51 protein-coding genes and 1 riboswitch are annotated in these 57,671 nt (G+C 32.1%); of the genes, 46 read left to right on the forward strand and 5 right to left on the reverse strand.

What is annotated here, in order from left to right; all coding sequences use genetic code 11:
* Positions 1–365 precede the first annotated feature (365 nt).
* From cdaA to hpf, 24 genes are all read left to right on the forward strand, one after another.
* Positions 366–1,205 carry a diadenylate cyclase CdaA gene (gene cdaA / locus DWX74_RS05195; RefSeq protein ID WP_118549020.1) on the forward strand — a complete coding sequence of 280 codons (840 nt, stop codon included), beginning with the start codon at positions 366–368 and terminating at the stop codon, positions 1,203–1,205.
* Positions 1,202–2,098, forward strand: coding sequence for a CdaR family protein (locus DWX74_RS05200; protein ID WP_118549021.1), 897 nt, complete (start codon positions 1,202–1,204; stop codon positions 2,096–2,098). Before cdaA ends, DWX74_RS05200 begins: the two co-directional genes overlap by 4 nt.
* A gap of 526 nt (positions 2,099–2,624) precedes the next feature.
* On the forward strand, positions 2,625–3,533 hold the full coding sequence (ptb, locus tag DWX74_RS05205) for a phosphate butyryltransferase (protein ID WP_118549022.1): 909 nt from the start codon (positions 2,625–2,627) through the stop codon (positions 3,531–3,533).
* 134 nt (positions 3,534–3,667) lie between these two features.
* Positions 3,668–4,747 carry a butyrate kinase gene (gene buk / locus DWX74_RS05210; RefSeq protein ID WP_006438924.1) on the forward strand — a complete coding sequence of 360 codons (1,080 nt, stop codon included), beginning with the start codon at positions 3,668–3,670 and terminating at the stop codon, positions 4,745–4,747.
* Positions 4,737–5,417 (forward strand): ATP-binding protein, encoded by a 681-nt coding sequence (locus DWX74_RS05215; protein ID WP_118549023.1) that lies wholly within the window; start codon positions 4,737–4,739, stop codon positions 5,415–5,417. Before buk ends, DWX74_RS05215 begins: the two co-directional genes overlap by 11 nt.
* A 42-nt stretch (positions 5,418–5,459) precedes the next feature.
* Complete coding sequence (locus DWX74_RS05220) at positions 5,460–5,675, forward strand: 4Fe-4S binding protein (protein ID WP_006438926.1); 216 nt, start codon at positions 5,460–5,462, stop codon at positions 5,673–5,675.
* A 33-nt stretch (positions 5,676–5,708) separates the two neighbouring features.
* The gene (locus DWX74_RS05225) at positions 5,709–6,773 is read left to right on the forward strand and encodes a 3-methyl-2-oxobutanoate dehydrogenase subunit VorB (protein WP_006438927.1); all 1,065 of its coding nucleotides are present in this window, start codon (positions 5,709–5,711) and stop codon (positions 6,771–6,773) included.
* Positions 6,773–7,531, forward strand: coding sequence for a thiamine pyrophosphate-dependent enzyme (locus tag DWX74_RS05230; RefSeq protein ID WP_118549024.1), 759 nt, complete (start codon positions 6,773–6,775; stop codon positions 7,529–7,531). The genes DWX74_RS05225 and DWX74_RS05230 overlap by 1 nt, the downstream gene beginning before the upstream one ends.
* Complete coding sequence (locus DWX74_RS05235) at positions 7,532–8,077, forward strand: 2-oxoacid:acceptor oxidoreductase family protein (RefSeq protein WP_118549025.1); 546 nt, start codon at positions 7,532–7,534, stop codon at positions 8,075–8,077.
* A gap of 371 nt (positions 8,078–8,448) precedes the next feature.
* Complete coding sequence (glmM, locus tag DWX74_RS05240; RefSeq protein ID WP_118549026.1) at positions 8,449–9,795, forward strand: phosphoglucosamine mutase; 1,347 nt, start codon at positions 8,449–8,451, stop codon at positions 9,793–9,795.
* 261 nt (positions 9,796–10,056) lie between these two features.
* Positions 10,057–11,883, forward strand: a complete 1,827-nt coding sequence (glmS, locus tag DWX74_RS05245) for a glutamine--fructose-6-phosphate transaminase (isomerizing) (RefSeq protein ID WP_118549027.1) — start codon at positions 10,057–10,059, stop codon at positions 11,881–11,883.
* Between the two features lie 426 nt (positions 11,884–12,309).
* The gene (locus DWX74_RS05250; RefSeq protein WP_118549028.1) at positions 12,310–13,293 is read left to right on the forward strand and encodes a mannose/fructose/sorbose PTS transporter subunit IIA; all 984 of its coding nucleotides are present in this window, start codon (positions 12,310–12,312) and stop codon (positions 13,291–13,293) included.
* A gap of 21 nt (positions 13,294–13,314) precedes the next feature.
* On the forward strand, positions 13,315–14,130 hold the full coding sequence (locus DWX74_RS05255) for a PTS mannose/fructose/sorbose transporter subunit IIC (RefSeq protein WP_118549029.1): 816 nt from the start codon (positions 13,315–13,317) through the stop codon (positions 14,128–14,130).
* Positions 14,131–14,151: 21 nt separating this feature from the next.
* On the forward strand, positions 14,152–15,069 hold the full coding sequence (locus tag DWX74_RS05260; RefSeq protein ID WP_118549030.1) for a PTS system mannose/fructose/sorbose family transporter subunit IID: 918 nt from the start codon (positions 14,152–14,154) through the stop codon (positions 15,067–15,069).
* Between the two features lie 86 nt (positions 15,070–15,155).
* Positions 15,156–15,545 carry a DUF956 family protein gene (locus tag DWX74_RS05265; RefSeq protein ID WP_118549031.1) on the forward strand — a complete coding sequence of 130 codons (390 nt, stop codon included), beginning with the start codon at positions 15,156–15,158 and terminating at the stop codon, positions 15,543–15,545.
* 264 nt (positions 15,546–15,809) lie between these two features.
* The gene (locus DWX74_RS05270; RefSeq protein ID WP_118549032.1) at positions 15,810–16,577 is read left to right on the forward strand and encodes a rhodanese-like domain-containing protein; all 768 of its coding nucleotides are present in this window, start codon (positions 15,810–15,812) and stop codon (positions 16,575–16,577) included.
* Between the two features lie 371 nt (positions 16,578–16,948).
* The gene (gene murA / locus DWX74_RS05275; protein ID WP_118549033.1) at positions 16,949–18,199 is read left to right on the forward strand and encodes a UDP-N-acetylglucosamine 1-carboxyvinyltransferase; all 1,251 of its coding nucleotides are present in this window, start codon (positions 16,949–16,951) and stop codon (positions 18,197–18,199) included.
* A gap of 146 nt (positions 18,200–18,345) precedes the next feature.
* Positions 18,346–19,389 carry a rod shape-determining protein gene (locus tag DWX74_RS05280; protein WP_118549034.1) on the forward strand — a complete coding sequence of 348 codons (1,044 nt, stop codon included), beginning with the start codon at positions 18,346–18,348 and terminating at the stop codon, positions 19,387–19,389.
* Positions 19,390–19,469: 80 nt separating this feature from the next.
* A complete protein-coding gene (gene fabZ, locus DWX74_RS05285; RefSeq protein ID WP_118549035.1) occupies positions 19,470–19,898 on the forward strand; it encodes a 3-hydroxyacyl-ACP dehydratase FabZ in 429 nt (142 codons plus the stop codon).
* A 105-nt stretch (positions 19,899–20,003) separates the two neighbouring features.
* Positions 20,004–20,105: riboswitch (SAM riboswitch) on the forward strand.
* 191 nt (positions 20,106–20,296) lie between these two features.
* Positions 20,297–21,490, forward strand: coding sequence for a methionine adenosyltransferase (gene metK, locus DWX74_RS05290; RefSeq protein WP_118549036.1), 1,194 nt, complete (start codon positions 20,297–20,299; stop codon positions 21,488–21,490).
* A 115-nt stretch (positions 21,491–21,605) separates the two neighbouring features.
* Complete coding sequence (locus DWX74_RS05295) at positions 21,606–21,977, forward strand: SprT-like domain-containing protein (RefSeq protein ID WP_118549037.1); 372 nt, start codon at positions 21,606–21,608, stop codon at positions 21,975–21,977.
* An 84-nt stretch (positions 21,978–22,061) separates the two neighbouring features.
* A complete protein-coding gene (gene recD2, locus DWX74_RS05300; protein ID WP_118549038.1) occupies positions 22,062–24,281 on the forward strand; it encodes an SF1B family DNA helicase RecD2 in 2,220 nt (739 codons plus the stop codon).
* Entirely contained in the window at positions 24,282–25,202 is a 921-nt protein-coding gene (locus DWX74_RS05305; protein ID WP_286164221.1) for a ComF family protein, read from the forward strand.
* A gap of 744 nt (positions 25,203–25,946) precedes the next feature.
* The gene (hpf, locus tag DWX74_RS05310) at positions 25,947–26,507 is read left to right on the forward strand and encodes a ribosome hibernation-promoting factor, HPF/YfiA family (protein ID WP_118549039.1); all 561 of its coding nucleotides are present in this window, start codon (positions 25,947–25,949) and stop codon (positions 26,505–26,507) included.
* A 137-nt stretch (positions 26,508–26,644) separates the two neighbouring features.
* Here hpf and DWX74_RS05315 read toward each other — a convergent pair whose 3' ends face one another.
* Positions 26,645–27,088: a hypothetical protein gene (locus DWX74_RS05315; protein ID WP_118549040.1), complete on the reverse strand. Its 444-nt coding sequence runs from the start codon at positions 27,086–27,088 to the stop codon at positions 26,645–26,647.
* Positions 27,089–27,355: 267 nt separating this feature from the next.
* Here DWX74_RS05315 and secA point away from each other — a divergent pair, with 267 nt between their 5' ends.
* The 9 genes from secA (at position 27,356) to tsaD (ending at position 39,493) form a co-directional block, all read left to right on the forward strand.
* On the forward strand, positions 27,356–30,028 hold the full coding sequence (secA, locus tag DWX74_RS05320) for a preprotein translocase subunit SecA (protein ID WP_118549041.1): 2,673 nt from the start codon (positions 27,356–27,358) through the stop codon (positions 30,026–30,028).
* Positions 30,029–30,056: 28 nt separating this feature from the next.
* A protein-coding gene (gene prfB, locus DWX74_RS05325; RefSeq protein ID WP_118549042.1) for a peptide chain release factor 2 occupies positions 30,057–31,170 on the forward strand; the annotation gives its coding sequence in 2 pieces (ribosomal slippage) (positions 30,057–30,131 and positions 30,133–31,170; 1,113 coding nt in all).
* A 218-nt stretch (positions 31,171–31,388) separates the two neighbouring features.
* A complete protein-coding gene (locus tag DWX74_RS05330; protein ID WP_118549043.1) occupies positions 31,389–33,527 on the forward strand; it encodes a Tex family protein in 2,139 nt (712 codons plus the stop codon).
* Positions 33,528–33,747: 220 nt separating this feature from the next.
* On the forward strand, positions 33,748–35,385 hold the full coding sequence (locus tag DWX74_RS05335; protein ID WP_118549044.1) for an ATP-binding protein: 1,638 nt from the start codon (positions 33,748–33,750) through the stop codon (positions 35,383–35,385).
* Between the two features lie 146 nt (positions 35,386–35,531).
* Positions 35,532–36,707, forward strand: coding sequence for an amidohydrolase (locus DWX74_RS05340; RefSeq protein WP_118549045.1), 1,176 nt, complete (start codon positions 35,532–35,534; stop codon positions 36,705–36,707).
* A gap of 46 nt (positions 36,708–36,753) precedes the next feature.
* Positions 36,754–37,206, forward strand: a complete 453-nt coding sequence (gene tsaE / locus DWX74_RS05345) for a tRNA (adenosine(37)-N6)-threonylcarbamoyltransferase complex ATPase subunit type 1 TsaE (RefSeq protein ID WP_118549084.1) — start codon at positions 36,754–36,756, stop codon at positions 37,204–37,206.
* Entirely contained in the window at positions 37,207–37,938 is a 732-nt protein-coding gene (gene tsaB, locus DWX74_RS05350; protein ID WP_118549046.1) for a tRNA (adenosine(37)-N6)-threonylcarbamoyltransferase complex dimerization subunit type 1 TsaB, read from the forward strand. It abuts the gene before it with no gap.
* A gap of 59 nt (positions 37,939–37,997) precedes the next feature.
* Positions 37,998–38,468: a ribosomal protein S18-alanine N-acetyltransferase gene (gene rimI / locus DWX74_RS05355; protein WP_006438955.1), complete on the forward strand. Its 471-nt coding sequence runs from the start codon at positions 37,998–38,000 to the stop codon at positions 38,466–38,468.
* A 2-nt stretch (positions 38,469–38,470) separates the two neighbouring features.
* A complete protein-coding gene (gene tsaD, locus DWX74_RS05360) occupies positions 38,471–39,493 on the forward strand; it encodes a tRNA (adenosine(37)-N6)-threonylcarbamoyltransferase complex transferase subunit TsaD (RefSeq protein WP_118549047.1) in 1,023 nt (340 codons plus the stop codon).
* Between the two features lie 186 nt (positions 39,494–39,679).
* On the opposite strand, the gene DWX74_RS05365 is transcribed toward tsaD, so the two are convergent.
* Both DWX74_RS05365 and abc-f read right to left on the reverse strand, forming a co-directional pair.
* Positions 39,680–41,053: an MATE family efflux transporter gene (locus tag DWX74_RS05365; RefSeq protein WP_199647573.1), complete on the reverse strand. Its 1,374-nt coding sequence runs from the start codon at positions 41,051–41,053 to the stop codon at positions 39,680–39,682.
* A 4-nt stretch (positions 41,054–41,057) separates the two neighbouring features.
* Positions 41,058–42,974, reverse strand: coding sequence for a ribosomal protection-like ABC-F family protein (gene abc-f, locus DWX74_RS05370; protein WP_118549048.1), 1,917 nt, complete (start codon positions 42,972–42,974; stop codon positions 41,058–41,060).
* Positions 42,975–43,114: 140 nt separating this feature from the next.
* Here abc-f and DWX74_RS05375 point away from each other — a divergent pair, with 140 nt between their 5' ends.
* Positions 43,115–43,756, forward strand: a complete 642-nt coding sequence (locus DWX74_RS05375; RefSeq protein ID WP_118549049.1) for a redox-sensing transcriptional repressor Rex — start codon at positions 43,115–43,117, stop codon at positions 43,754–43,756.
* Positions 43,757–43,877: 121 nt separating this feature from the next.
* On the opposite strand, the gene DWX74_RS05380 is transcribed toward DWX74_RS05375, so the two are convergent.
* Complete coding sequence (locus DWX74_RS05380) at positions 43,878–44,048, reverse strand: DUF362 domain-containing protein (protein ID WP_006438960.1); 171 nt, start codon at positions 44,046–44,048, stop codon at positions 43,878–43,880.
* A 442-nt stretch (positions 44,049–44,490) separates the two neighbouring features.
* Between DWX74_RS05380 and DWX74_RS05385 the strand changes: the two genes are divergently transcribed.
* From DWX74_RS05385 to DWX74_RS05415, 7 genes are all read left to right on the forward strand, one after another.
* On the forward strand, positions 44,491–45,297 hold the full coding sequence (locus DWX74_RS05385) for an ATP-binding protein (protein WP_286164222.1): 807 nt from the start codon (positions 44,491–44,493) through the stop codon (positions 45,295–45,297).
* A 165-nt stretch (positions 45,298–45,462) separates the two neighbouring features.
* A complete protein-coding gene (gene gluD, locus DWX74_RS05390; RefSeq protein WP_118549051.1) occupies positions 45,463–46,719 on the forward strand; it encodes an NAD-specific glutamate dehydrogenase in 1,257 nt (418 codons plus the stop codon).
* Between the two features lie 278 nt (positions 46,720–46,997).
* Entirely contained in the window at positions 46,998–47,948 is a 951-nt protein-coding gene (locus DWX74_RS05395; RefSeq protein WP_286164223.1) for a C40 family peptidase, read from the forward strand.
* A 234-nt stretch (positions 47,949–48,182) separates the two neighbouring features.
* Positions 48,183–49,106, forward strand: coding sequence for an aspartate carbamoyltransferase (gene pyrB, locus DWX74_RS05400; RefSeq protein WP_118549052.1), 924 nt, complete (start codon positions 48,183–48,185; stop codon positions 49,104–49,106).
* 31 nt (positions 49,107–49,137) lie between these two features.
* The gene (locus tag DWX74_RS05405) at positions 49,138–49,824 is read left to right on the forward strand and encodes a dihydroorotate dehydrogenase electron transfer subunit (RefSeq protein WP_006438966.1); all 687 of its coding nucleotides are present in this window, start codon (positions 49,138–49,140) and stop codon (positions 49,822–49,824) included.
* Positions 49,824–50,726: a dihydroorotate dehydrogenase gene (locus DWX74_RS05410; protein WP_118549053.1), complete on the forward strand. Its 903-nt coding sequence runs from the start codon at positions 49,824–49,826 to the stop codon at positions 50,724–50,726. The genes DWX74_RS05405 and DWX74_RS05410 overlap by 1 nt, the downstream gene beginning before the upstream one ends.
* Positions 50,727–50,776: 50 nt before the next feature.
* Positions 50,777–51,001 carry a hypothetical protein gene (locus DWX74_RS05415; RefSeq protein ID WP_118549054.1) on the forward strand — a complete coding sequence of 75 codons (225 nt, stop codon included), beginning with the start codon at positions 50,777–50,779 and terminating at the stop codon, positions 50,999–51,001.
* Positions 51,002–51,108: 107 nt separating this feature from the next.
* Here the strand turns inward: DWX74_RS05415 and DWX74_RS05420 are convergent, their stop codons facing one another.
* On the reverse strand, positions 51,109–51,999 hold the full coding sequence (locus DWX74_RS05420; protein WP_118549055.1) for a LysR family transcriptional regulator: 891 nt from the start codon (positions 51,997–51,999) through the stop codon (positions 51,109–51,111).
* Between the two features lie 265 nt (positions 52,000–52,264).
* Here DWX74_RS05420 and DWX74_RS05425 point away from each other — a divergent pair, with 265 nt between their 5' ends.
* The 5 genes from DWX74_RS05425 (at position 52,265) to guaA (ending at position 57,637) form a co-directional block, all read left to right on the forward strand.
* On the forward strand, positions 52,265–53,140 hold the full coding sequence (locus tag DWX74_RS05425; protein ID WP_118549056.1) for a DNA-3-methyladenine glycosylase family protein: 876 nt from the start codon (positions 52,265–52,267) through the stop codon (positions 53,138–53,140).
* Positions 53,141–53,317: 177 nt separating this feature from the next.
* Positions 53,318–53,602, forward strand: a complete 285-nt coding sequence (locus DWX74_RS05430; protein WP_006438971.1) for a co-chaperone GroES — start codon at positions 53,318–53,320, stop codon at positions 53,600–53,602.
* A gap of 69 nt (positions 53,603–53,671) precedes the next feature.
* Positions 53,672–55,291: a chaperonin GroEL gene (gene groL, locus DWX74_RS05435; protein ID WP_118549057.1), complete on the forward strand. Its 1,620-nt coding sequence runs from the start codon at positions 53,672–53,674 to the stop codon at positions 55,289–55,291.
* 140 nt (positions 55,292–55,431) lie between these two features.
* The gene (locus tag DWX74_RS05440; RefSeq protein WP_118549058.1) at positions 55,432–55,851 is read left to right on the forward strand and encodes a DUF2871 domain-containing protein; all 420 of its coding nucleotides are present in this window, start codon (positions 55,432–55,434) and stop codon (positions 55,849–55,851) included.
* 247 nt (positions 55,852–56,098) lie between these two features.
* Positions 56,099–57,637, forward strand: a complete 1,539-nt coding sequence (guaA, locus tag DWX74_RS05445; protein WP_006438974.1) for a glutamine-hydrolyzing GMP synthase — start codon at positions 56,099–56,101, stop codon at positions 57,635–57,637.
* The last annotated feature ends 34 nt before the right edge of the window (positions 57,638–57,671 follow it).

Here is a 57,671-nt window from a genome sequence, read left to right on the forward strand (position 1 = left end):
AGCAACGCCCTTCTAAGGCGTGTGTCGAAGGTTCGAATCCTTCTGCGCTCATTAATAAAGATTCTGTTTTTTACAGGATCTTTTTTTTTATAATTTATTGTATTAAAAATTATTATATCAAAAGTAAATAAAATCTAAAAAAATAAATCTATAATTATATAATAAAAAAATTAAGAAAATATAAAAATAAATTAAAAATAAATTTAACATTAATAAAGAAATTAATAAGTTCTTTATGATATAAATAATTTGTGTATTTTAATTCTTATATATAGTATAATATTTAATGTGAGAGATTAATATTAAAATGAGATGAATTAATAATAATATTTTTAATATAAATAAAAATATAAGGAGGAAAAAAAGTGTTAGATTTTGGTTCTTTTGTTGGAGAATTTTTAGATATGATATACCAAATGGGTATTAACGATATACTTGATATAGCAATAGTGACATATTTATTTTATAAGATATTTATGTTTATAAAAGATACAAGAGCAGAACAGGTTTTAAAAGGTCTTTTAATATTACTTGTTGCAACTGGAGCTAGTAAAATATTCAAATTACACACAATTTATTGGCTATTAGTAAAATCTTTAGAAGTTGGTTTTATTCTTCCTTTCATAATATTCCAGCCAGAGCTAAGAGCAGGATTAGAACATATAGGAAGAACAAAATTAAAAATATTCCAAAAACAATCAGTGGTGTCTGAAGAAAAATTTAATCATGTAATAGATGAAATAGTTGAGGCTCTATATTCATTAGCAAGACAAAAGATAGGAGCTTTAATTGTTATGGAAAGAGAAACTAAGTTAAATGATATAATAAATACAGGTACAATACTAGACTCTGAAATATCACGACAGTTATTAGTAAATATATTTATACCTAATACACCATTACATGATGGTGCTGTTGTTGTTAGAGAGTCAAAAATAAAGGCAGCGGCTTGTTTCTTGCCATTAACACAGAGTAAAGATCTAAGTAAAGATTTAGGAACTAGACATAGAGCAGGTGTAGGTGTTAGTGAAGTGTCTGACTGTTTAACTTTAATAGTTTCAGAAGAAACAGGAGGAGTTTCAATAGCAAAATCAGGTAAATTATATAGAGATATTACAAAAGAAAGAATGAAGAGTATATTATCTCATAATCTTCAGGCTAAAAAAGAAGAAAAGAGCTCTTTTATAGGAGGATTATTTAAATGATGAGACTAAAAAATAATACAAAAGTAAAGTTAATTGCACTATTCAGTGCAATAGCGCTATGGATGTATGTAATTGCAATAGTAGATCCAGAGGATACAAAATTAATAGAAGATATACCAGTAACAGTTAGTAATCTAGACGAATTAGATGAGAAAGATCTTGTGATTTATCCAGATGAATCTCTATTATCAAGTATGAATATAAGTGGAAAACTATCAAATGTAAAAAACATAGATAAAGATGATATAAAGGTATATGGAGAAATTGATAATCCTATAGAGGGAAAAAATGAAGTATACTTGAGGGCAAATATGTCAGAAAGGGTAAGTCATGAATTTACTCAAAGCACAATAATTGTCAATTTAGAGAAAAAAATAAGTAAAAATCTAAAAATAGAAATAAATATGAGTGATGAAAATAAAGAGAATATAGATTCTATAAAATTAGATGAAGAGTATGTAACTGTTTCTGGTCCTAGAACACAGATGGCTAAGGTAAAAGGTGTTATAGGAAAGGTAGATTCATTAAAAGATGTTGATAAAAAGAATATAACTAAAAAAGTTAGATTAATTGCAGTAGACGAAAATGGAAAAGAAGTAAAAGGATTAGATATAGAAAATCCATATGTATATTTAAATATAAAGATGCTAGATTCTAAATCAGTACCTATAAAAGTATCACTTAATGGTGACGATTTACCAACATATAAATTAAATGAAGAAAAAGTTTTAATAACTGGTAAAGAGGAAGTGCTAAAAAATATACAATACATAGAAACTGAATCTGTAGATACTGAGGAATTAAAAAATAAAAAAAGTATAGAAGTGAGTTTAGTTATACCTAATAATATAAAATGTACTGAAAACAAAGTTAGAGTAAGTTTAGATAGGTAAAACGTTTTCGTTGAATCTATAAAAATATTTATGTTAAAAGTGACATACAATTAAATAAAAAAGATGCAAATATATTGAATTGTGTGACAAAAGATAGAATTGATATTTACATAACAAATAATAAGTATAAAAAATTAAGTTTACTATTTTATAAAAAAATGTAAATATGTATAAATATAGTAAGATTATATTTAATAATATAAATGTAAATATAAATATTCTGAAAATAAAAACGATTGAATTGAATATTGTTTAATAAAGTAAAGAATAGCACATGGAAAATATAAAAGTAGAATTCTAAAAAAATCAAGTTGCAATGAAATATAAATTTATTTTTGTTAAATTTATATTTTTATTGCAACTTATTTATTTTAGAGATATTATAAATATATAATGTATTTTGAATGGCATATTCTGTAAAAAAATAAAATGATACATATCTGGAAAACGATTTATTTTGTTTTAATAATAGAGTATAATATAATTATGATATACAAATAAAAAATACTACTACGAGGTGGAGTTTATGAAAAACTTTGAAGAAGTTATAAAATTTGCAAAAGAAAGAGGACCTAAAACAATATCAGTTGCTTGCTGCCAGGATAAAGAAGTTTTACTTGCAGTTGAAATGGCAAGAAAAGAAGGCATAGCAAACGCTATATTAGTTGGGGATATAGCTAAAACAGAACCTATAGCAAAAGAATTAGGAATAGATTTAGCTAACTATGAATTAATAAATATAGAAGATTTAGTAGAAGCTTCAAGAAAAGCTGTTGAACTTGTTTCATCAGGAAAAGCTGATATGGTAATGAAAGGAATAGTTGATACATCAATAGTTCTTAAAGCAGTATTAGACAAAGAAATAGGTCTAAGAACTGGTAAAGTATTAAGCCATGTTGCAGTATTCGATGTTAATGGATTTGACAGATTATTCTTCATAACTGATGCAGCTATGAACTTAGCTCCAGATGTTGCAGCTAAAAAACAGATAATAGAAAATGCAGTTGATGTTGCACACGCATTAGATATAGAAGTGCCAAATGTTGCATGCTTATGTGCAAAAGAAAAAGTAAATCCAAAAATGAAAGATACAGTTGAAGCAGCAGAACTTCAGGAAATGTGTGAAAAAGGTGAAATAACTGGTTGTGTAGTAGGTGGACCATTTGCACTAGATAATGCAGTTTCAGAAGAAGCAGCAGCTCATAAAGGTGTTAACCATCCAGGTGCTGGAAAAGCTGATATACTATTAGTTCCAGATATAGAGGCTGGTAACGTTCTTTACAAATCAATGGTATTCTTTGCACAGGCTAAAAATGCAGGTGTAATAGTTGGAGCAAAAGCACCAGTAATACTTACTTCAAGAGCAGATACAGAAGAAACTAAATTAAACTCTATAGCACTTGGAGTTCTTATGGCAGCTAAAACTGCAAAATAATTTAACTTTGATTAAATCTAAAATATAAAATTATTTTAGATTATATAAAAAGCTACAAAATAGCTTGAAATTTATATTTTTTAATTAATTTATTAGACAATAGGTTTTTAAATTTTACAGGAGGTAAAAACTACATGAGTAAAGTAAATAGAATATTAACTATTAACCCAGGTTCAACATCTACAAAAATAGCTGTTTTCGATGATGAATCATTAGTATTTGAAAAAACACTTAGACACTCTTCAGAAGAAATCGGAAAATACGACAAAATAGCAGATCAGTTCGAATTCCGTAAAGGTGTTATAGAAGACGCTTTAGCTGAAGGTGGAGTGAAAACATCTGAATTAGACGCTGTTGTAGGTAGAGGTGGTCTTTTAAAACCTATAAAAGGTGGAACTTATGCAGTTAATGCTGACATGGTAGAAGACTTAAGAGTTGGTGTTTCAGGAGAACACGCTTCTAACCTTGGTGGAATAATAGCTAAACAGATAGGTGATGAAGTAGGAGTACCTTCTTTCATAGTAGACCCTGTTGTTGTTGATGAATTACAGGATGTAGCTAGAATATCAGGAATGGCTGATATAGAAAGAACAAGTATATTCCACGCTTTAAATCAGAAAGCAATAGCAAGAAGATATGCTAAAGAAGTTGGAAAATCATACGAAGACGTTAACCTAATAGTAGCTCATATGGGTGGAGGAATATCTGTAGGAGCTCACGAAAAAGGAAGAGTTATAGATGTTGCTAATGCATTAGATGGTGAAGGACCATTCTCTCCAGAAAGATCTGGTGGACTACCAGTAGGAAGCCTAATAAAAATGTGCTTCAGTGGAGAATATACATTAGACGATATGAAGAAAAAAATAAAAGGTAGTGCAGGACTTGTTTCTTATCTAAACACTAATGATGCAAGAGAAGTTGAAGAAATGATAGAAGCAGGAAATGAAAAAGCTAAACTTGTATATGACGCAATGGCATATCAGGTAGCTAAAGAAATAGGTGCATGTGCAGCTGTATTAAAAGGTAACGTAGATGCTGTATTATTAACAGGTGGTATAGCTTATTCAAAATCATTCACTAAAGAAATATCAGAAAGAGTTGGCTTCATAGCAGAAGTTAAAGTTTATCCAGGAGAAGACGAAATGATAGCTCTAGCTCAGGGTGGACTAAGAGTTCTTAATGGAGAAGAAGAGGCTTTAGTATATGGTAAATAAAGATAAAAGAATAAGAATAATAACTGGCCACTATGGTAGTGGTAAAAGTGAAGTTGCCGTTAACTATGTCGTACAGCTAAGAAAAGAAACAGAAGATAAAGTAGCACTTGCCGATCTTGACGTAGTAAATGTTTACTTCAGATCAAGAGAAAGAAAAGAAGAAATGAAAGCTATGGGTATACACCCTATAGATAGTTCAGTAGATGCACCAAGTTTAGACTTACCAGCTGTATCTGCTGAAGTTACAACTCCAATGAATGATAAATCTTATCAGTATGTTATAGATTTAGGTGGAGATAAAGTAGGAGCTAGGGTAATAGCAAGATTCCGTGGCTCAATACCTGACGACGAATATGATTTATTCTTTGTTGTCAATGCTAACAGAGAAAGAACTCAGACTGCTGAAGAAGTTATGGAATATATAGATGAAATTGAAGCAGCATCTCAGTTGAAAGTAACTGGACTTATAAACAATACTCATATGCTGAAAGCTACAACAGTAGAAGATGTATTAAAAGGACAGGAAGTTTCAAGAGAAGTTTCTAAAGCAAGAAATATACCTATAAAATATGTGGCTTGTTTAAGAGAGGTTGCAAACCAGCTTCCAGACGGATTGGAAGGAGAAATACTTCCAATAGATCTATATATGAGAGACGACTGGATGATGTAGTTTGGTTTCAAATAAAATGATAGTTTAAGGAGGCTTAAGCAAATGGCTAAAGGAAGAGTATCTTTTGATCAAAAGTACTGTAAAGGTTGTGGATTGTGTGTAGAAGTATGTCCAATGAAAATAATATCACTAGACACTGAAACAACAAATGAAAAGGGATATAACCCTGCTAGAGTAGTAGAAATGGAAAAATGTATAGGTTGTGCTAGCTGTGCAATGATGTGCCCAGACGTAGTTATAACTGTAGAAAGAGACTAATTATTTAATAAATAATCATAGGGGGGAATTTTAATGGCTAAGATACTTATGAAAGGTAACGAAGCGTTTGGTAAAGCAGCTATAGAAGCTGGATGTAAATATTTCTTCGGTTACCCAATAACTCCACAGAGTGAATTACCAGAATATTTATCAAGAGAATTACCAAAAGTAGGTGGAGCATTCGTTCAGTCTGAATCTGAAGTTGCTGCTATAAATATGGTTTACGGTGCAGGAGGATCAGGAGTAAGAGTTATGACTTCTTCATCTTCTCCAGGTGTTGCACTTAAACAGGAAGGTATAACATATGCAGTTGGTGCAGAAGTACCATGTGTTATACTAAACGTAATGAGAGGTGGTCCAGGACTAGGAAGTATACAGCCATCTCAGGCAGATTACTACATGACAACTAGAGGTGGAGGAAATGGTGACTACAGAACTCCAGTATTCGCTCCAGCTACAGTTCAGGAAGCAGTTGATATGATACAGGAAGCATTTGATGTTGCAGATTACTACAGAACACCAGTAATGGTTATGGCTGATGGTATGATAGGACAGATGATGGAACCAGTAGAATTTAAAGCTCCAGAAAGAAAAAGAGAATTACCTCCAAAAGACTGGGCTACAACTGGTACTAAAGGACAGAGAAAACCAAATGTTATAAACTCTTTATACTTATCACCAGAAGTTCTAGAAGAACACTGCTGGCACTTAAATGAAAAATTCAAAGCTATGGAAGCTAATGAAGTTCAGTATGAAATGTACAATACAGATGACGCTGAATTAGTATTCGTTGCTTACGGAACTACTTCAAGAGTTGTTAAAAATGCAGTAGATGATTTAAGAGCAGAAGGATTAAAAGTTGGTTTAATAAGACCTAAAGTTTTATGGCCATTCCCAAATGAAGCATTTACAAAAATACCTAATGCTAAAGATTTATTCGTTGTAGAAATGTCTATGGGACAGATGATAGAAGACGTTAAACTTGCATGTGAATGTAAATTACCAGTTCACTTCCATGGTAGACCAGGTGGTATGGTTCCACTACCAAAAGATTTAACAAGACTTGCAAAAGAAATACTTTCAGGAGGTGCTAAATAATGGCTGTTGTATTTGAAAGAACTAAAGGGCTTCAGGAAGTCCAGACTCACTACTGTCCAGGATGTACTCATGGTATAATCCACAGATTAGTAGCTGAAGTTTTAGAAGAATTAGGTGTTTTAGGTGACACTATAGGTGTTGTTCCAGTTGGATGTTCAGTTTTAGCATATAACTACTTCAACTGTGATACACAGGAAGCTGCTCACGGTAGAGCTCCAGCTTGTGCAACAGGAATAAAAAGATGCCAGCCTGACAAAGTAGTATTCACTTATCAGGGAGATGGTGACTTAGCATCTATAGGTGCTGCAGAAATAGTACATGCTGCAAACAGAGGAGAAAAAATAACTACTATATTCGTAAATAATGCTATATATGGTATGACTGGTGGACAGATGGCTCCTACAACATTAGTTGGACAGAAAGCTACAACTTGCCAGGATGGTAGAAATCCAGAAATAAATGGATTCTCTTTAAGAATATCTGAAATGTTAGCTACAATAGAAGGTGCTGTATTCGTAGAAAGAGTAACTGTTGATACTCCTGCACACGTAAGAGCAGCTAAAAAAGCTATAAAGAAAGCTTTCCAGGTTCAGTTAGCTGGAAAAGGATTCTCTATAGTTGAAGTATTATCTACTTGCCCAACAAACTGGGGTAAAACTGCACCAGATGCATTACAGTGGTTAAGAGATAACATGATACCATACTATCCTTTAGGAAACTTTAAAGATATAGATCTTGATGAACAGGAGGTGAAGTAAATGTCTACAGCTAGAGTAATATGTGCAGGCTTCGGAGGCCAGGGTGTTATGTCTATGGGACAGTTACTAACTTATGCAGGAATGCTAGAAAATAAAGAAGTTTCTTGGTTACCATCTTATGGACCAGAAATGCGTGGAGGTACTGCTAACTGTGCGGTAACAGTATCTGATCACGAAGTTGGTTCTCCATTAATAACTGATGATGCTACAGCAGCTATATTAATGAACTTACCAGCATTCCACAAATTCCAGAACGATGTTATACCTGGAGGAAAAATATTAGTAAACTCTTCTTTAATAAAAGAAAAAGTTGCTAGAGATGATGTAGATGTTTATTATATACCAGCAAACGAATTAGCAGCTGAATTAGGTAACCCTAAAGTTGCTAACATGATAATGTTAGGTGCTTACTTAGGTGTATCTGGAACTGTTTCAGTTGATTCTGTTCTTGAAGCATTCAAAAAAGTTTTCGGGGAAAGAAAAGCTAAATTCATACCACTAAACAGATCAGCATTAGAAAAAGGTATAGAAGCTACACAGAAATAGATTTTTGTTTAGGTAAAACTAAATTATCATATATAGAAAGTTATCGATTATTCGATAACTTTCTTTTTTTGTACAAAAAACTATCAAAGACCTTATTAATATCTATTTATATTAATAATAAAAATATTTCTATTGAGTTTTTTATTGATAAGTAATAAAATAGTCTTATGTAAAAAGATAACGTTTATAAATAAAAGAATAATAATAAATGTATAATGAAAAGTATAAACTATTTAATTAAATTTTGAGAGAATTTAAAAAAAGAAAAATAAATACAAAAATAGTAAAAAAGATTAACTAGCAAATAATGAAAAAATGAGAATGTTATAAAACAAAGAGGATTTAATTTATACCGGGAAAGGGCGAATAGTATGAGAAAATATTTTGGAACTGATGGAGTAAGAGGAGTAGCAAATACAGAGCTTGACTGTAACCTTGCATACAAACTAGGTAGAGCAGGCGGTTATGTCCTTGCAAAAGGAGATCACAGAGTAAAGGTTGTAGTAGGTAAAGATACTAGAATATCTGGAGATATGTTAGAAGCAGCTTTAATATCAGGACTTATGTCAGTAGGTTGTGATGTTATAACAGTTGGTGTAATACCTACACCTGCAGTTGCATATCTAACAAGAAAATACAACGCAGACTGTGGTGTTGTAATATCTGCTTCACACAATCCAGTAGAATTTAATGGAATAAAATTCTTCAATAAAGATGGATTTAAATTAGATGACAATATAGAACTAGAAATAGAAAAATATATAGACGATATAGATGCTGTTAATGCAAATCCAACAGGAACAGAAGTTGGTAAAAGAATACATAGACATGAAGCTCAGAATGAATATGTAGATTTCTTAATAGAATCTGCGGGAGTTGACTTAACTGGTAAAAAAATAGTTCTAGATTGTGCAAATGGTGCAGCTTCAAAAGTAGCTCCAGAGGCATACAGAAGATTAGGGGCTGAAGTAATAGCTATAGCTGCTGATCCAGATGGAACAAATATAAACGATAAATGTGGTTCAACTCATCCGGAAAATTTACAGAAAGTTGTGGTTGAAGAAGGAGCAGACTATGGGCTTGCATACGATGGAGATGCAGATAGATTAATAGCTGTAGATGAAAAAGGTAATATAGTTGATGGCGATAGAATAATGATACTAAGCGCTATAAACTTAAAGAAAAAAGGTAAACTAGCTAAAAATACTCTTGTTGTTACTGTAATGACTAATATAGGTCTAAAGATAGCAGCAAAAGAAAATGATATAGACCTTGCTATAACAAAAGTAGGGGATAGATACGTAATGGAAGAAATGCTAAAAGAAGGATATGTTCTTGGTGGAGAACAGTCAGGACATTTAATATTCCTAGACAACAATACAACTGGGGACGGTACATTAAGTTCACTAGTATTATCAGGAATAATAGCGGAAGAAGGAAAAACTCTTTCTGAATTAGCATCTGTTATGGAACAGTATCCTCAGGTACTTATAAATGCAAAGGTTAAAAATGAAAATAAAAATAGATACATGGAATTCCCAGAGGTTAAAGCTGAAATAGAAAGAATAGAAAAACTTCTTGATGGAGAAGGTAGAGTTCTTATAAGACCATCAGGAACAGAACCTCTTGTGAGAGTTATGTTAGAGGGTAAAGAAGTAGAACAGATAAAAGAATTAGCAACTAATCTTGCAGAACTTATAAAAGAAAGACTTGCTTAGTTGTAAAATTACGGAGACGGGAACACTTTTGTTTCCGTTTCTGTTTTTAGCGCCAGAACTTGTAAAATAAATAAAATTTCAAGTTGACGAGGTCAGAGTTAATCGAATATTCGGCGGGTGCTCTGCGGTGTATTTACCATCGTAAAATTTCTTCAAAACTTAGAAGTGATTCTTTGGACAAAGGGAAATTTGAGTAAATAATTTTTTTATCACTACTTCTAAAAATATATATTATAAATAATTTTTAGGAGGCACAGAATTATGTGTGGAATAGTTGGGTACTTAGGACCAAAAAATGCATCAGAGGTGATAGTTGATGGACTATCAAAATTAGAGTACAGAGGTTATGATTCAGCGGGTGTTGCTGTATGCAATGATGGTGAATTAGAAATCAGAAAATTCAAAGGTAGACTTGCTGTACTTGCAGAAGACATTGAAAAAAATGAAATGAAAGGTAATTTAGGTATAGGACATACAAGATGGGCTACTCATGGGGAACCATCAGATGTAAACTCTCATCCTCATTTCAATATGGACAAAACAATAGCAGTTGTCCACAATGGTATAATAGAAAACTACATGGAATTAAAGGAAGAATTAAAAGAAGATGGAGTAGAGTTCAGATCAGAAACTGATACAGAGGTAATAGCTCACTTAGTAGATAAATACTACGAAGGAAATCTTCTTGATGCTGTTTACAAAACAGTAGCTAGATTAAGAGGAGCTTATGCACTAGGTGTTATATGCAAATATAACGAAGATGAATTAGTAGCTGTTAGAAAAGACAGTCCTCTTATAGCAGGTGTTGGAGAAGGAGAAAACTTCATAGCTTCAGATATACCAGCGCTTTTAAAATACACTAGAAAAGTATACTTCCTTGAAAATGGAGAAGTTGTTCACATAAAAGGAAATGAACTTAAAATATATGACGCAGAAAGAAATCCTGTTGAAAAAGAGATATACGATGTAAAATGGGATATAGAAGCAGCTTCAAAAGGTGGATACGACTGTTTCATGCTTAAAGAAATAAATGAACAGCCAGAAGGTGTTAAAAACACACTTGAAAGAAGACTAGACGAAAATGGAAACATAGTATTAGATGGAATCCATTTAACAAAAGAAGACTTAGATAGTATAAATAGAATATATATAGTTGCTTGCGGTACAGCATACCACGCTGGATTACTTGGAAAAAATGCTTTAGAAAAATACCTAAAAGTTCCAGTAATAACAGATATAGCATCAGAATTCAGATACAGTGATAACTTTGTAGATGAACATTCTTTAGTAATACTTGTAAGTCAGTCTGGGGAAACAGCTGATACACTAGCAGTTTTAAGAGATTCAAAAGCTAAAGGTGCTAAAATACTTGCAATAACAAATGTTGTAGGTTCATCAATATCAAGAGAGGCAGACGAAGTATTCTATACTTGGGCTGGACCTGAAATAGCAGTTGCTTCAACAAAAGCATACACTACTCAGATAACTTCTTTATATATGATAGCTCTAAACTTTGCTCTTGAAAAAGGAACAATAACTAGAGAAGAATATTTATCAACTATAGAAAAAATGAAAAAACTTCCAGAAAAAATTCAGAAAGTATTAGATAACCAAGATAAAATAAAAGAAACTGCTGAAAGAATAGTTTCTAAAGAGCATGTATTCTTCCTTGGAAGGGGAGTTGATTACTCACTAGCTATGGAAGGGTCTTTAAAATTAAAAGAAGTTTCATATATACACTCAGAAGCATTTGCGGCAGGAGAATTAAAACATGGAACAATAGCTCTTATAGAAGAAGGAACTCCGGTAATATCTATAGCAACACAGGAAAACTTATTTGAAAAAATGGTATCAAATATGCAGGAAGTAAAAGCAAGAGGTGCATTTGTTGCATCAATAGCCCAGGAACACAATAGAAGTGTAGAAAAAGTTTCTGATGAGGTAATATACATACCAAACTGCGATGATATGTTAGTTCCTATAGTTGCAGTTGTACCAATGCAGCTACTAGCTTACTATGTATCAACAATGAAAGGACTTGATGTAGATAAACCAAGAAACCTTGCTAAGTCTGTTACAGTTGAATAATGTATAGAAAAAAACTATAATAGTTTAGATTTATAAGCAAATTGAAAAAATATTTTAGTAAGAAAAGTAATAAATAAAAATATAAAGTAAAGCTATGCAAATTTTGTGAATAAGAAATAAGCATAGCTTTTTTCTTGTTTGAAAATAAAGTAGACAAAGGTTATCCTGTTTTTATAAGAAATTAAGATTGACAAATAATTGTTGAAAAAAATTTTAATTTTCTATATAATGTATAATGTATTTAATGAGTTTAGGAAAAGGGAAAGCATAAGATTGATACCTTAGGGTATAATGCTATTATATTAATTTAATTGTGATATTTTTAACTTTAAGAGGTTGGTTTAAAATGCAATTTTATGATGATAATTTGTTTTCTCTATTTATAAAACTCAAAATATAAAAATTAATGGATGGAGGAAAAGAGATATGGTAGGAATTGTTCTTGCTAGTCATGGTGACTTCGCTAATGGGATACTACAGTCAGTATCAATGATATTTGGTGAACAGCAGGATGTTAAAGCTGTTACATTACAGCCAAGCGAAGGCCCAAACGATTTAAAAGCTAAGATGGAAGAAGCTATTGCTACATTCGAAAATCCTGAAGAAGTTTTATTCTTAGTAGACTTATGGAGTGGTACACCATTCAATCAGGCTACAGGACTTGTTGAAGGACACGAAAAATGGGCTATAGTTACTGGTCTTAACTTACCAATGCTTGTAGAAGCATACGGTGCACGTCTATCTATGGAAACTGCTCACGAAATAGCAGCTTATATAGTAGGTGCTGGAAGAGAAGGAATAAAAGTTTGTCCCGAATCTTTAGAACCTAAAAAAGAAGAAGCTGCTCCAGTTCAGGCAACTGCTGGTGGTGCAATACCAGAAGGAACAGTAATAGGTGACGGAAAAATAAAATACGTGTTAGCTCGTATAGATACACGTTTATTACATGGACAGGTTGCTACAACTTGGACAAAAACAACAAAACCAAATCGTATAATCGTAGTTTCAGACTCTGTTGCTCACGACGATTTACGTAAGAAAATGATAGAACAGGCGGCTCCTCCTGGGGTAAAAGCAAACGTTGTTCCAATCGACAAAATGATAAAAGTTCAGAAAGATACTCGTTTTGGAAATACTGAAGCAATGTTATTATTCGAAACACCACAGGATGCTTTAAGAGCAATAAAAGGTGGAGTTGAAGTTAAAGAACTAAACTTAGGTTCTATGGCTCACTCTGTAGGTAAAGTTGTTGCAAATAAAGCAATAGCAATGGACGCAAAAGATATAGAAACAATAGAAGAATTAAAAGATATGGGAATAAAATTTGATGTTCGTAAGGTTCCAAGTGAATCTGGAGAAAATATCGATGATCTTCTTAAAAAAGCAAAAGCTGAATTAGCAAAAGCATAAAGGCGAGGAGGATATAAAGTTATGTCAATGATAACAGTACTTTTAATAATTGTTGTTGCCTTGCTAGCAGGTATGGAAGGGGTTCTAGATGAATTCCAGTTCCATCAGCCTCTAGTGGCATGTACATTAATAGGATTAGTAAGTGGACATTTAACTGAGGGTGTAATCCTTGGTGGTTCATTACAGATGATAGCTCTTGGATGGGCAAACGTTGGTGCTGCAGTTGCACCAGATGCTGCTTTAGCATCAGTTGCTTCTGCAATAATAATGGTATTAGGATTAAATGGTGGAACTACTAATGTTCAGACTGCAATATCTACTTCTATAGCAGTTGCTATACCACTATCAGTAGCAGGTTTATTCTTAACTATGATAGTTCGTACATTATCTATACCAATAGTTCATTTCATGGATGCTGCTGCTGAAGAAGCAAACATGAGAAAAATGGAAATGTGGCACATAATAGCTATATTACTTCAGGGTGTAAGAATAGCTATACCAGCTGCAGCTTTATGTTTCGTACCAGCATCAGTTGTAACAGGTGCATTAAACTCAATGCCTGAATGGTTAGCAACAGGTATGACAATCGGTGGTGGAATGGTTGCCGCTGTTGGGTATGCAATGGTTATAAACATGATGTCAACAAAAGAAACATGGCCATTCTTCGCTCTAGGATTTGTTATAGCTGCTGTAAACCAGTTAACACTTATAGCTCTTGGTGTAATAGGTGTATCTTTAGCTCTATTATACTTAGGACTAAAAGAAAGTGCTGGAAACGGCGGTAATGGAAACGGTGGTTCTGGAGATCCACTTGGCGATATATTAAATGAATATTAATCTTGAAGGAGGAAAAGAAAAATGGCAGAAAGAAAAACATTAACTAAAAAAGACCGTATGTCTGTTGCTTGGCGTCATCAGTTCCTTCAGGGTTCTTGGAACTATGAACGTATGCAGAATGGTGGATGGTGTTACTCAATGATACCAGCTATCAAAAAATTATATACAAATAAAGAAGACCAGGTTGCTGCTTTAAAAAGACACATGGAATTCTACAATACACATCCTTACGTATCAGCTCCAGTTATAGGGGTTACATTAGCACTTGAAGAAGAAAGAGCTAATGGTGCTGAAGTTAACGACCAGGCAATACAGGGTGTTAAAGTTGGTATGATGGGACCTCTAGCAGGGGTTGGTGACCCAGTATTCTGGTTCACTCTAAGACCAATACTTGGAGCATTAGGTGCTTCATTAGCATTAGGTGGAAACATAGTTGGTCCACTAATATTCTTCTTTGCATGGAATATAATCCGTATGGCTTTCTTATGGTACACTCAGGAATTCGGATACAAAGTTGGTAGCTCAATAGCACAGGATTTATCTGGTGGATTATTAGGAAAAATAACTCAGGGAGCTTCAATACTTGGTATGTTCATAATAGGTTCTCTAGTTCAGCGTTGGGTAAGTATATCATTTACTCCAGTAGTTTCTCAGGTTACACAGTCTGAAGGTGCGTATATAGATTGGGCTAGCTTACCAGCTGGAACAGAAGGTATAAAACAGGCACTTACAATGTATAACTCACTAGGTGGAAATGCTCTAGATGTAGTTAAAACTACTACATTACAGGGTAACTTAGATCAGTTAATACCTGGACTTGCAGCTTTATTATTAACATTATTATGCTGTAAGTTATTAAAGAAAAATGTATCTCCAATAGTAATAATCATAGCATTATTCATAGTTGGTATAGGTGCTCACTTATTAGGTATAATGTAATTAAATATTTTCAAATATATTACAAAGGAAAAGCTCAGTTATCTGAGCTTTTTCTTTAAATATAATATTTTTTAGGAGGGTGTTTAATGGCTCAATCAATGAACACAAAGGTAGACTATACAGTACCTGCGACATCATTCTTAGGTCTAACTAGCTACGGAAATGTAATGATTGGTGATAAAGCGTTTGAATTCTATAATGAAAAAAATGTAAACGACTATATTCAGATTCCTTGGACAGAGGTAGATCATGTATTAGGATCTGTGAGTTTTCGTGGAAAATGGATATCTCGTTTTGCAATAGTTACAAAAGAAAATGGAACATATAGCTTTTCTACAAGAGATAATAAAGCTACTTTAAGAGCTGTAAATAAATATATAGAATCAGACAAATTATTAAAATCTCTAACTTTCTTCCAAGTAATAGGAAGAGGATTAAAGAGAATATTTAGAATAAAAGATAAAAATGAAAAATAAAGAAATAAATTAGAGTGTATGAAAATACACTTTTTTTTATGCCTATATATAGTATTGAGAAAAATAAATATAAATAAAATAAATGTTAAATAGGATTTAAAGATAAGTTTTTATTATGATTAAATAAAAAATATATATTTAATAAAACTATTTTAATTTGTTATACTATAGTTATTAACGATATATTAAAAAATTTAAAAAATTTGTTTTATATGATATAATAAAAATAAGAACGTATACAAGTTAAGGAAGGTAGGGATACAAATGAAATTAAACAAAAAATTTAAAGTTCTAGCAATAGGTACAGCATTAGTATTATCTATAGGTGCTGTTGGATGTAGCAAACAGGAAGAAGCTCCAAAAGAAGAAGCTAAACAGGAACAGGCTAAAGCAGAAGTTAAAACTATAAAAGGTGACGAAGTAGTGGAAGCTATGAAAGATGCTAACACTGTAGTAATAGATGCTAGAGATGCTTCTGAATACGAAGCTGGACATATAAAAGGAGCATTAAATGTTTTTGTAGATGAAGCTGAATCTAAACTTGGTGATCTTGAACAGTATAAAGATAAAAAAGTTATAGTATACTGCAACTCAGGTAAAAAATCAGGAAAATTAGCACAGTTATTAGTAGACAACGGATTCACAGATGTTTCTAATGCAGATGGTGTTAAACAGTATGAATATGAATTAGTTCAGGGTAAAGAAGAACCTAAAGCAGAAGTTAAAACTATGAAAGGTGATGAAGTAGTAGAAGCAATGAAAGATACTGCTAACACTGTAGTAATAGATGCTAGAGATGCTAAAGATTTCGCTAAAGGACATATCGATGGTGCTATAAACGTATTCGTTGACGAAGCTAAAGATAAATTAGGTGAATTAGAACAGTACAAAGACAAAAAAGTTATAGTATACTGCAACTCAGGAAATAAGAGTGGAAAATTAGCACAGTTCTTAGTAGACAATGGATTTACAGATGTTTACAATGCAGACGGTGTTAAACAGTACGAATACAACCTAGTTAAAGGTGAATAATTAAAATAGAATAATAGATTATTTTTTAGAAAAGACTGTATTTATAAAAATACAGTCTTTTTTTTGTTAATCCCTTCATAAAGTTTACATAAAGTGATATAATTGATAAGGCGTAAAATGTTGAATTGTAGATAAATGATGAAATGATTTAAATTTTGCGACTAATTAAAAAAGGTTACAAACTCAGCAAGAGTAATGAAATTTTTAGAAAATTATTATATAATAAAGAATACGATAAAAATAAAAATTAAACATAGATACACTAAAAAATAGTGTATTAAAATAGAATATAAACATAAAAATACTATACGATAGAATAAATATGAGAGATAGCCAAATTAAATATAGATAAAAGTTAGAGGAGAAAAAATATGCCAAAAATAATAGTTAAAAAAAGTGCACCTTTAAGAGGTACAGTTAAAATAGACGGAGCAAAAAATGCTGTATTACCAATAATAGCAGCTACATTACTTGCAGAAGGAAAATCAGTTTTAAAAGGAGTACCAAATCTTAGAGATGTTCATGTTATATCAGATCTTTTAAGACATTTAGGTGCTGAAGTAACATATGAAGGAACTACTTTAACAGTAGATGCTAGTAATATAACTACTTGTGAAGCACCATACGAACTAGTTAGAAAAATGAGAGCTTCATTCTTAGTGATGGGTCCTTTACTTGCTAGATTTAATCATACAAAAATATCTATGCCAGGTGGATGTGCTATAGGAACAAGACCTATAGATTTACATCTAAAAGGATTCAAATCATTAGGAGCTGAAGTAGAAATAGATCATGGATTTGTAGAAGCAAAAACAGAAAAATTAACAGGAAACAAATTATACCTTGATTTCCCATCAGTAGGAGCTACAGAAAACATAATGATGGCTGCAGCATTAGCAGAAGGAACAACTATAATAGAAAATGCAGCAGAAGAACCAGAAATAGTTGACTTAGCTAACTTCCTAAATGAAATGGGAGCAAATGTTAAAGGTGCAGGAACAAATACAATAAAAATAAAAGGTGTTGAATCTTTAAAAGGTGCTGAACACACAGTAATACCTGATAGAATAGAAGCAGCTACATACATGGTTGCAGCAGCTATGACAAAAGGTGATATAACTGTGGAAAACGTACTTATGGAACACTTAAAACCAATAATAGCAAAATTAAGAGAAACTGGTTGTGAAATAATCGAAATGGAAAATGCAGTTAGAGTAATAGGACCAGAAGTATTAAAACCAATAGATATAAAAACACTTCCACATCCTGGATTCCCAACAGATGTTCAGGCACAGTTTATGGCAATGCTTACAATAGCTAATGGTACAGCAGTTGTTATAGAAACTGTATTTGAAAATAGATTTATGCATGTTGCTGAATTCAATAGAATGGGAGCAGATATAAAGATAGAAGGAAGAAGTGCTATAGTAAATGGCGTTGATAAATTATACGGAGCTAAAGTTAATGCAACTGATTTAAGAGCTGGTGCAGCACTTATATTATGTGGACTTATAGCAGAAGGTGAAACACAGATAGGTGAAATATATCATATACAGAGAGGTTATGTGGATATAGACAAGAAAATAAGAGCTTTAGGTGGTAATATAGAAATAGTTGAATAACATTTTCGAAAAATACCTAAGGTTTATTAATAATGCGAAAAAATAATAGATTTACAAGATAATAATAATTTGAAAATATGATATAATTTAGTATATAGCTAAATTTATTTAGCAAAAAATATTTAAATGACAAAGGAGTTTTTGAAATGGCAAAAGTATCTGGTGCTGATATAGGAATAGATTTAGGGACAGCTAATGTCTTAGTATATGTGAGTGGAAAAGGAATAGTACTTGAAGAACCTTCAGTAGTTGCAATAGATAATAAAACAAATGAAATATTAGCGGTTGGTAAAGAAGCAAAAAGAATGATAGGTAGAACACCTGCTAATATATCAGCTATAAGACCTCTTAGAGATGGTGTTATATCTGACTACAATACAACAGAAAAAATGTTAAAATATTTTGTTGAAAAAATAGTAGAAAAGAAAGGCTTCGGTAAAATAGTAATGCCTAGAATAATGGTATGTGTACCAACTGGTGTTACAGAAGTTGAAAAAAGAGCGGTTGAAGATGCTACAAAACAGGCTGGAGCTAGAGAAGTTTATGTTATAGAAGAGCCTATAGCTGCTGCAATAGGTGCAGGAATAGAAATAGGTGAACCAAGTGGAAATATGATAATAGATATCGGTGGTGGTACTGTCGATATAGCAGTAATATCTCTTGGTGGAGCTGTTGTCAGCGACTCTATAAAAATGGGTGGAGATAAATTTGACGACGCAATAACAAAATACATGAAAAAACAGCACAACCTTATAATAGGTGAAAGAACAGCTGAAAAAGTTAAAATGGAAATAGGTAGTGCATTCAAGAGAGAAGAAGAAAAATTCATGAAAGTAACAGGAAGAAACCAGATAACTGGACTTCCATGTACTGTTGAAATAAGCTCAGCAGAAACATTAGAAGCTTTAGATGAATGTGTAGAACAGATAGTTGTTACTACTCACTCAGTACTTGAAAAAACACCACCTGAATTAGCTGCAGATATAAGTGAATCAGGAATCGTTATGACTGGTGGAGGATCATTATTATACGGACTAGACAAAAAAATAGAACAGAGAACAGGAATAAAAGTTAGAATAGCTGACAATCCATTATCTTGTGTTGCAACAGGTACTGGTGCTGCATTAAGTTCATTAGACATATTAAAAACTGGTGGATCTTTCAAATCAATGCCAGCAGAAGAAAAATAATAAATATCAAATTGTAAAGAGATTGAGGGGTTTAGTATCTAAACTCCTCAAATTTAAAATAGAGTAATTGGGAGAAAGATATGTTAAATATTGATCAAATAAAGGAAATAATACCACATAGATATCCATTTCTTTTAGTAGATAAAATAGTTGAACTTGAAGCGGGAAAAAGAGCAGTAGGTATAAAAAATGTGACTGCTAATGAACCATTTTTCCAGGGGCATTTCCCAGAATACCCTCTAATGCCAGGCGTTTTAATAATAGAAGCTATGGCACAGGTAGGTGCAGTTGCTATGATGTCTCTTGAAGAAAACAAGGGGAAACTAGGCGTATTTGCTGGCATAGATAAAGTAAGATTTAAAAGAGAAGTAAGACCAGGAGATACATTAACTATGGAAATAGAAATGAAGGCCTTAAAGAGAAACATAGGAAAAGCAGATGCCGCAGCTTATGTTGACGGTGAATTAGTGTGTAAGGGAGAATTAATGTTTGCACTTACAGAAAAATAAAATTATCTAAAAATAATAATTTATCTTTTGGTTTGAATTTTATATTGACAAAAGATATAATCTATTATAAAATTAAATTCGTTGAAAAAATAGACAATCTTGATTACCTTATCAAGAGAGGCTGAGGGACAGGCCCGATGAAGCCCGGCAACCACCCACAAGGGAAAAGGTGCTAATTCCTACAGGATTTATCCTGAAAGATGAGGTTATGTTAATTAGTTATGCATAATTAACCTCTTCTTTTAGTGAAGAGGTTTTTTTATTATAAAAATTCTTTGCAAATCAGTGTAAATACAATAACTAACATAAAAATAATAAAAAGAAAATTGGAGAAATCCATAATAGGAAGATGACGTAATATAAAAAGGTAATTTAAAGGAAAAGGGAGGAAAGAAAGAATGGCAAGACATTTATTTACATCAGAATCAGTAACTGAAGGACATCCAGATAAAATCTGTGACCAGATATCAGACTCAATACTAGACGCATTATTAGAAGCAGATCCAAAATCAAGAGTTGCATGTGAAACAACAGTTACAACAGGATTAGTATTAGTAGCAGGGGAAATAAGTACATCAGCATACGTTGATATCCCAAAATTAGTTAGAGAAACAGTAAAAGAAATAGGATACACAAGAGCTAAATTCGGATTTGACTGTGACACTTGTGCAGTTATAACATCTATAGATGAACAGTCAGGCGATATAGCAATGGGTGTTGACGAAGGATTAGAAAGTAAATCAGGAGAAGTAACTGAAGAAGAAATAGAAAAAGTAGGAGCAGGAGACCAGGGTATAATGTTCGGATTTGCTTGTAATGAAACTCCAGAACTTATGCCATTACCAATATCTTTAGCTCACAAATTATCTAGAAGATTAACAGAAGTTAGAAAATCTGGACTTCTTGAATACTTAAGACCAGACGGAAAAACTCAGGTAACTGTAGAATACGAAGACAATAAACCAGTAAGAGTTCATACAATATTAATATCTACTCAGCACAGTGAAGATGTAACAACTGAACAGATAAGAAAAGACTTAATAGAACACGTTATAAAAGCTGTTATACCAGCAGAACTTCTTGATGAAGAAACATTATACTATGTAAACCCAACAGGAAGATTCGTTGTAGGTGGACCACAGGGAGATACAGGACTTACAGGAAGAAAAATAATAATAGATACTTACGGTGGATATTCTAGACATGGTGGAGGAGCATTCTCTGGAAAAGACCCAACAAAAGTTGACAGATCTGCAGCTTATGCAGCAAGATATGTTGCTAAAAATATAGTAGCAGCTGGACTTGCAGACAAATGTGAAATAGAATTATCATACGCTATAGGTGTTGCTAGACCTCTATCTATATTCGTTGATACATTCGGAACTGGAAAAGTTTCTGAAGAAAAACTAGTTGAACTAGTAAACAAATACTTTGACTTAAGACCAGGTGCGATAATAAGAGACCTAGACCTTCTAAGACCAATATACAAACAGTGTGCAGCTTACGGACACTTTGGTAGAACTGACATAGATCTTCCATGGGAAAGAACTGATAAAGCTGAAATACTTAAAAAAGAAGCACTAGGTGAATAATAAAAATTAATTAGAATTTTAGATGCATACACTTTTTCGATTGATGAGTGTATGCATTTTTTTTAGGTAAATATATTATTATAATTATAGTGATATGTGAAAGGGGGAGAGTAAAATGTATAAATATTGGAGTGTAGAAGATATAAGAAAAGAAATGAAAAAAATGGATAGAATTCTTGGTAAAAAGGGATCTGAACTTCCAATAAAAATAAATCCGAGAATGACAAGAAGTCTTGGAATGTACAAATTTAAAATAGAAGATAAGAAAATAGTGCCAGTTTGCTTTGAATTTTCAACAAAGACTGTGTCTGGAGAATACGATGAAAATACTGTAATAGGGATAATTAGACATGAATACGCTCATTATGCGGCAAATGAAATTCACAAAGAAGCTTGTGGGCACGATAGAAGATTTAAAAATATATGTGAGCTAGTAGGTGCTCCAGGAAATGCCGTTATGAGAAAAAAGGGAGATAAGGTGTGTTAAAACGAACTTATGTTTGAAAAAAACTTGTACAATTAGTATAATTAATCTTATATGTAGTGAAAATATAACATAGGAGGTGAAAAAGTGGAGAGAATAGAGGGATTAATAACAGATATAGTATTTCAAAATGAAGACAACGGATATACAATAGCAAAACTTACAAATGAGGACGGAGAGATTTCCGTAGTAGGATGTATGCCTACTCTTTCTGTAGGTGAAACTGTTGAAGTTGAAGGAAAATGGGGAAGACATAAGGTATATGGGAATCAGTTTGAAGTAAGTAGCTTCGTGCCTGTTACACCGACATCTATTGAAGGAATTAGGGTATACCTAGCATCTGGAATGATTAAAGGTATAGGTGAAAAAATGGCCAATAAAATAATTGATAAATTTGGTGTAGATACGTTGGATGTTATTCAAAATGCTCCAGAAAGACTTCAGGAAATAGATGGAATAGGAAAGAAAAAAGTTGCTCAGATTGTAGAAAGCTATGAAGAAGATAGAGAACTTAGGAAAATAATTCTTGAATTAGCTCCATTTGGAATAACTCCAAACCTATGTTTAAAGATATATAAAAAATACAACAATAGAGCTATGAAACTAATAAAATCAAACCCGTATAGACTTGCAGAAGATATAAGGGGGATAGGCTTTAAAGTAGCAGATAACTTAGCTCAAAAGATAGGTATAGAAAGAGATTCTAAAGACAGAATTAGCCAGGGAATAATATATGTCTTAAAAAAAGCTCTTGGAGAAGGACATACATTTCTTCCAGAAAAAGAAGTAGAAAAAGAGGCAGTAAAACTTTTAGGAGTTGAAATTGATAAGATAGATAATTGTCTACTAGATTTGGCCTATGCTCAAAAGATTAAGCTAGACAAAGTTGGAGATTTTCTGCTTGTATACCTTATGAATTATTACTTAGCAGAAAATGGTGTGTGCAAGAAGCTTATAGAGCTTGCAACTTTTGACTTTAAAAAGGATAAAAAAATAGATATAGATGCAGAAATAGAAGCTGTAGAAAAGGCTGAAGGTATAAAGTTAGCTAATAGACAGAGAGAAGCTGTTACAGAGGCTCTACAGAGCGGTGTAAGTGTTATCACAGGTGGACCAGGTACAGGTAAAACAACGACCATAAATACTATAATAAAGATATTTAAGCGTAAAAAGAAGGAAGTAGTACTTGCAGCTCCAACAGGACGTGCAGCTAAGAGAATGAGTGAAACATCTAATGAAGAAGCTAAGACTATACACAGACTTCTTGAGATGGGATACTCTACAGATGACGATTTAGTATTCTTTAAAAACGAAGAGGAGCCTATAAAAGCAGATGTAATAATTGTAGACGAAGCATCTATGATAGATATACTTCTAATGTTTAGTCTTGTAAATGCTATAAAACCAGGGACTAGATTTATAATAGTAGGAGATAGTGACCAGCTTCCATCAGTAGGCGCAGGAAATGTTCTTAGAGATATAATAGATTCTCAAGTTATCAAAGTTGTAAGACTTGATGAGATATTTAGACAGGCTCAGGAAAGTATGATAATAGTCAATGCACATAAGATAAATAATGGAGAAGCACCATATCTAAATGCAAAAAATAAGGACTTCTTCTTTTTAAATGCGGCTACAAATGAAGAAATAATGAACACTATAATAGGGCTTGTAGAAACAAGATTGCCTAAGTTCTACAAAGTGGATCCATTAGAGGATATACAGATTTTAAGCCCTATGAGAAAAGGTGATATAGGTGTTACAAATATGAATATAATTCTACAGAGATACCTAAATCCACCATCAGAAAGAAAGGTCGAAGTTACTTTAAATAAAAGGATATTTAGAATTGGCGATAAAGTAATGCAGATAAAAAATAACTATACAAAAAGCTGGAAAAATGAGGACGAAACAGAGAACGGCGAAGGTATATATAACGGAGATATTGGATATATTTATTATATAGACAAGAATAAAAAAATTATCTACGTTATGTTTGAAGGCTCAAGAATAGTTGAATATAATTTTGAAGAACTTGACGAACTAGACCACAGTTTCTGTACAACAATACACAAAAGTCAGGGGAGTGAATTCCCGGTGGTAGTAATACCAATAGCATGGGCGCCACCTATGCTACTATCGAGAAACCTACTTTATACAGCTATAACTAGGGCAAAAAAATTAGTTGTACTAGTTGGAGATGTTAGATATTTAAAACAGATGGTTCAAAATAATAGAGTGAATGCTAGATATTCAAACCTAGCTCTCAAACTTAACCGGATAAAAAGAGAAGGAGTGCTAGTATAGTTGAATTATCTATCATTGATTATGGATTTTTTCTTTCCACAAAATATAACCTGTTTAATATGTCAAAAGCCTATAGATCCAAACAATACATATTCTCTCTGTAAGGATTGCTTTGAAGAAATGACATTTATCAAAGAAGAGTGCCACAAATGTGGAAAACCTGTGATAAATAGGATAAATTTTGATAAAAGTGATGACGAAGAGGATAATCTTGCAGATGAGGAGATTAAGGAAATTGAGGATAATTGTATAATTTTGACGGGAAATAATGAGTCAAAAGATGCAGTAAATCTCAAAATTGACGATGATGAGGAATATGTTTTAGAAAAATTTGAAGAGTATAGAGAAGGATATGGAAAGGTAGAAGAAAAAAAGATAGAATACACGAGATGCAAATTCTGTGAGAATAAGAATTTTTACTTTGATAGGGCAATATCCTGCATAGAGTATTGTGATAAGAGTAAGGTGTTAGTGCTTTCGTTGAAGTACTATGGAAATACGTATATGTCTAGATATATTGCCCAGGTAATGAGAGATAAGTTGGAATTTGAGCAGCTTTCTGCGGATTATATAATACCAGTACCTCTGTATAAAAAGAGAATGAGGATTAGGGGATTTAATCAAGCAGAAAAGATTGCTAGTTATCTTTCTGAATGTACAAATATACCGATAATAGACTGTGTAAAGAGAAATAGAAACACAAAAAGACTCTATGCACTCAATAAATTTCAACGTGAAAAAGAATTAAAAAACGCCTTTGAAGTTAAAGTGGATAGCGAGGAAATAATAGGAAAGAGGATAATATTAGTCGATGATATATTTACTACAGGAACTACTGTAAATGAGATTTCTAAAAAGCTTAAAATATATGGAGTAGACGAGATAATAGTTTTGACATTCTTGACGAGAAATATAGATTAATCTGGGGAAATATTTATTAGAATAAAGAAAAATATTGACGAGTTAAGATAAATATATTAAAATATGTAAAGATGTTCAGGTCTGTGGTTGAAAGTCCAGGCCAGTCGCAGGCAAAGGGATCCACGTAAGCTAGTCCTAAAAGCGGGGCAGTGATCATAGTGCGGCCTAGAAGTAAGACCTACCGATATTCAAAAAATAAATTCCAATCGAGAGAGAGTAGTAGTGATGCGAACCAGAGCGAACCCTCCAGTAGGCGAGTGTGGGGGAAAAGACCAGGTCAGCTGAATATCTAAAAAAAGAGATGAAGCAAATGCTTCATCTCTTTTTTTGTTGAATTTTATAGTGTAAAGCAAAAATACTCTACATAGTTGTGGTAAAACTAAAAATTAAATGAAAAAAGTTATGTTAAATATATAAAAAATAATTAACAAGTTAATAACAATACAAACAGTTTTCTGTGGAAAAATAAAAAGCTACACTCAAGTAATATACACAAAAAATTACTTATCAACAAACTTATCCACACTATCAACAGCATAATATCCACATTATCCACGAATATGTGTGTAAAAATAACTATTAAAAATAGAACTTCTCTACAAAATTGTCAGAAAAAAATAAAAATTTATTGAAAAAAGAAGGGAATGTTAAATGTATGTAGAATATATATAACAAGAAATAAATATCAAGCGATTACTTTAAAAGTATAGAAATATCAGCTTGATACCGAAAGGAGAGGTAGTTATGAAACTTACTATATCTGGAAAACAAATGGAATTAACTCAGGGAATCAAGGACAATATAGAAAGTAAATTAAGTAAATTAGATAAATATATAAGTCCTGATACAGATGTAAAAGTTACTGTAAGCGCTAAGAAAGGAAGACACAAAATAGAAGTAACTATAGCTCCTAAAAATGGTCATGTTATAAGAGCAGAGGAATCTCAGGAAAACTTATATCCTGCAATAGATCTTGTTGTTGATAAATTAAAAATACAGCTTAAAAAATATAAAGATAAAATGCAGAAAAGACATCAGGACAATAAGAGTATAAGATTCGATAGTTCAGAAATAAATGATGCTATACTAGAAGAAGAATTAGAAGATTTTGAAGAAGTGCCATTTGAAATCAAGAGACGTAAAAAAATAAATGTTAAACCAATGAGTGAAGAAGAAGCAGTTCTTCAGATGGAATTAGTTGGACATGATTTCTATATATTCAAAAATGATGAAACTGATGAAATAGCTCTAGTTTACAAACGTAAAAATGGTGGATATGGTATAATAGAACAAGAAGAATACTAAAATATCATATATAAATTGATTATATTAAAAGAGAAAAAGTAATAAAATTTTAAGATGAAATAAAAATATAGTTAAAAAGAACCTATAGATAGAGATAACTTTAATAAGTATCTATTCTAATAGGTTCTTTTTTATATTTACGATAATTCTTTTTCTATCATACAGATTCCTTCATGAACAGTAGTATAGAATATACAATTATTATATTCAAAGAAAGAAATATCTAGCTGAATATCTTCGTTAAAAGAAGTATAGTATTCTATTTCATTTTCAAACTTTACATCAAAAAAGTTAGAGTACTTTTTCATTATGTCAAATGTTTGAGAACATATTTTAAAAGTATATATTCGATAGTTTTTCTTTTGTCCTCTGCTTACCTTTGTTCCAGGCCATGTACTTGCATTTTCTGAGTTAGTAGAATAGGGCAAAAGTTTTTGTATTATTAATGGCATAGAGTTATTATTTACGTTAGAAAAAATTTTGTTTAAAGGAACTACTATTTTAAAAGAATCGCATTTATCAAATAATTTTTTCAACAATATTAAATATTGTTTTTTATCTTTTATTATTATATTTTTCATATACCGTACCTCGTGTAAATTATTAGATTTAATTATATCATGATAAATTAAAAAGAGAAGACTATGTTAAAAGTATGTTTGATAAATGTAAAGTTATTTCAATACAATTCGACAAGTTGATAGAAAAAATCTATACTATAATTATATACTTAATCTATTTTTCAAATTTTCATACATACACCTTTTTTTTATGGTAAAATGAAAGATAGCATAAAATTAGAATATGTAAAAATATAACATAAATTAGTTCGAAGGAGAGATTGAATTATGGGTTTTTTAGATAGCCTGTTTAATATGGCCGATAGAAAAGATTTAAAAAAATTCGAAAAAACAGCAGACCTTATAGAATCATTAGAGCCAAAATTTGAGGCAATGAATGATGAAGAATTAAGAGGAATGACTGATAAATTTAAAGAAAGATTAGCTAATGGCGAAACAGTAGATGATATACTACCAGAAGCATTTGCAGTTGTTAGAGAAGCTTCAAAAAGAACATTAGGGCTTAGACACTACAAAGTTCAGTTAATAGGTGGTATGGTACTTCACGAAGGTAGAATAGCTGAGATGAAAACTGGGGAAGGTAAAACTCTTGTTGCTACTTGTCCAGTATATCTTAATGCCCTTGAAGGAAAAGGGGTACACGTTGTAACTGTCAACGACTACCTAGCAAAACGTGACCGTGATCAGATGGCAAAAGTATACGAATTCTTAGGAATGACAGTAGGTGTTATAGTACATGGTCAGAGTCCAAAAGTTAGAAAAAGACAGTATGACTGCGATATAACTTACGGAACAAACAACGAATTTGGTTTCGACTACTTAAAAGACAACATGGTAATTCATGAAGAACAGATGGTTCAGAGAGAATTAAACTATGCTATAGTCGATGAGGTCGACTCTATATTAGTTGATGAAGCAAGAACACCACTTATAATATCTGGACCTGGGGACAAATCAACTCATTTATACACAGATGCAAATACATTTGTAAATACTTTAAAACCAGATGATTATGAACAGGAAGAAAAAGATAAAGCTGTTTCACTTACTGAATCAGGTGTTAAAAAAGCGGAAATGTACTTCAATGTTGATAATATAACTGATGTAGCTCATACAGAACTATATCACCATATAAATCAAGCTTTAAAAGCTCACGTTATAATGAAGAGAGATGTTGACTACGTTGAAAAAGACGGTGAAATAGTTATAGTTGACGAATTCACAGGACGTCTAATGTTTGGTAGAAGATACTCAGATGGACTTCATCAGGCAATAGAAGCTAAAGAAGGATTAAAAGTTCAGAGAGAATCTAAAACTTTAGCTACAATAACATTCCAGAACTACTTCAGAATGTACAAAAAATTATCAGGAATGACTGGTACTGCTAAAACAGAAGAAGAAGAGTTCAAAGCTATATACAAAATGGACGTATTCCAGGTACCTACAAATAAACCAATGGTAAGAGAAGATTTACCAGATACAGTTTACAAAAGTACAAGAGGTAAATTCAATGCCGTTGCAGATGATATAGCAGAAAGACATGCTAAAAAACAGCCAGTTCTAGTAGGTACAGTTTCAATAGAAAAATCTGAAATACTTTCAGATATATTAAGAAAAAGAGGAATCAAACACGAGGTTCTAAATGCAAAATACCACGAAAAAGAAGCAGAAATAATAGCTCAGGCTGGTAGATTAGGTGCTGTTACAATAGCAACTAATATGGCTGGTAGGGGTACAGATATACTTCTAGGTGGTAACCCTTCATTCATGGCTATAAAAGAAATGAAGAAAATGAACTTCACAGAAGAAACTATAAACAGAGTAAATGCAGCTAATGAAGTAGCTGGTGTTGAAGAGAATGAAGAATTAGATGCAGCTAGAAAAACATACCAGAAATTATACAAACAGTTCAAAGAACAGACAGATGCTGAACAGCAGGAAGTTCTTGCAGCTGGAGGTCTTTGTATAATAGGTACAGAAAGACACGAATCAAGACGTATAGACAACCAGTTAAGAGGTCGTGCTGGTAGACAGGGTGACCCAGGTTCTTCAAGATTCTATATAGCACTTGATGACGATTTAATGAGATTATTCGGTTCTGAAAGAATACAGGGATTAGTAGATAAAATAGGTCTAGAAGAAGATATGCCAATAGAACATAGAATGCTTACTAAATCTATAGAATCTGCTCAGAAAAAAGTCGAAGGTAAAAACTTCGGTATAAGAAAACACGTCCTAGAATACGATGACGTTATGAATAAACAGAGAGAAATCATATACAAAGAAAGAAGAAGAGTTCTTGCTGGAGAAAACTTACAGGAACAGATACAGGATATGATTCACTCTATAATAGTAGATGCAGTTGATGAATTTGATTTAGAAACTGGATTTAATTCAGAAGAATTCAAAAAACATATGTACAATAAATTTATGCCAGTTGGAAGTCTTGAAGATATAGACTTTACAGGACTAAATTCTATAGAATTAGCTGAAAAAGTTAATGAAAGAGCAATACAGCTATACACTATAAAAGAAGAAAATATAGGTTCAGATAGAATGAGAGAAGTTGAAAGAATAGTACTTCTTCAGTCTGTTGATAACCATTGGATAGACCATATAGATGCTATGGATCAGTTACGTCAGGGTATAGGACTAAGAGCTTTAGGACAGCAGGACCCAGTTATAGCATACAAAATGGAAGGTTTCGACATGTTTGACGATATGAACAAACTTATAAGAGAAGATACAGTTAAGTTCTTATTCAATATAACTGTTGAAGTTCCAGCTGAAAGAAAAGCTGTAGTAGATGTAGATAAATTAGAATCTCCTGATACAGAAGGAACAGGTAAAAAGCCAGTTGTAGCTGACAAAAAAGTAGGAAGAAATGATCCTTGTCCTTGTGGAAGCGGTAAAAAATATAAAAACTGCTGTGGAAGATAATAAGATAAAGGCAATTTAGGAGGATACAATGCTAAATGTGCAGGAATACAGACACGAATTAGATGCGATGTCTGAAAATATACAAGAATTGAGTGTTTCTCTTTGACATAGAAAGACTCAAAGAAAAGATAATAGAAAACGAGCAAGATATGGAAAAACAGGATTTTTGGGAAGATAATGAAAATGCACATAAAGTTCTTCAGGAAAACAAAAAACTTTGTGAGACTGTAGAAAAATTTGAGCAACTTCAAAAAAATCTTGAGGATATAGAAGTATTAATTGAGCTTGGACTTGAAGAGGATGACTCAGAAGATATAGAAAAAGAAATTTCTGACTCTATAAATAAATTAAAAGATGTTATAGATGAGATGACTATTCAGACGCTTTTAAGCGGTGAATACGACAAGAATAATGCAATAGTGTCTATAAATGCTGGTACTGGTGGGCTTGATGCTCAGGATTGGGCTCAGATGCTTCTTAGAATGTATATAAGATGGGCAGAAGGTAGAGATTATAAAGTTAAGCTTTTAGACTTAATTTCAGATCCAGAAGCTGGTATAAAAACAGCTGTAATGCTTATCCAGGGAGATAATGCCTATGGATATTTAAAAGGAGAAAAAGGAGTACATAGAATTGTAAGAATTTCTCCATTTGACCCTTCTGGAAAAAGACACACATCTTTTGCATCTGTTGATGTAATTCCAGAATTAGATGAAAATATAGAGGTAGAGATAAATCAGAACGATTTAAAAGTAGATACATATAGAGCATCTGGTGCAGGTGGTCAGCATGTAAATACTACAGACTCTGCTGTTAGAATAACTCATCTTCCAACAGGAATTACAGTTCAGTGTCAGAATGAAAGGTCTCAGCACCTTAATAGAGAAGTTGCTATGAGAATGCTTATGGCTAAGCTGATTGATATTAAGGAAATGGAACAGAAGGAAAAGATAGAAGATTTACAGGGCAAATATACTCAGATAACTTGGGGTAGCCAGATAAGATCCTATGTTTTCCAGCCGTATAAAATGGTAAAAGACCATAGAACTAATACGGAAACAGGAAACGTTGATGCTGTGATGAATGGAAATATTGATATATTTATTAATTCGTATTTAACTCGGAAAAAATTAAGTAAGTAAATTGGAAAGAAGGGAGTAACTTGCCTACACTGGCGCCTCTACAGGCGACGGGCGTGTAGTGCAAGCTACTCCCTTCTTTTGTTTTACAAGTTTTAATTTTTTACCGAGTTAAAATACGAATTAAGTAAATGTATCTGAAGAGCGAGATGTTGGAGAAGTTTGTTTTTTGAAGTATAATATTAGTTGTAGTAAATGATTTTAAGATGGGAGTGACCTAGGTGGATATTAATAATATTTTGAAGGAAGAGTTCAACCTAAAGGATTTTCAGGTTGTTAATACTATAGAGCTTATTGATGAGGGGAATACTATTCCATTTATTGCGAGATATAGAAAGGAAAAGACTGGTGAGATGAGTGATACTGTTCTTAGACAGTTCCACGAAAAACTAGTTTATCTTAGAAATTTAGAGTCTAGAAAGGAAGATGTTATTAGACTTATTGATGAGCAAGGAAAATTGACTAAGGAGATTTCTAAGGCTGTTGAGAAGGCAAATACTCTTCAGGAAGTTGAGGATGTTTACGCACCATTTAAGAAGAAAAAGAGAACTAGAGCATCTATTGCTAAAGAAAAGGGCTTAGAAAAACCTGCACTTGAGATAATGTATGGTAAAACTGATGACGTAGATGGACTAGCTAGCAAGTATATAGACGAAGAAAAAGATTTAAAATCTGTAGAGGATGTTTTAAAAGGTGTTAATGATATAATAGCTGAGATTGTTTCAGATGATGCAGAAGTTAGAAAATATTTAAGAGAGAATGCAAGAAATAGAGGTAGGGTTGTATCTAAGGGAAGTTCTGATGAAAAGACTGTTTACGAAATGTATTACGACTATTCAGAGCCTGTTAAATACATAGCGCCACATAGAATATTAGCTGTAAATAGGGGAGAAAATGAAAAAATCTTAAAGGTTAAAATAGAAATAGACGACGAATATGTAAAAGGTTGGATAGAAAGAAGATATACTAAGAAATTATCTGGAAAATGTAGAGAAATAGTTGTTGAGGCTATAGAAGATGCGTATAAGAGACTTATTTTCCCTGCAATTGAAAGAGAGATAAGAAACGAGCTTACAGAAAAAGGTCAGGAAAGAGCAATAAGTGTGTTCGGGAAAAACTTAAACAGCCTACTTCTTCAGCCACCTATACATGGTAAAAATGTTATGGGATTTGACCCTGGAATTAGAACCGGATGTAAGATTGCGGTAGTTGATAGAAATGGTAAATTCTTAGACTCAGCGGTTGTATTTGTTACAGGAAGTCAGGCTAAAAAATCTGAGGCAGAAAAGGAATTAATAGGATTAATTAAAAAACACGATATAGATATAATAGCTATTGGAAATGGTACAGCTTCTAGGGAATCTGAAGCATTTGTTGCAAAGATGATAAAAGATAATAATTTAGATGTTAAATACGTTATTGTAAGTGAAGCAGGGGCATCTGTATATTCCGCTTCAGAATTAGCAGCTAAAGAACATCCAGATATCAACGTATCTATTAGAGGTGCAATTTCTATAGCTAGAAGAATTCAGGATCCTCTTGCAGAGCTTATAAAAATAGATCCAAAGAGCATAGGTGTTGGACAGTATCAGCACGATGTTAATGGAAAAAGACTAGAAGAAGTATTAGACGGTGTTGTAGAGGATGCGGTAAATAGTGTAGGTGCGGACTTAAATACAGCATCCGCATCGCTTTTAGAACATGTTGCAGGAATTAGTTCAGCTGTAGCTAAAAACATAGTAGCATACAGAGAAGAAAATGGAGAATTCAAATCTAGAAGTGAAATTAAAAAAGTAAGCAAACTTGGTCCAAAAGCATTTACACAGTGTGCGGGATTTTTAAGAATTCCAGAAGCTAAAAATCCTCTTGATAATACAGGAGTTCATCCAGAAAGTTATGCTACTTGTGAAAAAATGCTAACTGTACTTGGATACTCTAAAGACGATATAAAAAATGGAAATTTAAAAGATATAGATGAAAAAGTTAAGGTTGTGGGATTAACTAAATTAGCAGAAGAACTTGAATCAGGTGTTCCTACAATAAAAGATATAATTGTAGAGATTAAAAGACCAGGTAGAGACCCTAGAGAAGATGGTATGAAGCCAATTCTTAGAACTGATGTCCTTAGCATGGATGATTTAAGAGATGGAATGGTGCTTAAAGGTACTGTTAGAAATGTTGTAGATTTTGGTGCATTTGTTGATATAGGTGTTAAAACTGATGGACTTGTTCACAAGAAAGAAATGGGTGTAAAGGTAAATGATCCTATGGAAGTTGTATCTGTTGGGGATATAATAGATGTTAAGGTTGTAAATGTTGACAAGGAAAAAAATAGAATAGCATTAAGTATGAATGTATAATTTTAAAAAATATATAAAAAAGAAAATGATATTTAAATGGCAGCTGGGATTTTTCTCAGCTGTTTTTTTATTGTATGTATAAAATTACCAGTTTTACTGAGAGGTTCCTCTTTTATAAAATTATATATCAAGTATGTTTTTAAAAGCCCTTGTATATATATTGTGTATATTTGGAAAAAATATAAATAGATAGCAATATATATAGAAAAGAGGTATGAGTATGGATATAAATTATATATTAGGTTTAGAAGAGGGTTCTGTATTTGATAGGAAAAGTATTAAAATCAAGCCAAAGGAATTGGCAAAGCATATAATAGCATTTGCAAATTCAGATGGTGGGATGATAGCTATAGGAATAACAGATAAGAATAGAATTATTGAGGGGATAGACTACTATGAAGAAAAAATAAATGAGATTTTAGAAGTGCCTTTTAGGTACTGTTTTCCAAGTATAAGAGTAAAGTCTAAAAGGATAGAGTGTATTGATTCTGATGGCTTTGACAATCATATATTACTTATGGAGATAGAGTCTGACTCTGTTGTACATAAAAATCAGCAAGATGAGGTATTTATAAGAGTTGGGGATAAGTCTATAAAATTAAATTTTGAGGAAAGAATACAACTTATGTATGATAAAGGAGAGAGAAACTTTGAAGATACAGAGGTAGTTGATGCGACAATAGATGATATAGATATTCCTTTTTTAAGAGATTATATAAAAATAATAGGGTATTCAAAAGATGAAATAAGTTATCTAAAGGAAAATAAAGGATTTTTAAAAGAAAAGAATGGAAAAGATGTTTTAAGTACAGCAGCGATACTTTTATTTGGAAAAAGACCACAGGATTTTTTTCCTAGAGCTAGAGTCAGATTCATAAAATATGATGGAATAGAAGAAAAAACTGGAGCCGAGATGAATGTAGTTAAGGATATTGTATTTGAGGGGAAAATATATGATATGCTGAAGAAAACTATAGAATATATAGATTCTCAAATAAAAGAAAAGACTTTTTTAGAAAAAGACGGCAGATTTGTGACTGTTGAAGAATATCCTAAATTTGTAAGGCAAGAACTTGTGGTTAATGCTATAACTCATAGAGATTACAGTATTAGAGGAACAGAAATACAAATTAAAATGTTTGATGATAGGTTGGTTGTAGAGAGTCCTGGGAAATTACCTGGACTTGTTAAAAAGGATAATATGAGACACACTCATTTTTCTAGAAATCCAAAGATTGCAGAGTACTTAAAATATTTTGGCTATGTCAAGGAATATGGAGAGGGTGTGGATCGTATTTACAAAGAATTGAAGGAAGCTGGGTTTAAAGAAGTGGAGTATTATATGGATACATTTATATTAAAGGCAATTGTATTTAATAATAAAGTAGATTCATCAAAGCTGCAGTATATTATACAATCAGATGACACTTTGGGAAATAAAAAGGCTGTTTCAGATGATTTTAGTGACACTTTGGGAAATAAAAAGGTGGTTTTAGGTGATTTTAGTGACACTTTGGGAAATGAAAAGGCTGTTTCAGATGATTTTGGTGACACTTTGGGAAATAAAATTAATGATTATAAATATACTAAATTAAGCAAAATAAGTATAGAAAGATTATTAGAAACAAAAAAATTTCCAAGAGAAGTAGTAGAAAATATTTTAAAAGTATATGATGAGGTAGAAACAAATCAGATTATAGGAAATTTAGAAGTTAGTAAGATACTAGGTAAGTCAAAATCGACAGCAATAAGAGTCATGAAAAAATTGAAAGAAATGGATGTAATAGTACAAGTTAATGGAAAAGGAAGAGGAAAATATAGATTCAAGTATGAGTCTGAAATTAAAAATAAAAAATAAACAGAAAAAGACTGCTAACGAATAAGCGTAGCAGTCTTTTTATTTGATAACACTTAAAAATTCTAATATAATATATTATGAAACAGTATGCAATGATATATTGAAGTTGTATAATAGTATATCATCTCATAGAAAGGAAGATATATATGATTCTTATAAAAAACGGAAACATAAACACAGTAACAAATGGAGAAATAAAAGGAGATATCCTTATAAAAAATAAAAAAATAGAAAAAATTGCAGAGTCAATAGATACAACATGCCTTGAAGATGTTGAAGTAATTGATGCAGATGGATTAAATGTATTTCCAGGATTCATAGATGCCCATACACATCTTGGACTTTGGGAAGATGGTCTAGGATTTGAAGGAGCAGATGGAAATGAAGAAACAGATCCAATTACACCTAATTTAAACCCAATAGATGCTATAAATCCAATGGACCATACATTTAAGGAAGCGTACGAAGGTGGAATCACATCTGTATGTGTAACTCCAGGAAGTGCAAATGTTATGGGAGGACAGTGTATAGCGATAAAGACATTTGGAAAGAGAATAGATAAAATGGTAATAAAAAATCCTGTAGCTGTAAAAATAGCATTTGGTGAAAATCCAAAGAGTTGCTATGGACAGGATGAAAAATCTCCTCAAACAAGAATGGCGATTGCAGCTATACTTAGAGAAAACTTTAGAAAGGCACAGGATTATCTTGAGGAAATGAGTTTTTACAGTGAAGCTGATGATAATGATATAGATAAGCCAGAGTACGATATGAAGCTTGAGAGCTTAATACCGGTACTTAGAAGAAGAATTCCTCTAAAAGCACATGCACATAGAGCTGATGATATATTCACAGCGATAAGAATTGCAAAGGAATTCGACTTAAAGCTAACTATAGACCACTGTACAGAAGGGCATTTAATAGTAGATGAGCTTCTTGAAGAAAATGGAGAATATCCAATAATAGTAGGTCCATCATTGACAGATAGATCTAAACCAGAGCTTAGAAATCTTTCTCTTGAAACAGCGGGAATACTTTCAAATGCAGGGATAGAAGTATCTCTAATGACAGACCACCCTGTAATACCAGTTCAGCACCTTCCAATGTGCGCAGGAATGGCTATTAAAAATGGTATGAAAGAAGATGCAGCACTTAGAGCGATAACTATAAACCCAGCCAAAACACTTGGAATAGACAAAAAAGTTGGTTCTCTTGAAGAAGGTAAGGATGCGGACATAGTTTTATGGGAAGGCTCACCATTTGATTTAGGTGGAAAAGTAATGTGTACGATAATAGATGGAAAAGTTGTTTATAAAAGATAATATACAAGGAAAATATAAAAGACAAATTAAAAATACGGAGATAAATATGAAAAGAATTTTTTTAGAAGACGAAAATAAGACAAAGGAACTTGGTGAAAAACTAGGAAAATTAGTAGATACTGGTTCAATTATTTGTCTAGTTGGAGATTTAGGAGCCGGAAAGACTACATTTACTCAGAGTTTTGCAAAATCACTTGGAGTAGATGATTATATAACTAGCCCTACATTTACAATAGTGAACGAATATCAGGGTAGATTGCCTCTATACCATTTCGACGTTTATAGAATAGGATGTAGCGAGGAAATGTACGATATAGGATACGACGAATATATAAACTCAGATGGAGTTTGTATAATAGAATGGGCGAATTTAATAGAGGATATACTTCCAGATGAATATTTAAAAATAGATATGAAGTATAAAGAAATGGGTAGAGAGGTAACATTCGAGCCTGTTGGAGAAAAATACGAAAAAATGATTGAGGAGATGAATTTATAGATGAAAATTTTAGGAATGGATACATCTTCAAGAGCATGCAGTGTAGCTGTTGTGGAAGATGATTGTCTTATATGTGAATTTGTTATAAATAACAAAAAGACTCACTCACAGAAATTAATGCCTATGATAGAAACTATGCTTAATATGAGCGATTTAAGTATAGAGGATATGGATGCAATAGCAGTTTCTGTAGGGCCAGGATCTTTTACAGGTCTTAGAATAAGTATGGCTACAGCAAAGGCTATCTCTCATGTAAACAATATTCCAATATTAGCTGTCAATGCGTTAGAAAGCTTAGCTGGAAATATGGACCTTTGTGACAAGAAAATATATCCAATACTGGATGCACAGAGAACGCAGGTATATACAGCAAAATACGAGTATAAAAACGACGAGCTTGTAGAGCTTGAAGGAATGGATGTAAAAGAGATAGATGATTTAATAGAGATTATAAAAAATTCTGGAGAAGAATGTATAGTTCTTGGAGAAGCTGTTTCAAAATACGAAGATAAGCTATCAGAAGTAGAAAATATACATATCCCAGCAGTTTCTCACAATGTAACTAAGGCAGCAAGTGTTTGTGCAGTTGCTTTAGCTAAGTATAAAAGAGGTGAGGGAGTTCACAGCTGCTACGATGTAAACCCAATATACATAAGAAAATCTCAGGCAGAAGTACAGTACGAAGAAAAAATGAAAAAATTAGAGGCTCAGAAAACAGCTGAAAACAAATAGAAATTTGAAGGAAAGAAGGAATTGAATTCTATACAGGAATTCAAATAAGAAGAGGGAAAATGGAAAATACAGAAAAACTTTCTGATGTAATAGTAAGAGAAATGACTATGGACGATGTGGATGGAGTTTTCGAAGTTGAGAAAAATTGCTTTGAAGATTTCTGGTCTAAGCAGTCATTTATAGACGAGGTTAAAAACAGCAATGCTAGATATTTAGTAGCAGAAAAGGACTCTAAAATAGTAGGATATATAGGAATTTGGCTTATAATCGATGAAGGGCATATAACAAATGTTGCAGTTCACAGCGATTATAGAGGACTTAAAATAGGAAATGAGCTACTAAAAGAAATGGTAAAACTTTGCAAAGAAAATAAAATAGTTGCTATGACTTTAGAGGTCAGAAGAAGCAATTTAGTAGCACAAAATCTGTACAAAAAATACGGATTTAAAATGGCTGGTGTTAGAAAAGAATATTATAGCGACAACAGAGAAGACGCAATAATAATGTGGAATCAGCTTTCGGAGGTGTAAAAATGAGCGATATAATAACTTTAGCGATAGAAAGTAGCTGTGATGAAACAGCTGCATCTGTCCTTAAAAACGGGAGAGAAGTTCTTTCAAATATAATATCAACACAGATAGATATACATAAAAAATTTGGTGGAGTAGTTCCAGAAGTAGCTTCAAGAAAACATATAGAAAATATAGATATAGTTGTGCAGCAGGCTTTAGATGAAGCAAATATAAATATGAATGATATAACTCATATAGCAGTTACTTACGGTCCAGGACTTGTTGGAGCACTTTTAGTTGGATTATCTTATGCAAAAGCCATGGCTTATGCGCTAGATATTCCTCTAGTTGGTGTAAATCATATAGAAGGACATTTAAGTGCTAACTACATAGCACATAAAGATTTAAAACCACCATTTATAACACTTATAGTTTCTGGAGGTCACACTCATCTAGTTGAGGTTAAGGACTATGGAGAATATGAAATATTAGGTAGAACAAGAGATGATGCATCTGGAGAAGCATTTGACAAAGTAGCAAGAGCTATGGGACTTGGATATCCAGGTGGACCAATAATAGATAAATTAGCAAAAGAAGGAAATAAAGATGCAATAGAATTCCCTAGAGCGTATATGGATGAAGGATATGATTTCAGCTTTAGTGGAATAAAATCTGCAGTATTAAACTACTTAAATGCTAAAAAAATGAAAAAAGAAGAAATAGTAGAAGCAGATGTTGCTGCATCTTTCCAGGATGCTGTAACAGATGTACTAGCTAACAAAGCCATAAAAGCAGCTAAAGAAAAAGGTTATAACGTAGTAACTCTATCTGGTGGTGTTGCTTCAAACTCTGGACTTAGAGAAAAAATAGAAATGCTAGGAAAAGAAAACGGAATAGAAGTAAAATATCCACCGCTAATACTTTGCACAGACAATGCTGCAATGATAGGATGCGCGGGATACTATAACTACATAAAAGGAAGAGTAGATGACATGAACCTAAATGCTGTTCCTAACTTACAGATTACAGATAATAAACTGTAAACCTAAGATAGTGAGCAGTATTTAAAAGTATCTGTTAAAGATTTTAAATTATAAAAAGGGTATCTGTATATCACGATGCAGCGACAATTCTGCAAGCGACTCGCAACTTATAAATGTGTTACATAAAAGTGCGAGTCGCTGAAGCCTGGAGCAAATGTGATATATGATACCCTTTTTCCGTATAATTTATAAATCTTTTACAATATTAACTGCCCACTTTTTACTCAATGCTCTAGGTACTCCAAGGATAAATTTTATTATTTCTTCGACCGATGTACACCGTACAAGTAAATATATAGGTAGTCCCCATTTTGCAGCCAGGAATGTCAAAGGAACAGATCCAAGCCACATAGAGCCCATTTCGATGATAAGGGCCATTTTAGTATCCCCACCACTTCTAAGAACACCTATAATAATAAACGTATTAAAAGCTCTCAGAGCCATTACAATAGCCATTATAATAAATATCTTAGTTATATCCGGTGCAAGTGTCTCAGATACACTAAACACCTTTAAAAGCATAGGTATAGATATTATTAAAAGAATACCCATTAAAAAGCCAGTTACAGTAACTATAACTCCTAATTTTTTAGAATAATCTAAAGCTCTGTCAATATGGTCAGAACCAAGTTCATTTCCAAGCATTATAGATGATCCCATAGCGATACACATTGCAGTCATAACAAAGAAGTTACTAGTTGTTGTAGCTATCTGGCTTGCAGCAATTGCAGATGTTCCAGCCATAGCATAGGCTACTGAGTAACATACTGTAGCTACTGCCCAGAAAGATTCATTTAGGAATATTGGAAAACTTTTAGAGCCATATGCAACTAAAAAATCTTTTTCAAACATTCCAAAATGATGAATATTAAATCTAAGCATATAATCTTTTTTGTATAGATATACATACCAGACCATTATAATTGCTTCTACTAGTCTGGCGATTAAAGTAGCTAGAGCAGCACCTTCAACTCCCATTCTAGGGAATCCGAATTTACCAAAGATAAGTACATAGTTTAAACACACATTTACAACTATTGCAATTGCACTACATTTCATACCTATATTTGGATTTTTTATACTACGAGAGCATACCCCAAACCCCATACTTATAGCGGTTAAAGGGTAGCTGATTACTACTATTTTAAAATAATTTCTACATAAAGATACAACCTCAGAGTCATATGAAAATATGTGTATTATGCTTTCTGGCGAAACAAAAGCGATTATTACAAAAGGAAGACTCATAACTAAACCAAGCAGTATACTAAGTGCAGTGACTTTTTTAATATTAGTTATATCATTTTTCCCGAAAAACTGTGATATAAACAGTCCAGATCCTCCTAAAACACCAGCAAGACACATATTAAAGATAAAGAAGAACTGGTTTGCAACACCTACAGATGCGACAGAAACTTCACCCAAGCTACTAATCATAACAGTATCTATTACATTTACTGAAGATGAGATAAGGTTCTGTATTATTATAGGTATGCATAAAGATAAAAGAATACTGAAAAATCTCTTATTATAATCATCAAATGCAAACAGTTTTTTCAATAATTTACTCCATTATCTGTTCCCATTTTTCATAAAGAGAGGCTAATTTATCCTCTAATTCTGATTTTTCTAGGTTTACTTCTTTTGATTTTTCTGGATTTGAATAAATTTCTTCCTGACAAAGCATCATATCAAGACCTGCAATCTTCTTTTCAGTCTGCTCGATATCGTCTTCTAATTTTTTGATTTTATTTTTGCTCCGTCTTTCGATTTCCCTCTGTTCTTTTTCTTTTCTTTTTTCTTCTTTTAACTGAGTTTTTGTTTTAGTCTCAGTATTTTCCTCTTTGTGCATCTCACTTAGCTGTCTTTTCTTTTCAATATAATAGTCGTAATTTCCAAGGTATTCAGTTACACTATTTTCGTCAAGCACTAATATTTTATCCACTACTTTATTTAGGAAATATCTATCGTGTGAAATAGTGAATATTGTTCCTGTATAATTTACAAGTGCTTCTTCTAGAACTTCTTTTGAATCTATGTCTAAGTGGTTTGTAGGTTCGTCAAGAAGTAGGAAGTTAGACTGAGATAATATAAGTTTAAGAATTGCAACCCTTGCTCTTTCGCCCCCACTTAGAGAAGATATTCTTTTGAATACGTCCTCATTTTCAAATAGGAAAGCACCAAGCATATTTCTAACCTCTGTCTGAGTAAGATGAGGGTTTGCATCCCAAATCTCGTCAATTACAGTATTATCAAGGTTTAAAGTCTTCTGCTCCTGATGGAAATACGCAGTGTTTACATTTGTACCAAATTTAACTTCACCTTGTATAGGCTCTAATTCATTCATTATTATCTTGAATAATGTAGATTTACCGGCACCATTTGGTCCTATAAGTGCGACTTTTTCTCCTCTATATATATCAAGGTTTAAATCTTTAAATAGAACCTTATCTGGGAAGCTCATTTCAACATCTCTTACTGCTAAAACGTCGTTTCCACTTTCAACTGCTGGTATAAATTTAATTTTCGCTCTTTTTCTTTCTCCATCTGGCTTATCAAGCACTTCTATTTTAGAAAGAGCTTTTTCTTTGCTTCTAGCTCTTTTTAAATGTTTTTCTCTACCGTAAGCCTTTAGTCTTTCAATAGACTCTTCCTGTTTTTTTATTTCCTTTTGCTGATCTTCATAAGTTTTTCTCTCTATTTCCTTGTCGATAGCAGATTTTTCTACATAATAAGAATAGTTTCCATTGTAAGCTTTTAACTTCTTATTATGTATCTCAAATATTCTGTTTACAGATTGATCTAAAAAATATCTGTCGTGGGAAATAAGGATTACAGTTCCTTTGTACTGTTTAAGGAACAGTTCTAACCATTCAAGAGCATCAGAATCAAGATGGTTTGTAGGTTCGTCCAGTAGAAGAAGAGTAGGTTTTTTAAGTAGCAGCTTAGCTAAAAGAACTCTGGTCTTTTCTCCTCCTGAAAGAATTTTGATTGGTTTTTCTAGTTCATCATCGTTAAAACCTAGACCTTTTAAAACTCCTTTTGCCTCAGATTTATATCCATAGCCGTTTGAGTTTTGGAAAAGTTCTAGTTTATGTGAATAATTATCCATAAGTTTTTGTAAATCTGGAGAGTTAGTTTCTGAACTTTTGTCAGAAATCTCACATTCCATTTTTCTAAGATCCTCTTCCATTTTTATGAGGTCGCTAAAAACTTCTAAAACCTCTGTAAAAATAGTATTGTCTGAGTAGAAGTTGGTATTCTGCTCTAAATAACCGATTTCACAATCTTTAGATGTATAAATTTCTCCGCTGTCATATCCGTAAATTCCAGAAATTATTTTAAAAAGAGTTGTTTTTCCAGTTCCATTTACGCCTATAACGCCGATTTTATCGCCCTCATTAACAGTAAAACTTATGTTTTCGAGTATTGATTCTACACCAAAACTCTTAGTTAAGTTATTACATGATAAAATAATCATAAATTTCTACCTCCTCAAGCTACCTAAAATTATAATGTTTTGATATAATATATTCAAGGCTATATGTATGGTTTTACAAAAAAGTATGTTATATAATAAACCATGATGGATTATAATAGAGTTAGGGGGTGCTAATTTAGATGGGAAATAAAAATATTTCTATGGCGGTTATAAGAAGACTACCTAAATACTACAGATACTTAGGTGAGCTTCTAGACAATGATGTTCAGAGAATATCATCAAAAGAATTAAGTGAAATAATAGGTTTCACAGCTTCTCAGATAAGACAGGATTTAAACAACTTTGGAGGATTCGGACAGCAGGGGTACGGATATAATGTAGATGCTCTACATAAAGAAATAGGAAAGATATTAGGTCTTGATAGACCATATAATGCTGTTCTTATAGGTGTAGGGAATCTAGGTCAGGCTATAACAAACTATTCAGGATTTAGAAACTCAGGATTTGAAATAAAAGCTTTATTTGATGCAAATCCGAGAATGATAGGTCTAAAAATAAGAGAGCTTGAAATATTAGACTCTGATATTATAGAAGACTATATAAAAGAACACGAAATAGATATAGCAATAGTATGTATACCTAAAAATGGAGCTCAGGAACTAATAAACAGAATAGTTGGAGCTGGAATAAAAGGTATATGGAACTTTGCTCCAATAGATCCAGAAGTTCCAAAAGGAATAATTGTTGAAAATGTTAACTTAACGGAAAGTCTATTCACTCTTTCTTATTTAATGAAAGAAAACAACGAATTAAAGAAATAAGTTATATTTTAGAAAAAAAGAATCTTAATGTTTTGAGTTATTTGGATTAAATTTGTAAAAATTAAAAATTGAGAAATAAAAAAGACTGATTTGAAAAAATCAGTCTTTTTGTTTACTAAAATTATTCAGCCTGAGGAGCTCCTACTGGACAAGCTTCAGCACATGCACCACATTCAACACATGCATCTGCATCTATTACGTATATGCTATCTCCTTCAGATATTGCTCCAACTGGACATTCAGCTGCACAAGCACCACAGCTAACGCAAGCATCAGTTATTTTGTATGCCATTTTAGTTTCCTCCTAATATTATAAAATTTATTTAAGTACATTATAACAAAAAAGTTCTACTATAACAATTAATTTAATTGATGAAAGTCAAATATTTTTGTATCATATAACTTAAACATAGAAACTTCAATACTTCTAGAAAGTTGAAAAAATTTGTTGGAGAATAATGATTCTTTTTTGCAGTATAAATTATAATGAAATTTTATCTCAATTTTAAATTTTCATTATTAAAAAAATATGTTAAAAAATTTTCAATTTTAAAGAATAGAGAAAAGAGGTGAAAAGGTCGTATTTTTTGTCGGAAAATATTTTCTTTTGGAATAATGTGTACTAAATATATCAAATAGTATATATTAATAGTGTTTAAATAGAGTTTTTTATAACTTAATTTATAAAAATAGAATACAATATGAAAACGATATCAAATAAAGCGGCTATACTTTTGAAAATATATGTATTAATAGGAAAAAGTGGAACGGGAAAAAGCTATAAATCTTTAGAATTAGCTTGTGAAAATAATATAGATTATATTGTGGATGATGGCCTACTTATATATAAGGGTCAAATTGTTGCTGGAGTGTCTGCAAAGCAGTCTCAGACTAAGATGGAGGCAGTAAGGAGAGCTATTTTTTCTGATATAAATCATAGAAAATCTGTTAAGAAAAAGATTAACGATTTAGACATAGATCGTATACTAATTTTAGGTACTTCTTTAAAGATGGTGAAGCAAATTTGCTCAGCTTTAGAATTAGGTGAAATAGACGAGATTATAGATATAAACGATATAAGTACAGAAGATGATATAAGAAAAGCAATAGAGTCTAGGAAAAAGGGGAATCATATAATACCAGTTCCGACTGTAGAGATTAAAAAAAGAATAAATGGTCTTAGAATAAATCCTCTAAGGAGATTTTTTATGACATCGGATAAAGAAACTAAAATCCTTGAAAAAACTGTAATTAGACCAGCATTTAGCTATATGGGTAAGTTCTACATAGCTCCCGAAGTGCTGAATCAAATTATAAAATATACTGTATCAAAAAATACACATATATCTAGAATAAATAGAATAAGTGTAGACAATTCAAATGGAAAAATAGAAATAAAATTGAATGTAAATATAAGAAATTTGGATGCTTTTGGAACACTAAAAAACATACAACATAATATAAAAAGAAATGTAGAGGATATGACATTAATTAATATTAATAAAATTGATATTTATATTAATAAAATAAAAGATAAATAGTGTTGTAGTAATATATCAAAATAATTTGAAAATTATTGTAAAAATGTTGTACTATTTTATAAAAAGTATGTTATAATCAAAATATAAACGCTGGAAAATGATTTTTCAAGCGTGAAAGTTTATATGAATAATTATTATATTAGAGTATTTAAGGGGGCTTACACAATGTCAGGAAATGTTTTTGAAAACGCACAGGCACAGGTAAAAAAAGCATGCGATAAATTAGGAATGGAACCTAATGTTTACGAATTATTAAAAGAACCTCAGAGAGTAATAGAAGTAAACATACCAGTAAAAATGGACGACGGATCTATAAAAGTATTCAAAGGATTCAGATCTCAGCACAATGATGCAGTTGGACCAACAAAAGGTGGAGTTAGATTCCATCCAAACGTTTCATTAGAAGAAGTTAAAGCTTTATCTATATGGATGACTTTCAAATGTTCAGTAACAGGTATACCTTACGGTGGTGGTAAAGGGGGAATAATAGTTGACCCTAGCCAGTTATCTCAGGGAGAACTTGAAAGATTATCAAGAGGATATATAGACGGAATATACAAATTAATAGGTGAAAAAGTAGACGTACCAGCTCCAGACGTTAACACTAACGGACAGATAATGTCTTGGATGGTTGATGAATACAACAAATTAACTGGATCAAGCAACATAGGTGTTATAACTGGTAAACCAATTGCATTCGGTGGATCATTAGGAAGAAATGAAGCTACTGGATTCGGTGTTGCAGTAACAGCTAGAGAAGCAGCTAAAAAATTAGGAATACCTATGGAAACAGCTAAAATAGCAGTTCAGGGATTCGGTAACGTTGGTGCTTTCACTGTTAAAAATATACAGAAATTAGGCGGAACTGTTGTAGCTATGGCTGAATGGTGCCCTAAACATGGTACTTATGTAATATACAAAGAAGACGGTTTAGATTTCCAGGCTATGTGGGATCACAGAGCAGCTAACGGAGATTTATATGACTTCCCAGGTGCAAAAGTTATATCTTTAGAAGAATTCTGGGCATTAAACGTTGATATAATAGTACCAGCAGCTCTTGAAAATGCTATAACTGCAGACGTTGCTAAAACTATAAACGCTAAATTAATATGTGAAGCAGCTAACGGACCAACTACTCCAGAAGCTGACGAAGTATTAGCAGAAAAAGGAATAACTTTAACTCCAGACATATTAACTAATGCTGGTGGTGTTACAGTTTCTTACTTTGAATGGGTACAGAACTTATACGGATACTACTGGTCAGAAGCTGACGTAGAAGCTAAAGAAGAAGAAGCTATGGTTAAAGCTTTCGAATCTCTATGGAAAATAAAAGAAGAATACAACGTAACAATGAGAGAATCTGCTTACATGCACTCAGTTAAAAAAGTAGCTGAAGCTATGAAATTAAGAGGATGGTACTAAGATTTAACTCAACAGTACAGTTGTAAATACTAAATGAATTCAATGGGAGATATCATATTTGATTATGGTATCTCCCTTTTATTTTTCATTGAAATAACTAGTCTTTAAAGGGAACATAATTATTTACATTATAAATTCTAGAAGGTATAATATATTGTATATGTACTAAAAATAGAAATTATAATACAAAATTATTTTGACATGTATTAAAACATAAAAAATGAACGATAATATAGTTAGAATGATATAAATATATAAAACTTTAAGGAGGGTTAGATTTGGATAAGAAAAAATTACTTTCATTAGTGGTATCTTTTGCTATGGTTGCGACAGGAACTGTATTAGCAAGTGCAGATGAAATAGACGATATAAATGCTGTATCAGATACAGAAACCGGTATAACAATAGATGAATATAAAGAATCTCCATATAAAGTGGCTACTGTAAAGGATGGAAAATCAGTAAACGTAAGAGTTGATGGAAATACAAAAAGAGTAGCTGGTGAGGGAGAACAGTTCAAAGTTAAAGGAATTCAGGGAGAATGGGTTAACGTTGAAGATGGAGAAGATGATGCATGGATAGCTTCAGAATATGTAGCCATATCAGAAGGTGTTGCATTTACTACAGCATCAACACTAAACCTTAGAGCAGCGGACAATACATCATCAGAAGTATTAGAAGAATTAGATAAAGGTAGTGCATTAGTAGTAGTTAAACAGGAAGGCGATTGGATTCAGGTTAGAAATCAGGGAAAAGAAGGGTATGTTCATGCTGATTATGTAACAGATGAAGCTCCAGTAGTACCTACTGTAGATGTAGACGGAAATATAATAGATGTACCTTCTGTTGATAGCTATAATGCTCAGGCTGTATTAAACTTAGCATATTCTAAAAAAGGAAGCCCGTATCTTTGGGGAGCAACAGGTCCTGATAAATTTGACTGTTCAGGATTTGTACAGTATGTATACAGTAATTCTGTAGGAGTATCTCTACCAAGAGTATCTTCTGACCAGGCAAATGTAGGAACAGAAATAACTAGAGATCAGCTTCAGCCAGGTGATTTAGTATTCTTCACAACAGATGGAAGTGGAGGCGTAAGTCACGTTGGTATATATGTAGGAAATGGATGCATGATACACTCTCCTCACAGTGGAGACGTAGTAAAAGTAACTGACATAACATCAGATTACTACTCATCTCATTTTGTAACAGCAAGAAGAGTATTATAATAAAATTTAAATGATATAAACGAGTCATCTTGTAAATTTACAGGATGGCTCTTTTTATTTGATTATTTTTAGCGACAATGCGACTCGATCGCCTGGAGCGAAAATAATATAATCATCTTTCTTGTAATTATGCTAAAATATAATTAATATAAGTTGACATTAGATAGGTAAAGGTGATAAGCTACTAATAGCTTTAAATTCGGTTCAGTGAGGCCGAGAAGGAGGAATAAAAAAATGTTAAAATCAAGAAATCTAATACAGCCAGAAGACTTTACTGTTGAAGAAATAGATGAGGTTCTAGCTCTTGGACAGAGAATAATGAAAAATCCAGAAAAATACATCCATGTATGTGATGGAAAGCTTTTGGCAACTCTATTCTATGAACCATCAACAAGAACAAGACTAAGCTTTGAATCAGCTATGAACAGACTTGGTGGACGTGTAGTAGGATTCTCAGATCCTAAAGCATCATCTACATCTAAAGGGGAAACTCTTCAGGATACAATGAGAACAGTATCTAACTATGTAGACATAATAGCTATGAGACATCCTGTGGCAGGTGCAGCAGCTGAGGCAGTAGAAGCATGTAGTGTTCCTTTCATAAATGCTGGAGACGGTGGAAACCAGCATCCAACTCAGACTCTTACAGATTTACTAACAATAAAAACTTTAAAAGGAAATCTTAGCGGCCACACAGTAGGACTTTGTGGTGATTTAAAATACGGAAGAACAGTACATTCTTTAGTAAAAGCAATGTCTAGATATCCAGATACAAAATTCGTATTTATAGCTCCAGATGAATTAAAAATGCCAGATAGCGTTAAAGAAGCTATAAAAGGACATGAATTTGTAGAAACTAATGATTTAGAATCAGCTATACCTGACCTTGACATACTTTACATGACTAGAGTTCAGAGAGAAAGATTTGATGATATAGAAGAATACGAAAGATTAAAAGATACATATATACTAAACAAAGAAAAATTAACTGATGCAAAAGAAGATATGCTAATACTTCACCCACTACCAAGAGTGAACGAAATATCAACTGATGTTGACGATGATAAGAGAGCTGTTTACTTTGAACAGGCAAAATTCGGAATGTATGTAAGAATGGCTCTAATAATGAAACTTTTAGGAATAAAAGACCCAGAATAAACTATCAAAACTAATGCGAAGGAGAATATAAATGTACAAAATAATAGAAAACAGTTATATCGGCGAAGATATGTACAGAATGAAAGTCGCAGGAAAATTTGAAGGAAAAATGGGACAGTTCTATATGCTAAGAGCTTGGGACAAATACCCTGTACTTTCAAGACCGATAAGTATACATGACATAGATGAAGAAGGAATAACATTCCTTTATAAAGTAGTTGGAGAAGGAACAGAAATATTTGCTAAACTTGTTCCAGGAGATGAAATAAAACTTCAGGGACCATATGGAAATGGATATGAAAAAGTAGAAGGAAAAGTAGCTTTAGTTGGTGGAGGAATAGGTGTAGCACCTCTTTATTTAGTAGCTAAAACTATACCTGGATGTGACGCATATCTTGGCTTCAGAGAAGAAGCGATACTAGTAGACGAATACAAAGAATTCTGTAATGAAGTAAAAACAACTACAGGAAATACATTCATAACAGATATATTAAATGTAGAAGATTACGACTACATACTATCTTGTGGGCCAACACCAATGATGGAAAAATTAGTTAAAATGTGTGAAGGTACAAATACAAGAATAATGATATCTCTTGAAAACCACATGGCTTGTGGAGTAGGTGCATGTCTAGTATGTACTTGTAAAACAAAATTCGGAAACAAAAAGACTTGTAAAGACGGTCCAGTATTCTGGGGAGAGGATGTGATTTTCTAATGGCAGATTTAAGAGTAAAATTTGGAGAAATAGAATTTAAAAATCCTATAGTAATGGCCTCAGGAACATTCGGATTTGGTAAAGAATACAATGAATATTACGATATAAATGAACTTGGTGGAGTAAGTAGTAAAGGATTAACTTTAAACGCAAAACCAGGAAACAATGGTTTAAGAATACATGAAACTCCATCAGGAATAATGAACAGTGTTGGTCTTGAAAATCCAGGAGTACAGGGATTCATAGATCACGAAATGCCTTTCTTTGGAAACCTAAACTGTGTTAGAATAGCTAACGTTGGTGGAGGATGCCTAGAAGATTACGTAAAAGGTGTTGAACTTTTAAATGACCAGGATATAGATATGGTAGAGCTTAACATATCTTGCCCTAACGTAAAAGCTGGAGGAATGGCTTTCGGAATTAAAAATGAAGTAGCTAGAGAAGTGGTAAGAGAAGTAAGAAAAGTTTGCAAACACCCTCTAGTTGTAAAACTATCTCCAAATGCAGAGGATATAGTTGGAATGGCAAAAGTTTGTGAAGAAGAAGGAGCAGATGGTGTATCTTTAGTAAATACATTTAAAGCTCTTGCAATAGATATAAGAAGAAGAAAACCGGTATTTGAAAATGTAACAGCTGGACTTTCTGGACCTGCTATAAAACCTATAGCTCTTAGAATGGTATATGAAGTAAGTAAAGCTGTAAACATACCAGTAATAGGAATAGGTGGAATATCTACTGCAGAAGATGTTATAGAATTTATAATGGCTGGAGCTACTGTAGTTCAGGTTGGAACTGCAAACTTTATGGACCCAGAAATAGGAACAAAAATAATAAAAGACCTTAATGATTTTATGGATAGAGAAGGAATAAAATCTCTTGATGAAATAAGAGGTATAATATAATAGATTAAGAAAATTATATTATAGTGTTCAAAAATAGGAGTGTAATCTAAATGGATAAATTTTTAGAGTACAGACATCAAATAACTGCTGCATTTTGGGGAGTAATACTCTTAATAATGTTATATCTTTACAAGTTTAAAGGAATAAATATACATCCAGTATTGTTTTTAATTATAGCAATATTGATGTTTACATCTCTAAAATATGCAAAAATAGTAAAAGAACATGAGCAGGAACAAAAAGAAAATAATAAGGAACAAGATAAAATAGACTAAAAGAAAAAGGTCATCTCAAAAGAGATGGCCTTTTTTATTGCAACAGTATATCGAATTTATTCGACAAATAAATGGTCGTATAACTAGATTAGAACTATTTAGAATTATTAAATTTGAGCATCGCTATTTTTTATTTCATCTAAAAATAATGAAACTGATCTCTTTGGTTTGAAATTTTTCTGAGAAATAGAATAGAATGTTCTAGAAAATTCGTTGTCTATATCCATACAGAATATTTCATTAGAATTTTCAAACTGCTCACAAGCGGAACCAGATAGTATAGAAATACCCATTCCATTTTTTACAGCTTCCTTTATTGAATAACTACTTCCCATAATGAAAACAGATTTGGGGATTATCTGTTTTTTGTTTAGAAAATACTCTGTTAAAAATCTTGTTCCAGATCCTTTTTCCCTTAAAATCCAATTCTGTCCACTTAGATTCTCATAAGAATGGATATTAGAAATATAAGTTTTATAATCGTAAGGGAAAATTAACTTCATATTTTCTTTAAAGCATTCCTGTTGTTCAAAATTATCAGACATAATCTTTCTGTCTATAATACCTATATCTGCATCTAAATTAACTAAATCTTTTTTTACATCATCAAAGCTTTTCATAGATAGTTCTATATTTATATTTGGATATTTCTTTGAAAACTCAGCTATATATTTTGGAAGAATATAATTAGCAGCTGAAGGAACAGCTGAAATTTTAATATCTCCAACAATATATTCCGTATCAATTTTAACTTCTAACTTAGCAGCTTCGATTATACTTACTACTTCTTTAGCTCTTTTGTAAAGTAAATAACCCTGTTCAGTTATTTTTATAGATTTCTGTCTAACAGATCTGTCTATGAGTTTTTCTCCAAAATAGTTTTCCAAATTTTTAATGTGTACACTAACACTTGGTTGTGAAAGACTTAGGTATTCTGCAGCTTTGGTAAAATTCTTAATTTCAACAACAGCGATAAATGTTTTTAATTCCTCTAACAAATTTCTCGCCCCCTTCTAAATAGTTAAAATTAGAAATTCTAGTATATTATAACATATTAAGCAATATAGAAATTAATTTACTAATTACAAAAAAATGTATAATAATATTTATATATAGTAAATTTATTATAGCATATAAGGTAGATAAAAATACGATAAACAAAAATATAACTTTTTAATAATAATTTGATAGGGTATTATATTATTAAGTATGCAAATTTTAGATATAAAATTATAATTATGAAATTTATTAATGAGGTGCAAAATGAACATTATAGAAAAAGAAAACGGAATAATATTAGAAGACGTAGCAGACTTTGATCCAAAGCATATATTTGAATGTGGTCAGTGTTTCAGATGGAGAGCGGAAGAAGACGGCTCATACACAGGTGTTGCTATGGGAAAAGTAATCAACGTAAAAAGAGAAGGAAACGATGTAATAATAGATAATACTACAAAAGAGGACTACGAAAACATATGGTGTGACTACTTTGACATGGACACAGACTATGGAAAAATAAAGAGAACTCTTAAAGAATTCGATGAATACTTAGACAAAGCAGTAGACTTTGGATGGGGAATAAGAATACTTAGACAGGACAGTTGGGAGATGTTAATTTCATTTATAATATCTTCAAACAACAGAATACCAATGATACAGAGAGCGATAGAAAATCTATCTGAAAGATATGGAAAACTAATAGGAGAGTATAGAGGAAAGAAATACTATGCATTCCCTACACCAGAAGAATTAAACAAAGCTACACAGGAAGAAATAAGAGAATGTAAAACTGGATTTAGAGATAAATACATAAAAAGCACATGCGAATCAGTTGTAGAACTTGGACTAGATGTTAAAGAATTTAGAAAACTTAGTACAGAAGATTGCTGCAAAGAACTAAAAAAATTCAATGGAGTTGGACCAAAAGTTTGTGACTGTATAGCATTATTTGGTATGCAGAAGATTGATACATTCCCAGTAGATGTTTGGGTAAAGAGAGTAATGCAGGAATTTTACATTGAAGAAGATATGAGTTTACCTAAGATGAGAAAATTTGCTCTTGAAAAATTTGGTGATATAGCTGGATATGCACAACAGTATCTATTCTATTATGCTAGAGAATTAGGTATAGGGAAATAGGATTAAAAACTATTCTTAATAGATATATGGCATAGTCAAAAATTTATGTAGAAAGTATTGAAAAATGAAAATAAAAGGTATATTATAATAATTGTTAGCACTCATAGTCTTAGAGTGCTAAATGTAAAATAAGCGATTAAACTTATAAATTGATATATAAAATAGGAGGCGCTAATAATGAAAATAAGACCATTAGCAGACAGAGTAGTAATAAAAAGAGCAGAGGTAGAAGAAAAAACTGCAAGTGGAATAATACTTGCAGGTGCAGCAAAAGAACAGCCTCAGATAGCTGAAGTAATAGAAGTTGGACCAGGTGGAATAGTAGATGGTAAAGAAATAAAAATGGAGCTTAAAAAAGGCGATAAGGTTATATATTCTAAATACGCTGGAACAGAAGTTAAAGTTGAAGGCGAAGAATATATAATAATAAAAGAAGCAGATATATTAGCAGTATTAGAATAAACAAAATAAAAGAAGTATAGTCAAAAGATTACAGTATAAGTTTTGTTTTAATTTGGGGAGGTAGTTAAAATGGCAAAAGAAATAAAATTCTCAGAAGATACAAGAAAAGCATTAGCAGCAGGAGTAAATAAATTAGCTGATACAGTTAAGGTTACAATGGGACCAAAAGGAAGAAATGTAATACTTGATAAAAAATTTGGTACTCCACTTATAACTAATGACGGTGTAACAATAGCAAAAGAAATAGAACTTGAAGATAGATTCGAAAACATGGGTGCACAGTTAGTTAAAGAAGTTGCAGTTAAAACTAACGATATAGCAGGGGATGGTACTACAACAGCTACAGTACTTGCTCAGGCAATAATAAGAGAAGGTTTAAAAAACGTAACAGCTGGATCTAACCCAGTTCTTTTAAGAAAAGGTATACAGAAAGCTGTTGAAGTAGCAGTTGAACAGTTAAAAGCTCATTCAAAAGATATATCTACTAAAGAAGAAATATCTCAGGTTGCATCAGTTTCTTCAGGAGATGAAGAAGTTGGTAAATTATTAGCTGAAGCTATGGAAATAGTTGGTAAAGATGGTGTTATAACTGTTGAAGAATCAAAAACTATGCACACAGAATTAGACGCTGTTGAAGGTATGCAGTTTGACAGAGGGTTTGTATCAGCTTACATGGTAACAGACGTAGATAAAATGGAAGCTGTTTTAGACAATCCATACATATTAATAACAGATAAGAAAATATCTAACATACAGGAAATATTACCTATACTTGAACAGATAGTTCAGCAGGGAAGAAAACTATTAATAATAGCTGACGATGTAGAAGGTGAAGCATTATCTACATTAGTAGTTAATAAATTAAGAGGAACATTTGATGTTGTAGCTGTTAAAGCTCCAGGGTTTGGCGATAGAAGAAAAGATATGCTAGGAGATATAGCTACACTAACAGGTGCTCAGGTAATATCTGATGAATTAGGATATGATTTAAAAGATACAGAACTTTACATGCTTGGTAATGCAGCATCAGTTAAAGTTACAAAAGAAGCTACTACAATAGTAGGTGGTGCTGGATTTAAAGAAGCAATAGACGAAAGAATAAATCAGATAAGATATATGATAGACCAGACAACTTCTGATTTTGATAGAGAAAAACTTCAGGAAAGATTAGCAAAACTTGCTGGTGGTGTTGCAGTTGTTAGAGTAGGTGCTGCTACAGAAGTTGAAATGAAAGAAAAGAAATTAAGAATAGAAGACGCTTTAAATGCTACAAAAGCAGCTGTTGAAGAAGGTATAGTAGCTGGTGGTGGTACTGCACTTGTAAGCGTAATACCAGCAGTAGAAGAGCTTGTTAATTCATTAGATGGTGAAGAAAAACTAGGAGCTAATATAATAAGAAAAGCTCTTGAAGAACCATTAAGACAGATAGCTATAAATGCAGGTCTTGAAGGTGCAGTTATAGTTAAAAATGTAATGGATGCAGACCTTCATGTAGGATTTGATGCATTAAACGAAGAATATGTAAATATGATAGAAGCTGGTATAGTTGACCCTACTAAAGTTAGTAGAACAGCTTTACAGAACGCTGCATCAATAGCAGGTGTATTCTTAACAACAGAAGCAGCTGTTGCAGATATACCAGAAAAAGAAGCAGATCCTATGGCAGGTGGGATGCCAGGAATGATGTAGTAAAAATATTTAAATATAAAAACATTATAGTGTAAAATGAAATATGTTTATCCTCCATTTAGCTGGGTAATATACTAGTATGAGTATATTGCATTTGATTGTACGAATTAATCAAATAGCTTGAATGGAGGATTTTTATTATGGAAAAGAAATTTATAAACACATCATTTTTATATGCAATACTTGCTATGATAGGTGGAGTATTCTACAGAGAATTTACAAAGATTAATCAGTTTGTTGGTGCAACAGCACTTGGAAAAGTACACGTACATTTATTTGTGCTTGGTATGATATTCTTCTTAATGGTTGCACTTTTAGAAAAACAGTATAAAATTTCAGAAGATAAAAGAATAAATAAATTCTTTGTTATATACAATGTTGGCTTAATTGGAATGGTAATTATGCTTTTAGTTAGAGGTATAACTCAGGTTAAGTATATGGCTCTTACTACAGCGATGAACGCATCTATTTCTGGTATAGCAGGACTTGCTCATATAGTTATGGCTATAGGAATAATATTATTCTTTTTAATTCTTAGAAAAGCAGCAGATACAAAATAATAAAAATTAAAAATATTTATAAAAGATATTAGTCGATTTTATATTTAACAACTTAAAATTTGATTGATATCTTTTTTATGAATAAAATATGAATTATTTATGAAATAAAGTTAAAAGATATAAGTACATAGGATGCCAATTTAATGATAAATCTTTTAATTGTTGGTAAATTAAAGTATAATAGATATATTATAATAGTTAACTATGCAAAAAAATAAAAATTTATATAAAGAAGGAGAGAAAATTGATGAAACATGAATTAGTGCTAGTCATAGACTTCGGTGGTCAGTACAACCAGCTGATAGCTAGAAGAGTAAGAGATAACAACGTGTACTGTGAAATACTTCCATGTACAACTGATATCGAAAAAATAAAAGCTAAAAACCCTACAGGGATAATATTTACAGGTGGACCTAACAGTGCATACTTACCAGATTCACCAACTATATCTACTGAAATATTTGAATTAGGTGTACCAGTTTTAGGTATATGCTACGGAGATCAGTTAATAGCACATCTTTTAGGCGGAAAAGTTGAAAAAGGTGGAAAACAGCAGAAAGAATACGGAAAAACAGAAATAACTTACAAAGAATCTGCTTTATTCGAAGGAATAAACACTAACTCAGTATGGATGAGCCACACTGACTACATATCTGAATTACCAACAGGATTTGAAGTAATAGCATACACAGCTGATTGTCCAATAGCTGCAATGCAGAATGTTGAAAGAAATATATATGGAGTACAGTTCCATCCAGAAGTTGAACATTGTCTAGACGGAGATAAAGTTTTAAGAAACTTCTTATACAATATATGTAAAGTAAAAGGTGACTGGACAACAGACTCTTTCATAGAAGATAAAATAAAAGAAATAAAAGAAAAAGTTGGAGATAGAAAAGCTCTTTGCGGATTAAGTGGAGGAGTTGACTCATCTGTTGCAGCTGTATTAATGCACAGAGCAATAGGTGATAACCTAACTTGCGTATTCGTTGACCATGGTCTACTTAGAAAAGATGAAGGTGACGATGTAGAAAGAATATTCAGAGATAAATTCGACATGAACTTAATAAGAGTTAACGCTGAAGATAGATTCTTATCTAAATTAAAAGGTGTTACAGAACCTGAAAGAAAAAGAAAAATAATAGGTGAAGAGTTCATAAGAGTATTCGAAGAAGAATCAGAAAAATTAGGAAAAATGGACTTCCTTGTACAGGGAACAATATATGCTGACGTTATAGAAAGTGGACACGGAAACGGTGCAGCTACTATAAAATCTCACCACAACGTTGGTGGACTTCCTGAAGATGTTGATTTCCAGGAAATAATAGAACCATTAAGAGAATTATTCAAAGATGAAGTTAGAAGAATAGGTTTAGAACTTGGAATAGATGAAGACCTTATATACAGACACCCATTCCCAGGACCAGGTCTTGGTATAAGAGTTATCGGTGAAGTTACAAAAGAAAAATGTGACATATTAAGAGAAGCTGATGCTATATATATGGAAGAATTAAAGAAAGCTGGATTATACAAAGAAATATGGCAGGCATTTGCTACACTTCCAGATGTTAAGACTGTTGGTGTTATGGGAGATGAAAGAACTTACGCATACCTTGTAGGTATAAGAGCAGTTAGTTCTTCAGATGGTATGACTTCAGATTGGTATAAAATGCCTTACGATGTATTAGAAAAAATATCTAATAGAATAGTAAATGAAGTTGAAGGTGCAAACAGAGTTGTGTATGATATCACAAGTAAACCACCAGGAACAATAGAATGGGAATAAGATAAAAATTTAAATTTAAATGCTTTAGATAATA

Origin of the sequence: Peptoclostridium sp. AF21-18 (genome assembly GCF_003478825.1) — a bacterium.
Classification (GTDB): domain Bacteria; phylum Bacillota; class Clostridia; order Peptostreptococcales; family Peptostreptococcaceae; genus Peptacetobacter.

Coding starts and splice junctions, on each gene's coding strand:
- DWX74_RS05430 (WP_006438971.1), top strand. CDS start 53,318: ATGAAAATAAGACCATTAGCAGACAGAGTAGTAATAAAAAGAGCAGAG.
- tsaD (WP_118549047.1), top strand. CDS start 38,471: ATGAGCGATATAATAACTTTAGCGATAGAAAGTAGCTGTGATGAAACA.
- secA (WP_118549041.1), top strand. CDS start 27,356: ATGGGTTTTTTAGATAGCCTGTTTAATATGGCCGATAGAAAAGATTTA.
- DWX74_RS05200 (WP_118549021.1), top strand. CDS start 1,202: ATGATGAGACTAAAAAATAATACAAAAGTAAAGTTAATTGCACTATTC.
- DWX74_RS05415 (WP_118549054.1), top strand. CDS start 50,777: ATGGATAAATTTTTAGAGTACAGACATCAAATAACTGCTGCATTTTGG.
- gluD (WP_118549051.1), top strand. CDS start 45,463: ATGTCAGGAAATGTTTTTGAAAACGCACAGGCACAGGTAAAAAAAGCA.
- tsaE (WP_118549084.1), top strand. CDS start 36,754: ATGAAAAGAATTTTTTTAGAAGACGAAAATAAGACAAAGGAACTTGGT.
- abc-f (WP_118549048.1), bottom strand. CDS start 42,974: ATGATTATTTTATCATGTAATAACTTAACTAAGAGTTTTGGTGTAGAA.
- DWX74_RS05220 (WP_006438926.1), top strand. CDS start 5,460: ATGGCTAAAGGAAGAGTATCTTTTGATCAAAAGTACTGTAAAGGTTGT.
- DWX74_RS05295 (WP_118549037.1), top strand. CDS start 21,606: ATGTATAAATATTGGAGTGTAGAAGATATAAGAAAAGAAATGAAAAAA.
- groL (WP_118549057.1), top strand. CDS start 53,672: ATGGCAAAAGAAATAAAATTCTCAGAAGATACAAGAAAAGCATTAGCA.
- DWX74_RS05440 (WP_118549058.1), top strand. CDS start 55,432: ATGGAAAAGAAATTTATAAACACATCATTTTTATATGCAATACTTGCT.
- DWX74_RS05315 (WP_118549040.1), bottom strand. CDS start 27,088: ATGAAAAATATAATAATAAAAGATAAAAAACAATATTTAATATTGTTG.
- DWX74_RS05255 (WP_118549029.1), top strand. CDS start 13,315: ATGTCAATGATAACAGTACTTTTAATAATTGTTGTTGCCTTGCTAGCA.
- DWX74_RS05235 (WP_118549025.1), top strand. CDS start 7,532: ATGTCTACAGCTAGAGTAATATGTGCAGGCTTCGGAGGCCAGGGTGTT.
- DWX74_RS05265 (WP_118549031.1), top strand. CDS start 15,156: ATGGCTCAATCAATGAACACAAAGGTAGACTATACAGTACCTGCGACA.
- DWX74_RS05380 (WP_006438960.1), bottom strand. CDS start 44,048: ATGGCATACAAAATAACTGATGCTTGCGTTAGCTGTGGTGCTTGTGCA.
- pyrB (WP_118549052.1), top strand. CDS start 48,183: ATGTTAAAATCAAGAAATCTAATACAGCCAGAAGACTTTACTGTTGAA.
- ptb (WP_118549022.1), top strand. CDS start 2,625: ATGAAAAACTTTGAAGAAGTTATAAAATTTGCAAAAGAAAGAGGACCT.
- DWX74_RS05425 (WP_118549056.1), top strand. CDS start 52,265: ATGAACATTATAGAAAAAGAAAACGGAATAATATTAGAAGACGTAGCA.
- DWX74_RS05410 (WP_118549053.1), top strand. CDS start 49,824: ATGGCAGATTTAAGAGTAAAATTTGGAGAAATAGAATTTAAAAATCCT.
- guaA (WP_006438974.1), top strand. CDS start 56,099: ATGAAACATGAATTAGTGCTAGTCATAGACTTCGGTGGTCAGTACAAC.
- DWX74_RS05280 (WP_118549034.1), top strand. CDS start 18,346: ATGGCAAAAGTATCTGGTGCTGATATAGGAATAGATTTAGGGACAGCT.
- hpf (WP_118549039.1), top strand. CDS start 25,947: ATGAAACTTACTATATCTGGAAAACAAATGGAATTAACTCAGGGAATC.
- murA (WP_118549033.1), top strand. CDS start 16,949: ATGCCAAAAATAATAGTTAAAAAAAGTGCACCTTTAAGAGGTACAGTT.
- DWX74_RS05335 (WP_118549044.1), top strand. CDS start 33,748: ATGGATATAAATTATATATTAGGTTTAGAAGAGGGTTCTGTATTTGAT.
- DWX74_RS05260 (WP_118549030.1), top strand. CDS start 14,152: ATGGCAGAAAGAAAAACATTAACTAAAAAAGACCGTATGTCTGTTGCT.
- rimI (WP_006438955.1), top strand. CDS start 37,998: ATGGAAAATACAGAAAAACTTTCTGATGTAATAGTAAGAGAAATGACT.
- DWX74_RS05215 (WP_118549023.1), top strand. CDS start 4,737: ATGGTAAATAAAGATAAAAGAATAAGAATAATAACTGGCCACTATGGT.
- tsaB (WP_118549046.1), top strand. CDS start 37,207: ATGAAAATTTTAGGAATGGATACATCTTCAAGAGCATGCAGTGTAGCT.
- glmS (WP_118549027.1), top strand. CDS start 10,057: ATGTGTGGAATAGTTGGGTACTTAGGACCAAAAAATGCATCAGAGGTG.
- DWX74_RS05270 (WP_118549032.1), top strand. CDS start 15,810: ATGAAATTAAACAAAAAATTTAAAGTTCTAGCAATAGGTACAGCATTA.
- glmM (WP_118549026.1), top strand. CDS start 8,449: ATGAGAAAATATTTTGGAACTGATGGAGTAAGAGGAGTAGCAAATACA.
- buk (WP_006438924.1), top strand. CDS start 3,668: ATGAGTAAAGTAAATAGAATATTAACTATTAACCCAGGTTCAACATCT.
- DWX74_RS05225 (WP_006438927.1), top strand. CDS start 5,709: ATGGCTAAGATACTTATGAAAGGTAACGAAGCGTTTGGTAAAGCAGCT.
- DWX74_RS05340 (WP_118549045.1), top strand. CDS start 35,532: ATGATTCTTATAAAAAACGGAAACATAAACACAGTAACAAATGGAGAA.
- DWX74_RS05375 (WP_118549049.1), top strand. CDS start 43,115: ATGGGAAATAAAAATATTTCTATGGCGGTTATAAGAAGACTACCTAAA.
- metK (WP_118549036.1), top strand. CDS start 20,297: ATGGCAAGACATTTATTTACATCAGAATCAGTAACTGAAGGACATCCA.
- DWX74_RS05405 (WP_006438966.1), top strand. CDS start 49,138: ATGTACAAAATAATAGAAAACAGTTATATCGGCGAAGATATGTACAGA.
- DWX74_RS05250 (WP_118549028.1), top strand. CDS start 12,310: ATGGTAGGAATTGTTCTTGCTAGTCATGGTGACTTCGCTAATGGGATA.
- fabZ (WP_118549035.1), top strand. CDS start 19,470: ATGTTAAATATTGATCAAATAAAGGAAATAATACCACATAGATATCCA.
- DWX74_RS05230 (WP_118549024.1), top strand. CDS start 6,773: ATGGCTGTTGTATTTGAAAGAACTAAAGGGCTTCAGGAAGTCCAGACT.